Genomic DNA, 54,743 nt, shown 5'->3' with positions numbered 1-54,743 from the left:
ACCCCGGGTGTGTTCGTGCAGCGGGTGGTCGAGCTGACCCCGGAGCAGGCCGCGGACAAGCGGATCGAGAAGCGCACAGTGCGACCCAAGGGAGAGCCGGCATGAGCTGGAGTCGTGAGGAGATGGCCGCGCGGGCGGCCTCGGAGCTGGCCGACGGGTCGTATGTGAATCTGGGGATCGGTCTGCCGACGTTGGTGCCGAACTACGTCGGGGACGACGTGGAGCTGGTGCTGCAGTCCGAGAACGGTGTCCTCGGCACCGGCGCCTACCCCGTCGAGGGAGAGGAGGACGCCGACCTGATCAACGCGGGCAAGGAGACGGTCACGTTGCGTCCGGGGGCCTCGATCTTCGACTCCGCGACCAGCTTCGGGATGATCCGCGGGGGGAAGATCGATGCGGCGATCCTGGGGGCGATGCAGGTCTCGAGGACCGGTGACATCGCGAACTGGATGATCCCGGGGAAGATGGTCAAGGGGATGGGTGGTGCGATGGACCTGGTCCATGGCGCCAAGCGGGTGATCGTGTTGATGGAGCACACCGCCAAGGACGGGTCCTACAAGATCGTCGAGGAGTGCTCGCTGCCCTACACCGGCCGGGGTGTGGTGGAGCGGATCATCACCGACCTGTGTGTCCTCGACGTCACCGAGAACGGTCTCGAGCTCGTGGAGCTCGCCCCCGGGGTCACCGAGGACGAGGTCCGCGAGAAGACCGAGCCCGAGGTCCTCAGCCGGCTCTGAGGCGGCCGTTGCAAGCCCCCGTCACATCGTGCTCAGCCCTGCGGCGGGAGTGACCCGGACGGCGTTGCGCGCGGGCAGCACGCAGGCCGCGAGCCCCGCCACGCCGGCGCCCGCCACCACCAGGAGCAGCTGGAGGACGGGCACGTGCAGGTTGACGCCGGTCTCGCCGAGCACCCCGCCGAGCATCGACTGCACCCCGATGAAGGCGTACGCCGACCCGAGCACGACTCCGATCACGCTGGTGACCGCCGCCAGTAGCACCGCCTCCACCGCCAGCGTGCCGCGCAGCTGCCTGCGAGTCAGGCCCATCGCACGCAGCATGGCGTGCTCGCGGGTCCGCTCGAGCACGCTGAGGCCCAGCGTGTTGGCGATGCCCAGCAGCGCGATCACGAGCGCCACGGCCAGCAGCCCGATGCTCACCAGCACCAGGATGCGCAGCTGCAGGTGCACGTAGGAGCGGTTCGCCATGCCGCCGCCGAGGTCGGCCTGCCGGGCCGAGGCCAGGGTGCCCAGGGACTCGATGGCCTCGTCGGCGTCGATGCCGTCCGAGGTGCGTGCCCAGATCGCCCTGGTCTCCAGGGCGTCGCCGCCCAGGCTCCGCAGCACCTCGGGTGAGACCAGCGCGACCCCCTTCACCCCGAGCGCCCCGACGAGGTCCAGCTCCACCCGGCGCCCCTCGACGGTGAGGATGAGCGGCTGCTCGGTATCGAGGTCCAGGTTCGCGACCACGTCCCACGCCACGTGGACCTTCGCCGCGTCCCCACCGGCGAACGCGGGGGTGCCACGCAGCACGGCGCGATCGGCCGGGACCCCGAGGACCGAGAGCTCGCCGAGGCTCTTGCCGCGCTGGGCAAGAGCGGCGGTCGTCCCCTCGAGAGCGACCGCCCTGGTCACGCCGTCGACGGCGCGCACCGCCTCGAGGGTCGAGCCCGGCAGCGGGACCGTGGCGGACATCGTGACGTCGAGCGGGTACTCCGCGTCCATCTCGGTGTCGACGGAGCCGCCGATGGTGGCGATGCCGGTGACCATCCCGGTCATCAGGGTCGTGCCGACCAGCAGCGACGCAGCCGTGGCCGCCGTACGCCTCGGGTTGCGGACGGCGTTGGACGCGGCCAGCCGACCGGGTACCCCGAACAGCCGGCCGGTCACGAGCCCGGCCACGCGCACGCACGCCGGGATGAGGACGGGTCCCAGCAGCAGCACGCCGAGGAAGGAGACGAACCCGCCCACGACCATGGCGGTCAGCGAGTGCGCCGTCATCGACCACAGCAACAGCGCCGTGCCCCCCAGGATCGCCGCGGTCGCGAGCACGAGACGCACGACTCCCGCACGGTTGCGGACGTCGACGCTGCCCAGCGGGTTGAGCGCCTGGAGAGGGCTGATCCGGGTGCTGCGACGGGCCGGGAAGACCGACGCGCCCAGCGTGACCAGCACGCCCACCAGCCAGGAGCCCACCAGCCACGTCCACGAGATGCCGCCGTCGCCCGTGGCCAGGGCGGGCACGAACCGGTCGACCAGCGTGACCGCCAGCTTCCCGAGACCGAGCCCGATCGCCACCCCGGCGGTGGCGGAGACCACCCCGACCAGGAGCGCCTCCTGCCGCACCGAGCGCAGCACCTGCTTGCGGGTGGCGCCGACGCAGCGCAGGAGGGCGAAGTCGCGCAGTCGCTGCGCGAGCAGCACGGTGAAGGTGTTGGCGATGACCAGCACCGAGACGAACAGGGCGATGCCGGCGAAGACGAGGAGCATCGAGGCGATCACGTCGACGTCGCGGGTGATGTTCGCGGCCTGGGCCTGCAGGTAGTCGTCGACCGTGGTGCTCCCGACGTGCTCGAGCCCGGCGGCCTCCAGGGCAGCTTCGACCTCGCCCGGACTGGTCCCGCCGCCCACGACGACGTTCCTGGTGTAGGCGGTGTCGTCGAAGCCGATCAGTCCCGGCCAGGTCAGGTACAGCGACGCCGCGAGCTCACCGGTGCTGTGCTCGGCAAGGCCGGTGATCGTGACCGGCACCTCGTCGGCGCCCTCACCGAGCACGATCACGTCCCCGATCCCGACGTCGGCGCGATCCGCGGCCGCGCGGTCCACGAGGGCCTCGTCGGGCCGGGCCGGGTAGCGACCGCTCTCGAGGAGCTGCCAGCGCAGCGAGGGCTCCGAGGCGACGGTCCCGAGCCGGCTCTCGGCCGTCAGCGCACGTCCCTGCTCCGACATCAGCGCGTAGGTGGTGGCGTTCACCGCCGCAGGCCCGAGGTCGTCCACGACGCTCAGGGCCCTGGTCACGGCCTCGCTGTCCAGGTCGGTGACCACCACGTCGGCCCCGCCGTACGACGTGGCCAGGTCGGCCAGCATCCCGGCCTTGGTCGCAGAGGAGACGCTGGCGGTGACCACGATGAACGAGACACCGGCGACGACGGCCAGCACGGCGGCCACGTAGCGGCGTGCGTAGACGCGGACCGAGGCGAGCATCACGGTGCGCATCACGCCTCCGCGTTGGTACGACGGGACGCGACGCGACCGTCCTCGATCACCACGACGTCGTCGGCGTACTCCGCCGCGCGGGAGTCGTGGGTGACCATCACGACCGTCTGGCCCAGCTCGCGGACCGAGCGGCGCAGGAAGCCCAGCACCTCCGAGGAGGTGTGGCTGTCCAGGTTGCCGGTCGGCTCGTCGGCGAAGACGATGTCGGGGCGGGTGACCAGCGCCCTCGCCACCGCGACCCGCTGCTGCTGGCCGCCCGAGAGCTGCCCCGGCAGGTGACCGAGCCGGTCTCCGATGCCGAGGACGTCCACGACGGTCTGGTGCCAGGCGCGGTCGGGCTCTCGGTTCGCGAGCTCAAGCGGGAGCAGGATGTTCTGCCCGGCCGTCAGCATGGGCAGCAGGTTGAACGCCTGGAACACGAAGCCGATGTGGTCGCGGCGGAACAGGGTCAGGGCGGTGTCGTCGAGCCGGGAGCGGGCACCGAACAGCTCGGTGTCCCCGACGACGACGGACCCCGCGGTCGGGGTGTCGAGTCCGGCGAGGCAGTGCATCAACGTCGACTTGCCCGAACCCGAGGGACCCATGATCGCCGTGAACCGTCCGGCGGCGATGTCCAGGTCGACCCCGGCGAGCGCCTCCACCCGGGTGTCGCCCTCACCGTAGGTGCGGGTCAGGGCGCGGGCGCGCGCCGCCGGCGCCCGGCCGGTGCCGGGAAGCTCGCTACGGGTGTCCGAGACGGTCATGGAAGTGCCCTCCTGGGCGTGCGGGGATGTTGACCCGAACGCTAGGCAGCCGGGGCCGCGAAGTCGTCAGGCCGCGGGCCGGACCTCGGCTGCGACCAGGGGTGGACCAGGGAGGGGCGGGTCCTCCCACGGGTGGAGGGTCAGGTCTGGGGACCGACCAGTCCGGCCTCGTAGGCGAGGACCACGAGCTGGACCCGGTCGCGGACGCCGGTCTTGGCGAGCAGCCGCCCGATGTGGGTCTTCACGGTGGTCTCGGCGACCACGAGGTCGCTCGCGATCTCGGTGTTCGAGCGACCGCGGGCCACCAGCGTCAGCACCTCGAGCTCACGCGCGGTGAGCCCGGCGTCCTGCAGGGTCCGGGAGACGGGCGCCTCCGCGGGGAGGGCGGCGAAGTGGTCGAGCAGCCGGCGGGTGGTGGAGGGTGCGACCACCGAGTCGCCGGCCTGGACCGACCTGATCGCGTCCAGCAGCACCGGTGGGGTGGCGTCCTTGAGCAGGAACGCGGAGGCCCCCGCCCGGATGGCGGCGAAGGCGTACTCGTCGAGGTCGAAGGTGGTCAGAACGATCACCCGGGGAGCGTCGTCGCCGGCGGTGAGCTTCGCCGTGGCCTCGACGCCGTCCATCCGCGGCATCCGGACGTCCATCAGGACGACGTCGGCCGGGGCCCGGGTGAGGGCCTCGACGGCTTCGGCGCCGTCCCCGGCCTCGCCCACCACCGACATGTCCGGCTGGCTCTCGACGAGCATCCGGAAGCCGGCGCGCACCATCGACTGGTCGTCGACGAGGAAGACGCGGATCGGCCCAGAGACCGGCCCAGAGATCGGCCCAGGACCGGGCCCGGGGTCCGAACCGGGGGGAGTGCTGGCCAGGGGATCGTTCACGGGAGCATCCTCGCGCGTGCCTCCCCGAGCTCCGCGTAGGGCAGGCTCGCCCGCACCTCGAAGCCGCCGCCGGGGCGCGGTCCGGCGGTGAACGTCCCGCCGTGCAGCGCCGTGCGTTCCTGCATCCCCACGATGCCGTGCCCCCGCCGGTCGTCGGGTGCGGTGGCCCCGCGCCCGTCGTCGAGCACCACGATGTCCAGCCGGCCGTGGTCGCCGCCGACCTCCACGGTGACCCGGGTCCCGGGCCCGGCGTGCTTGAGGACGTTGGTCAGGGACTCCTGGACGATCCGGTACGCCGCCAGCCCGACACCCTGCCCGACCGGCGGCAGCACGTCGGGCACCCGGGCGACCAGCTGGACCTGGTCGCCGAGGTCCTGCTCGAGCAGGAACCGCAGGTCCTCGAGGCCTGGCTGGGGACGGGTGCCGGTGTCGGCGTCCTCGGCACGGAGCAGGCCGAGCATCCGGCGCATCTCCTGCAGCGACTCGCGGCCGGTCGCGGCGATGGTCTCCAGCGCGCGGGCGGCCCGGTCGGGGTCCTGCTCCAGCTGGTAGCGGGCGCCGTCGGCCTGGACCACCATCACCGAGATCCCGTGCGCGACGACGTCGTGCATCTCCCGGGCGATCCGGGCGCGCTCGTCGGAGGCGGCCAGCATCGCCTGCTGGGCGGTCTCGCGCTCCAGCCGGATGCCGCGCTGGATCAGCTCCCCGACGTACGCGTGCCGGGTGCGGCCGAGCATGCCGATCGCCCAGGCGGTGATGACCACCAGCGCACACAGGACCGCAGCGCTGAGCATCGACTCGAGGCCGCCACTCCTGTATCCCCAGTCGACGGGGCCGATCACGGACCCCACCAGGCCGAGGACGAGGGCAGCGCGCCCGGTTCTGGCGGAGCCGAAGGCTGCGGCTGAGTAGACCGCGACCGGGACGGCGAGCTGGCCGACGCCGAAGATGTCGGTCCAGGGCAGCTGGGCGAGCGTGAGGAGGGCGACGAGCCACACGCAGACCGCCGGTCGCACCCGACGGACCAGCAGCGGCAGCACCTGCGCCGCCGAGAAGGCGGCGGCGCTCACGGCGTCACCGGGGCCGCGGCTGTCCAGGGACAGGCTGACCAGCACCGCGAGCAGCAGCACGGCCACGAGCGTCACGTCGAACGCGACTCCCTGCCACCGCGACCAGGGTCCCCTGGCCTCGTCGGCGAACGCGGTCTGGGCCATGACCGGACCCTATGCCGCCGTGCGGGCGAGCTCCTCGGAGACGGTGCGCCACGCAGCCGAGTCCGGGTCGATCAGCTCCATGTGGCCGACACCCGCGAGCTCGCGGAGCCGGACCCAGGGATGGGCGGCGGCGAAGCCGCGGCTGAGCCCGACGGGGACATCCTCGTCCTGGTCGCCGTGCACGATCGTGACCTCGGCGGCGGGCCGCTCCGCGAACAGGGTCATCGGGTCGGCCGGGGCGGGGTCGGCGCCGTCGAGGAAGGCCTGGGTCGCGTCGCTGCCCAGGCCCAGTCGGGCGGCCTCGCGCAGGTCGCACACCGGGGCCAGGGCCACGACGTGCGCGACGGGCAGCGTCGTGGTCGCGAGCCAGAGCGCGAGGTGGCCACCGGCGGAGTGGCCGGCCACCGTGAGGGGGCCGGTGGGCAGGTCGAGACCCGCGAGCAGCGACGGCAGCCGTCCGACCGCGAGCTCGACGTCGGTCGCGGTCACCGGCCAGCCACCGCCGATGCCGACCCGGCGGTACTCCGGCGTGGCCACCAGCCAGCCGGCATCCGCGAGGGCCCGCGCCATCGGCCGGGTGTGGCGCCGGTCGTAGGCCGCCTTCCAGAACCCCCCGTGGACCAGGACGAGGAACCCCGAGGGCGGGGAGTCTGGCAGGTGCAGGTCGATCACGGCGTCGTCGTGCTCGGCGTACCGCACGGTCGCGTCAGGCAGCATGAGCGCCACCGTAGTGCGAGCGCGTGGCCCGCACCCTAGGGTGGCGGGCATGACCAAGTGGGAATACATGACTGCCCCTGTGCTGGTGCACGCGACCAAGCAGATCCTCGACAACTTCGGCGCCGACGGGTGGGAGCTCGTCCAGATGGTGCCCGGGATGAACCCGGAGAACCTCGTCGCCTACTTCAAGCGTCCGCTGGCATGAACACCCCGACAAAGCACTCGCTGCGCTCCTGCTTCGCCGGGGACCCCGTATGAGCACCCCCGAGGAGCGGCTGGCCGACCTCGGGCTCAGCGTGCCGGAGGTGGCCAAGCCGGTGGCGGCGTACGTCCCGGCGGTGCGCACCGGCCAGTACGTGCACACCTCCGGCCAGCTGCCGATGCGCGACGGCGAGCTGATGCTCACCGGCAAGGTCGGTGGCGAGGTCAGCGAGGAGGAGGCCGTCGAGTGCGCCCGCCAGTGCGGGCTGAACGCGCTCGCGGCGATCCGCGCGCTCGTCGGGGAGCTCTCCGAGATCAAGCGCGTCGTCAAGGTGGTCGTGTTCGTCGCCTCCACCTCCGACTTCACCGCGCAGCCGCAGGTGGCCAACGGTGTCTCCGAGCTGCTCGGCGAGGTCTTCGGCGAGGCCGGGCGGCACGCCCGCTCCGCGGTGGGCGTCTCGGTGCTCCCGCTGGACGCCCCGGTCGAGGTCGAGCTCCTCGTGGAGGTCTGAGGTCGTGCCGGTCCGGGTCAGGCTCCCTCCCCAGCTCATCGAGGACGCCAGGGCGTACGCCGACGGCACCCGGGAACCGGCCGAGCCGCGCAACGCGGCCACGGTCGTGCTGCTCCGACCGGGTCCGGACGGTCCCGAGGTCTACCTGCTCCGTCGGCAGACCTCGATGGCCTTCGCCGGCGGGATGTGCGTCTTCCCCGGCGGCGGCGTCGACCCGCGGGACTTCGACCACGCCGTCGCCTGGGCCGGTCCGGCCCCGCAGGCCTGGGCGGACCAGCTCGGCACCGACGAGGCGACCGCCCGGGCGCTGGTGTGCGCCGCGGTCCGCGAGACCTTCGAGGAGTCGGGGGTGCTGCTCGCCGGGGAGTCGGCCGACACGGTCGTCGCGGACACCACCGGCGCCGACTGGGAGGCCGACCGCGCTGCGCTGGAGGCCCGCGAGCTCTCGTTCACCGACTTCATGGAGCGGCGCGGCCTGGTGCTGCGTACCGACCTCCTCGGGGTCTGGGGAGCCTGGCTGACCCCGATCTTCGAGCCACGCCGCTACCGGACCTGGTTCTTCGTCGCCGACCTCCCCGAGGGCCAGCTGACCCGCGACGTCTCCACCGAGTCCGACCAGGTCACGTGGCTGCCGGCGATGCAGGCGGTGGCCGAGGTGGAGCAGGAGCAGCTGATGATGCTGCCGCCGACCTACCTGACCTGCCTCGAGGTGGGGCAGTACGCCGACCCGGCCGAGGTGCTCGACGCGGCCGGCGACCGGCGCGTGGAGATGTACACGCCCGAGGTCGAGGAGGACGAGGACGGCGGGACGCTCTCGGTCCCGCCGCGCTTCGAGGAGATCCTGGCGGCCCGCGGATGAGCCCGGGCAACGGGACGGGCGGGACGGGCGCCTGGACCGGTGGGTCCTTCGGTGAGCGGGCGCACTGCGTGCTGGCCCCCAACGCCGACATGATGACCCTCGACGGCACCAACACCTGGGTGCTGCGCGAGCCCGGGGCCGCCCGGTCGGTGGTGATCGACCCCGGTCCCAGCGACCTCGCCCACCTCGACGCGGTGGCCGAGCAGGCGGGTCGGGTCGGGGTGGTCCTCCTGACCCACCACCACCTCGACCACTCCGAGGCAGCCCGTGAGTTCGCCGAGCGGATGGGCTGCGGCGTACGCGCCCTGGACCCGGAGTACCGCCTCGGCTCCGAGGGACTGGGCGACGGCGACGTCGTGGAGGTCGACGGGCTCGAGGTGCACGTCGTGGCCACCCCCGGGCACACTGCCGACTCGCTGTCCTTCGTGGTGCCTGCCGAGGGCGCCGTGCTCACCGGTGACACCGTGCTCGGCCGCGGCACCACGGTGGTGGCGCACCCCGACGGCCAGCTGGGGGCCTACCTGGACTCGCTGGACCGGCTGCACGCGTTGGCGCAGTCCCGCGAGGTCGGCCGGATCTGGCCCGGCCACGGCCCGGTGATCGAGGACGCGCTGGGCGCCCTGGACCACTACATCTCGCACCGCGCGCAGCGCCTGGCGCAGGTGGAGTCCGCGGTGGCCGACCTGCGCGAGCAGCCGCATCCTGAGGGCCTGGCCGTCGACGAGCTCCCACGGCGGGTGGTCGAGGTCGTCTACGCCGACGTCGATCCGGTCCTGTGGGGCGCCGCCGAGCTCTCGGTGCGGGCGCAGCTGGCCTACCTCGCCGACCGCGGCTGACCGCTCCCGTGAGGCCGTCCAGAATCCCGCAATAGCCGAACGCGCCGTGGCCGGCCGAGATACCTTGCGACTGTGCGGGACAAGTGGGGGATGGCGGCCTTGGTGATGGTGCTCGGCACCGTCTGGGGTGTCGGCTTCCTGTGGGCCCGTGGAGACCTCGGGATGGGCAGGGAGCCGGAGGTCACGGCGACCAAGGCGTCGCCGCGGCCGCTGCCCACCCAGATCCCGGGCATCAGCGCCTCTCCGAGCCCGAGCGCCTCGGCGGATCCCTCCGCGAGCGCCCCTGCCCCCGCGGCGACCTACAGCGCGACCATCGCGCCGGCGCAGGAGCGCAAGCCTGTCGACGTCAACCCCGCGCCGCCGCGTCCTGCGCCCCTGCCGCTGCCACCGGTGGTGCAGTTCAAGATGGCGAGCTTCAACCTGCTCGGCGCCTCACACACCGCGCCCGGTGGCAAGGCCCCCCAGATGGCCTCCGGGCCGCAACGGATCAACGGGGCGATCCAGCTCCTGGCGACCCACGGCGTGAGCGTGGTCGGCTTCCAGGAGTTCCAGGGCAGCCAGCGCTCCGCCTTCGCCGCCCGCGCCCCGCAGTGGGCGATGTACCCCGGGAACGCCGCGGACGGGGGCGAGAACTCGGTCGCGTGGGACACCGCGGTCTGGGACCTGGTCAAGCCGGCCACGGTGCCGATCCCGTACTTCAACGGCCGCAACCGGCCGATGCCCTACGTGCTGCTCCGGCACAAGCAGACCGGCATCTCGGCGTACTTCTCGACCTTCCACAACCCGGCCTCGATCCCGCGCTTCGGCAACCAGCAGCGGTTCCGCAACGAGGCCACCCGCCGCGAGATCGCGCTGTTCAACAGCCTCGAGCAGACCGGCATCCCGCAGTTCGTCACCGGTGACATGAACGAGCGCGAGGAGTTCTTCTGCCAGGTCACCGGGGCGACGCCGCTGATCGCCGCGGCCGGAGGCAGCAACGACGGTGCGTGCCGGCCGCCGCGGCCGATCCAGATCGACTGGCTGATGGGCAGCCCCGGGGTGGTGTTCAGCGGCTACACGGTGGACCGCAGCCCGCTGGTCCGGCGTACGACGGACCACCCGGTGATCGTCAGCGAGGTGCTCATCGACGCGCTGAAGTTCAAGAACGCCTACACGCCGCCGGGATCCGCGCCCGTCGCTCCCTGAGCCGAAGCTCCGGTCAGCGCGCCCGGCGCCGCATCCGCTCGAGGTCGTGGATGACCACCGAGCGGGGCTCCAGGCGCAGCCAGCCGCGCGAGGCGAAGTCGGCCAGCGCCTTGTTCACGGTCTCGCGGGAGGCGCCCACCAGCTGGGCGAGCTCCTCCTGGGTGAGGTCGTGGTGCACGTGCACGCCGTCGTCGGCGGTTCGGCCGAACCGGTCCGCGAGGTCGAGCAGCGCCTTGGCGACACGGCCCGGGACGTCGGAGAAGACCAGGTCCGCGACGACCTCGTTGGTCTTGCGCAGCCGTCCGGCCAGCTGGGTCAGCAGGCCCAGCGAGACGCCGGGGCGACCCTCGAGCCACTTGAGCAGGTCGTCGTGGGAGAGCGAGAGGAACGAGGTCTCGGTGACCGCCGTGACGGTCGCGGAGCGGGGGCCGGGGTCGAAGAGCGAGAGCTCGCCGAACATCTGGCCGGGGCCGAGGATCGCCAGCAGGTTCTCGCGGCCGTCCGCGGAGGTCCGCCCGAGCTTCACCTTGCCCTCGGTGACGATGTAGAGCCGGTCGCCCGGGTCTCCCTCATGGAACAGCACCTCTCCGCGACGGAGCCTGTTCTCGCCCATCGAGGCGCGAAGCGCGGCTGCCGCTTCGTCGTCGAGAGCACTGAACAGCGGCGCCTGCCGGAGTACGTCGTTATCCACGTGATGTCCCTTCACTTCTCCGCACGAGTCAACACGTGCGCGTGTTTCACTTCACAGTCTGTCCCATCCACCCCTGCGGACGCCACGTGACCCACCCGGGAAGACACGGTGGAGCGGTCACAACCCGGTCCGGGACGCGCTCCCAGGAGCGCCGTACCCTGAACGGCGTGCCGGCGACGACAGTGAACCCCAGCCCGGATCCAGCGCTGGTCCGCAGGGCCCGCAAGGTCAACCGGGTGCTCGCCGAGACCTACCCGGACGCGCGCATCGAGCTCGACTTCGACGACCCGTTCCAGCTGCTCGTGGTCACGGTGCTCAGCGCCCAGACCACCGACCGCCGGGTGAACGCGGTGCGTCCCACCCTGTTCGCCGCCTACCCCGACCCGGAGGCGATGGCGGCGGCGCCGCGCGAGGACCTGGAGCGCATCGTCGGCCCGCTCGGGTTCTTCCGCGCCAAGACCGACGCGCTGCTCAAGCTCTCCGCCGCGCTCGTCTCCGACCACGGAGGACAGGTGCCGGCCAGCCTCGAGGAGCTGGTGAAGCTCCCCGGCGTGGGGCGCAAGACGGCCAACGTGGTGCTGGGCAACGGCTTCGGCGTCCCGGGCATCACCGTGGACACCCACTTCGGCCGGCTGGCCAGGCGCCTGGGGTGGACCGAGGAGACCGACGCCGTCAAGGTCGAGCACGCGGTCGGGGCGCTGTTCCCCAAGCGCGACTGGACCATGCTCAGCCACCACCTGATCTGGCACGGCCGCCGGGTGTGCCACGCCAAGAAGCCGGCCTGCGGCGCCTGCCCGGTGGCGCGCTGGTGCCCCTCCAACGGCCTCGGCCCCACCGACCCGGAGGTCGCCGCCGCCCTGGTGAAGACCCAGGGGCCCGCGTGAGCCTGCGCCTGGCAGGCGCGCTCGCCGCGCTCCTGCTCGTGCTCACGGGATGCTCCTCCACGCAGAAGCAGGCGAAGGAGCCCGACCGGCTGCCCGACGTCACCCTGGCCGCGCTCGGGAGCGGGCCGGCCCTGGACCTGTCCACGGTGCGGGGCCCGGCCGTGGTCAACCTGTGGGCCAGCTGGTGCGCCCCGTGCCGCCGGGAGCTGCCGATCTACCAGGAGTTCGCGGAGAAGTACGCCGGGAAGGTGAAGGTCATCGGGATCGACTTCCAGGACACCCAGACCCAGAAGGCGCGGAAGCTGATCCGTGACACGGGTGTCACCTACCCCCTCTACCGTGACCCCGACGGCCTGATGAAGGCCATCGGCCTGCCCCAGCTGATCCTGGTCGACGAGCAGGGCAACCGGGCCTATGAGAAGTACGTCGAGATCGTCTCGCTCGCGCAGCTCGAGAAGCTGGTCGACAAGCACCTGGAGGCCTCATGAGCACCACCGACGCCGGCTTCCCGGAGTGGCTCGAGCCGATCCGCGAGGGCGCCGCCTCGATCACCGCGGGCGACATCAGCAGGTTCGTCCCGCCGGAGGGTTCCCAGGCCCGCAAGGGCGCCGTGCTGATGCTCTTCGGCGAGGGACCCCAAGGTCCCGACCTGCTGCTCACCGAGCGCGCGCACGACATGCGCTCCCACCCCGCCCAGGTGTCCTTCCCCGGAGGGTCGATCGACCCCACCGACCCCACCCCCGTCGCGGCGGCGCTGCGCGAGGCCGAGGAGGAGACCGGGCTCGACCCCACGGGCGTGGAGGTCTTCGACACCCTGCCCGAGCTGTGGCTCCCGCCGAGCAACTTCGCGGTGACCACGGTCCTGGGCTGGTGGCGCGAGCCGTGCGAGGTCCGCGTGGTCGACCCGGCCGAGGTGCACTCCGTGCTCCGGGTGCCGATCGAGGAGCTCCTCGACCCCCAGCACCGGGTGACGGTCACCCACCCCCTCGGCTACAGCAGTCCCGGCTTCCTGATCGGCGACTCCAAGGACCTGATCCTGTGGGGTTTCACCGCGGGTCTGATCAACAAGCTGTTCGACCATGTGGGCCTCACTCGTCCGTGGGACGCGTCCGTGGAGCAGGAATTGCCCGACTACATGCTGGGCCTGAGTCAAGATTGACCCCGTCACCTGCCGGACCGCCCCATCAGACCGCCCGAAAGACCGCCCGACAGACCGCCCGAAAGACCGCTGAGAGGCACCCATGAACTTCCTCGACTGGTGCCTGGTCGTGCTCACGCTGGCCTATGCGCTCTCCGGTTACTGGCAGGGCTTCATCACCGGCGCGTTCGCCACCACGGGCCTGCTGCTCGGCGGCCTGGGCGGGATCTGGCTCGCCCCGATCCTGCTCGGTGACGCCGCGCCCTCCCTGTGGGTCTCGCTGGGGGCGCTGTTCGTCGTACTCGTGATGGCCTCGATGGGGCAGGCGATCCTGCAGTTCGTCGGTGCCCGCCTGCGCGACCGGGTGACCTGGCAACCGGCGCGGGCCGTGGACGCCGTCGGTGGCGCCGCGCTCAGCGTGGTGGCCGTGCTGCTCGTCGCGTGGACCCTGGGCGTGGCGATCAGCGGCTCCCGGATCCCGGGGATCAGCCCCCAGGTGCGCGAGTCGCGGGTCCTGGTCGGGGTCAACGACGTGATGCCGGCGCGGGCGCAGCAGGCGCTGCGCTCCTTCGACGACGTGGTCGGCTCCAGCTTCTTCCCGCGCTACCTCGAGCCGTTCGCTCCCGAGCGCATCGTCAGCGTCCCGCAGGCGCAGCGCCGGCTGCTGCGCGACCCGGACATCCGGGACGCCGCCAGGAGCGTGTTCAAGATCCGCAGCAACAACCGCTGCGGGAGCGGCGTGGAGGGGACCGGCTTCCTCTACGCGCCGAACAAGCTGATGACCAACGCGCACGTGGTCGCCGGGGTCACCGAGCCGCTGGTGCAGGTCGACGACCGCTCGGTGCGGGCGACGGTCGTCTACTACAACTCCGACATCGACGTCGCCGTGCTCGACGTCCCCCGCCTGGACGGACCCACGATCCGGTTCGACCTCGGGGGCGAGGAGCGCGAGCAGGGGGCTGTGCTCGGGTTCCCCCAGGACGGGCCCTTCGACGCCCAGCCGGCGCGGATCCGCAGCGACCAGCGGCTGCGCTCGCCCGACATCTACGGGAACGGGACCGTGACCCGGCACGTGTTCGCCCTGCGAGGGCTGATCCGCCCGGGCAACTCGGGCGGGCCGCTGGTCTCGACCGAGGGACGCGTGCTCGGCGTGATCTTCGCGGCCTCGGTCAGCGACCGGGACACCGGCTACGCCCTCACCGCCGACCAGGTCCGCCAGGCGGCGGCTCGGGGCCTGAACGCGACCGAGAGGGTCTCGAGCGGGAACTGCGCGTAGCGCCGCTCCCGGGGCCTCAGCCGCGCTTGAGCAGTGTCTTGTTCTGCTTGGCCTGCTCGATGGAGCGCTCGGGTGCCTTGACCTGCTTGAGCTTGCGGACGCCGATGAAGGCCAGCAGGCCGGCGATCAGCACGTAGGCGGCGAACACGATCAGGTAGCACCACGCCAGGTCGAGACCGGTCATGTGCAGGAAGTAGGCGATCGCCACGGAGAGCATGATGATCGCCAGGAGGCCGAGGAACGCGGCGCCTGCGAACAGGGCGATGCTCATCCCACCTGCCCGGACCGAGACCTTCAGCTCTGACTTGGCCAGGGCGATCTCGCTCTGGATCAGGCTGGAGACGTCCCGGCTGGCGTCGATGACGAGCTTGCCGATCGTGGGCTCCTCCGTGATCACGGAATCGCTTTGGGACATGGCAGGTGACTTCCCTTCGAGGAATTCTTGAGTCGGCTCGCACACTATCGCCCGATCCGCCGGTGACCACCCCGTCGGCTGTCCGTTTGGCCAGCCGCTGGGTGATCTGGAAGACTTCCCGGGGTTGGAGGGGAGCATTCCCTCGCGGCAACTCGGTGGCCATCTCGGTCCGACCCTGCGCCGCGAGACCCCGGCCCGGGGTCGTCGGTCGCCTGAAGGTGGCGAAGGCCTCCGGACCCCCAACACGATCAGGGCGTCTGCGCGTGCAGTCCCCGAGTCCGGAGGAAGAGTCGTGGACGTATCCCCCCTGGTGTGGTGGCTGACCATCGGCGTCACCAGCGCCGTCCTGCTGTTCGACATCGTCGTGATCGGCCGGCGCCCGCACGAGCCGTCCCGCAAGGAGGTCAGCGTCGCGCTCACCTTCTTCATCGGGCTGGCCGTCATCTTCGGCATCGGGGTCTGGGTGTTCTCCGGCCATCAGTACGGCACCGAGTTCTTCGCCGGCTGGCTGACCGAGTACTCCCTCTCGGTGGACAACCTGTTCATCTTCTTGATCATCATGAACAAGTTCGGCGTACCCAAGCAGCTGCAGCAGAGCGCGCTGCTCGTCGGGATCGTGCTGGCGCTGATCATGCGCGGCATCTTCATCGCCGTCGGCGCGGCCGCGATCAACAACTTCAGCTGGGTCTTCTACATCTTCGGCCTCTTCCTGCTCTACACCGCGGTCAAGCTCGCCAAGGAGGGCGCGGAGGACGAGGACGAGGAGGACGAGTTCGAGGAGAACCGGCTGATCAAGCTGATCGAGCGCCGGTTCCCGGCCACCACCGAGTGGCACGGCACCAAGCTGCTCACGGTGGAGAACGGCAAGAAGGTGATCACGCCGATGTTCATCGTGATCGTCGCGCTCGGCACCACCGACCTGCTGTTCGCGCTCGACTCGATCCCGGCCATCTACGGGCTCACCAGCGAGCCCTACCTGGTGCTCACCGCGAACATCTTCGCGCTGATGGGGCTGCGGCAGCTCTACTTCCTGATCGGCGGCCTGCTGGAGCGGCTGGTCTACCTCTCCTACGGGCTCGCGTTCCTGCTCGGGTTCATCGGCGTCAAGCTGATCCTGCACGCGATGCACGAGAACGAGCTGGCGTTCATCAACGGCGGCGAGCACATCAAGTGGGCCCCGGAGATCCCGATCTGGCTCTCGCTGACGGTCATCGTGGGCACCCTGGTCGTCACCACGATCCTGAGCCTGTGGAAGTCCCGCAGCATGAACGACAAGTCGCGCGACGAGGTCACCGGCCCACGACGTGACTGGGACAACGGCTGAGGCAGGCTCCAGGGGGAATCCGCCACCTCCGGGAGGCGTTGACCATGACAACCAGTCCTGAGCAACGAAGGGTGGTCACATGAAGATCCTCATGCTTGTGGGCAGCCTGCGTGCCGAGTCCCTGACCGGCCGGCTGACCGAGGCGATCGCACGGCTCGTCCCGGCGGGCGCGAGCGCCGAGGTGTACGCCGACCTCGGTGGTCTCCCGCACTACGACCAGGACCTCGACACCGACGACGCCCCCGAGGCGGTCGTCGCGTTCCGGGCGGCCGTCGCGGACGCTGACGCACTGCTGGTCGCGACCCCGGAGTACAACGGCTCCCTGCCCGGCGTACTGAAGAACGCCGTCGACTGGGCCTCCCGGCCCCGGGGGTCCGCGGTGATCGCCGGCAAGCCCGTCGCCGTGGTCTCGGTGAGCCCGTCGCCGCGCGGCGCCCAGTGGGCCCGCGAGGACGCGACCAGGATCCTGCGCGTCGCCGGCGCCCTGCCCGTCGAGGACGCGGTCGGCATCCCCACGGCCCACGCCGCAGTCGTGGACGGCTTCTTCACCGACTTCCGAGTGGAGGCCAAGGTGAGGAACCTGCTGGCGTCCCTGGGCCAGGACAGCACCCAGAGCGACCCCCACGCAGCCTGAGACCCCACCCCCGCCCCGCCCCAACGCCGAGACGTCCCATCTGAAACCCGAAAACCCGCCGAGACGTCCCATCTGAGATTTCAGATGCGACGTCTCGGCGGGCTCGGGCGGCGGCTGGCTGCCCTACTCCTTGGAGTCTGAGTCCATTCCCTTGCCGATCAGGTCCATCACCGTGGAGTCGGCGAGGGTGGTGACGTCACCGACCTCGCGGTGCTCGGCGACGTCCTTGAGCAGGCGGCGCATGATCTTGCCCGAACGGGTCTTCGGGAGCTCGGGCACGACCATCACCTGACGCGGCTTGGCGATCGCGCCGATCTCCTTCTGGACGTGCTGGCGCAGCTCCTGGATCAGCGATTCGGGGGCCTCCTCGCCCTCCTCGAGCGCGGACTCCTTGAGGATCACGAACGCGCACACCGCCTGGCCGGTGGTCTCGTCGGCAGCACCGACCACAGCAGCCTCGGCCACCTTGGGGTGCGAGACGAGTGCGGACTCGATCTCGGTCGTGGAGAGCCGGTGGCCGGAGACGTTCATGACGTCGTCGACGCGGCCGAGCAGCCAGATGTCGCCGTCGTCGTCCTTCTTGGCGCCATCGCCGGCGAAGTAGAAGCCCTGCTTCTCGAAGCGCGACCAGTAGGTGTCCTTGAACCGCTCGTCGTCGCCCCAGATGGTGCGCAGCATCGAGGGCCAGGGCTCCCGGATGACCAGGAAGCCGCCGGAGCCGTTCGGTACCGACTCACCCTCGTCGGTGACCACGTCGGTGACGATGCCGGGGATCGACTTCATCGCCGAGCCCGGCTTGGAGGAGGTGACCCCGGGGAGCGGGCTGATCATGATCGAGCCGGTCTCGGTCTGCCACCAGGTGTCGACGATCGGGGTCTCGCCCCGGCCGATGGTCTCGCGGTACCAGACGTAGGCCTCCGGGTTGATCGACTCGCCCACCGAGCCGAGCAGCCGCAGCTTGGACAGGTCGTGCTTGGTGGGGATGTCGTCGCCCCACTTCATGAACGTCCGGATCGCGGTCGGCGCGGTGTAGAAGATCGTGACGCCGTACTTCTCGCAGATCTCCCACCAGCGGCCCTTGTCCGGGGTGTCGGGGGTGCCCTCGTACATCACCGAGGTGGCCTGGTTGGCGAGCGGGCCGTAGACGCCGTACGAGTGGCCGGTCACCCAGCCGACGTCGGCGGTGCACCAGTAGACGTCGTCCTCCTTGAGGTCGAAGATCCCCCAGTGCGTGTAGGCGCAGCCGACCAGGTAGCCGCCGGTGGTGTGCAGGATGCCCTTGGGCTTGCCGGTGGTGCCGGAGGTGTACATCACGTAGAGCGGGTGCTCGGAGTCGAAGAACTCGCACTCGTGCTCGGTGGACTGGGAGTCGACCAGCTCGTGCCACCACACGTCGCGGTCGTCGTTCCACTCCACGTCCTCGCCCGTACGACGGACCACCAGCACCTTGCGGACCTCGTGGTCCTTGTCCGCGGCCTTCTCGCAGGCCTCGTCCACCGCCGGCTTCAGGGCCGAGGGCGCACCGCGCCGGTAGCCGCCGTCGGAGGTGATCACGACCTGGGCGTCGCAGTCCGCGAGCCGGCTGGCCAGGGCGTCGGAGGAGAACCCGCCGAAGACCACCGTGTGCGGGGCGCCGATCCGGGCGCACGCGAGCATCGCGATCGCGGTCTCCGGGATCATCGGCATGTAGATCGCGACCCGGTCACCGGTCTGCACGCCGAGCTCGATGAGCGCGTTCGCGGCCTTGCAGACCTCGTCCTTGAGGTCGGCGTAGGTCAGGTCGCGGGTGTCGTCCTCGGGCTCGCCGACCCAGTGGAACGCGACCTTGTCGCCGGCGCCGTTCTCGACGTGGCGGTCGACGCAGTTGTAGGCCGCGTTGATCTTGCCGCCGACGAACCACTTCGCGAACGGGGGGTTGTCCCAGTCGAGCACCTGGTCCCACTTGGTGTCCCAGTCGAGTCGCTCGGCCTGCTTCTCCCAGAAGGCCAGCCGGTCCTTCTCCGCCTCGTCGTAGGCGTCGGCCGTGAGGTTTGCCTGCTCCGCGAACTCGGCCGGCGGGTCGAACCGGCGCTCCTCGTTCGCCAGGTTGGCCAGGGTCCCGTTGGACTCGTCGCTCATCGGTGTCGCTCCTCGTGTCCTGTGGTTGGTGTCACGTTCGGTGTCTCGAAACCTACTCTCCGGGCAGCGTCCGGACGACCCCGTGGGACCGCCCGGACGCTTGCACGCGAGCGCCCGGGTCAGTGGCTGACCGCAGCCTCCGATCCCGCACCCGTGAGGGCGCGCACCTCGAGCTCGGTGTAGCGCTCCTCGGACTCGGGCTCCTTGGAGGTGACCGAGCCGATGTAGCCGAGCAGGAAGCCGAGCGGGATCGAGACGATGCCCGGGTTCTCCAGCGGGAACCAGGAGATGTCGATGCTGGTCGGCAGGATCGACAGGTTCTTCCCGGAGGGGTCCAGGCCCTTGCCGGACATGATCGGGCTGAAGATCACCAGTCCGACCGATGAGATGAGGCCGCCGTAGATGCTCCACACCGCCCCGCGGGTGTTGAACCGGCGCCAGAACATGTTGTAGACGATCGCCGGCAGGTTCGCCGAGGCGGCGACCGCGAAGGCCAGCGCCACCAGGAAGGCGATGTTGAGCTTCTGGGCCGGGATCGCCAGCAGGATCGCCACCAGGCCGATCACACCGGCAGCGATGCGGGCGACCTTGAGCTCCTCGCGCTCGGTGGCCTTCCCCTTGCGCCACACGCTGTTGTAGAGGTCGTGGGCCACGCTGGCGCTCGAGGTGAGCGTCAGGCCCGCGACCACCGCGAGGATGGTGGCGAAGGCGACCGCCGCGATCAGCGCCAGCAGGATCGCGCCACCGGTGGAGCCGGCACCGCCACCGACCGTCTCGGCGAGCAGCGGTGAGGCCAGGTTGCCGCCGGAGGCCGCGGTGCGCTCCATGTCGCCCTTGTTCAGCAGCGCCGCGGCACCGAAGCCGAGGACCAGCGTGAACAGGTAGAAGACGCCGATCAGCCCGATCGCCCAGAGCACGGACTTGCGGGCGTCTCGCGACGTCGGGACCGTGTAGAAGCGGATCAGGATGTGCGGCAGGCCGGCCGTGCCGAGCACCAGCGCGATGCCGAGGCTGAGGAAGTCGATCTTGCTGGTCGTGGTCGCGCCGTACTTCAGGCCGGGCTCCAGGAACGACGACCCCTTGCCGCTGTTGCTGGCGGCGGTGCCGAGGAGGTCGGAGAGGTTGAAGTTGAACTCGATCAGCACGAGTACGACGATCAGCGCGGACCCGGCCATCAGCAGGACCGCCTTGACGATCTGCACCCAGGTGGTGCCCTTCATCCCGCCGACGGTCACGTAGAAGACCATCAGGATGCCGACCGCGAAGATGGTCAGGTTGATCGCCGTCTGGCTGTCGACGCCGAGCAGCAGCGAGACCAGCGTGCCCGCACCGACCATCTGGGCGAGCAGGTAGAAGATCGAGACGACCACCGTCGAGGTCGCGGCGGCCTGACGCACCGGCCGCTGCTTCATCCGGTAGGCGAGCTGGTCGGCCATCGTGTAGCGACCGGAGTTGCGGAGCACCTCGGCGACGAGGAGCAGCGCGACCAGCCACGCGACCAGGAACCCGATCGAGTAGAGGAAACCGTCGTAGCCGGACAGGGCGATCGCTCCGGAGATGCCGAGGAACGAGGCCGCCGACATGTAGTCGCCGCCGATCGCGAGGCCGTTCTGGAAGCCGCTGAAGCTGCGGCCGCCCGCGTAGTAGTCGGCGGCGCCGCTGGTCTGCCGGCTGGCCCAGAAGGTGATGCCGATGGTCAGTGCGACCACGGCGAGGAACAGGCTGCTGGTGAGCAGCTGGTGGTCTGCGGCCATCACGACGAGCTGGCCGTTGACGTGGGTGCTCATGCGTCCTCACCTCGGTTGTTGCGGTTCTGCTCGTAGTCCTCGTTGAGCTGGCGGGCCAGCGGGTCGAGGTTCTTGGTGGAGTAGTTGCTGTAGATCCACGCGAGGATGAAGGTCGTCGCGAACTGGAGCAGGCCGAAGACCAGGGCGACGTTGATGTTGCCGACGAGCTTGTGGGCCATGAAGTCGGTGGCCCAGTTCGACATCACCACGTAGAGCAGGTACCAGACCAGGAAGGCGATGGTCGCCGGGAACGCGAACCCGCGGTACCGGCGGCGCAGCTCGGCGAACTCGGCCGTCTCGGCCAGGCGGTCGTAGACCGGATCGTGTCGTGAGGCTTGATAGGAGACGTTCCCGGGACGGCGTTCCGTGCTCGGTTCGGACATGGCGTGGCACCCTTCGAAGGAGTCGCTGTGATGCACGTCACCGTGGCAGCCGCGCCGACCGGGCGCCACAGCCGCGCGGCAGCCGCTCGGCAGGCGGGCGCCGCGCATCGCCCAGCGGTCGATGGAGTACGACGAACGGTCACCCAGCTGGCCGGGCTCATGCTCAGCCGCGGTCGAGCTGGACCGTCTCCGGGGTGTGCAGGCGGACCATGAACCGCTTGGTGTGCGCGGGGACGCGGTGCCGGGTGAGCCGCGAGACCACCACCATCGTGGCGAACGACAACGGCACCGCCCAGGCGGCCGGCTGGTCCACCAGCGCGGCGAACCAGCCGCCGGAGCGGTCCGTGAGCAGGTTGTCCACGACGGCGCCCCCGGTGAGCGCACCACCCACCAGCAGGCCTGCCAGCGCGCCGGCGTCGGTGAGGCCGCGCCACCAGATGCCGAGCACCAGCAGCGGGCAGAACGTGGCCGCGGCCATCGCGAACGCCAGCCCGACCACGGTGGCCACCGCCACGTCGCGGGCGAGGAGCGCCAGCAGGAACGGCACCACCACCGCCACCACGGCGCTGAGCCGGAACGCGGTGACTCCCTCGACGCGCTTGCTCATCACGTCCTGGGTGATCACCCCGGCGACCGCGATGGTCAGGCCCGAGCTGGTGGCCAGGAAGGCGGCGAACGCACCGGCGGTGAGGAGCGCCGTGAGCAGCTCGCCGCCGAGGTCGCCGATCATCCGCGAGGGCAGCTCGAGCACGACCGAGTCCGCCTGCCCGCTGCCGACGAGGTCGGGAGCGTAGAGACGGCCGAGGGCGGCGTACACCGGCGGGAGGACGTAGAACAGCCCCAGCAGCGCGAGCACCGCCACGGTCGTCTGCCGGGCCGCACGCCCGTCGGGGTTGGTGTAGAAGCGCACCACCACGTGCGGCAGCCCCATCGTGCCGAGGAAGGTCGCGATCATCAGGGAGTACGTCGAGTACAGCGGGTGGTCTCCCGCGAACGCGATCGGGTCCGCCCACGACTCCCCGGACAGGCCCCCCACGAACAGGGCCGGGTCGGCCGGGGAGCGGCCGCCGTCACCGAGCCAGACGATGACCAGGAACACCAGCGGGACCAGGAGCGCGACCAGCTTGAGCCAGTACTGGAAGGCCTGGACGAAGGTGATCGAGCGCATCCCGCCCGAGAGCACGTTGAGGAGTACGACGACCGCGACCACCAGGCCGCCTGCCCAGGCAGGGAGGCCGGTCGCCGTCCGCAGGGCCACTCCGGCGCCCTGCAGCTGCGGCATCACGTAGAGCCAGCCGATCGCCACCACCATCACCGAGGCGAGCGTGCGGACCGTGCGCGAGTCGAGCCGGGCCTCGGCGAAGTCGGGCAGCGTGTAGGCGCCCGAGCGGCGCAGCGGGGCGGCCACCAGCACGAGCAGGACGAGGTAGCCGGCGGTCCAGCCGACCGGGTACCAGAGCATCTCCGCGCCGAAGGTGAGCACCAGCCCGGCGATCCCGAGGAAGGACGCCGCGGAGAGGTACTCCCCGCTGATCGCGGACGCGTTGAGCCCGGGGCGCACCGAGCGCGAGGCGACGAAGAAGTCCGACGTGGTCCGGCTGAACTTCAGCCCCCACGTGCCGATCGCCAGCGTGGCGATGGTGACGAGCACGACCGCGACGAAGCCGAAGGCGAGGTTCACGGCCCGCCGCCGACGGGCCTCATGACCGCTCGACCACCCGGGCGAAGGCCCGCTCGTTGCGGTCGGCCCGACGCTGGTAGCGCCATCCCAGCGCGACCAGCACCGGATAGCAGCCGAACGCGAGGACTCCCCACGAGACCGGCATCCCGAGCACCTGCCGGGTGGTCAGGGCCGGGACGAGGGTGAACACCAGTGGGAGCAGGCCGATGGTGAGCGCGAGCAGCGCCAGGGTCCCGAGCGCGAGCCGGAGCTGGGCCCGCAGCAGGGTGCTGACGTAGATGTCGCCGACCTCGCTCTGCGCGTCGATCTCGGAGGTGGCGCTGGGACGGGGATGCAGCCGCGGTCGCTCGGTCCAGGGGCTGGTGACGCGGACGCGCTGCGGGGGTGGCTGGTGTGTTTCCTGCGCGGGTCCCTGGGACGGGGTCTGGCTCATCAGGTCGCCCCGGGCCGCGCGGCCCGGACCAGGAGGTCCCTCAGCTCGCGGGTGTGGCGACGGCTGACCTGCAGCTCGCGGCCGTCGACCAGCACCGAGCACCGGCCGGCGTCGACGCGCACCTCCTCCACGAACCCGGTCGCGATCAGCAGCGAGCGGTGGATCCGCACGAAGCCGGCGTCGGCCCAGTCAGCCTCGAGCTGGCTCAGCGGCACCCGGACGAGGTGGGTCCCCTCGGCCGTGTGCAGCCGGGCGTAGTCGCCCTCGGCCTCGACGTAGCGGATCTGCGAGAGCGGCACGAACCGAGTCACCCCGCCGAGCTCGACGGCCACCTGCGCCTCGGCCTGCTCCGCCGGCGCGACGGCGATGATCCGGCGTACGGCCTCGGCAAGGCGCTCCGAGCGCACCGGCTTGAGCACGTAGTCCACGGCGTTGAGGTCGAACGCGTCCACGGCGTGCTGCTCGTGGGCGGTCACGAAGACGGTGGCCGGGGGCGTCCGGAAGCGCGACAGCACCTGCGCGAGCTCGATGCCGGTGAGTCCCGGCATCTGCACGTCGAGGAACACGGCGTCGACCTCGAGCTGCTGGAGCAGCCGCAGCGCCTCGGTCGAGGAGTCGGTGGTGTGCACCTCCGCGATGCGCTCGTCGCGCTCGAGCAGGTAGCGCAGCTCGTCGAGGGCGGGCCGCTCGTCGTCGATGACCAGCACCCGCAGGGCCGCCGGGAGGGCGCTCACGGTGCGACCCCGGGGGCGAACTTCGGCACGCGTACGACGACCTTGGTGCCGGCGCCGCGTGCTGTCTCCACCACCAGACCGTATTCGTCACCGAAGGTGGTGCGCAGCCGCTCGTCCACGTTGGCGAGCCCGACCGACTCGCCTCCGGACTCCCCGGCGAGCACCGCCCGGATCCGTTCGGGGTCCTGGCCGGCGCCGTCGTCCTCGATCGAGATGAGGCACTCGCGGTCGGAGTCGCGGGCCACGATGGAGATGTGGCCTCCCCGCGCAAGGGGGCCGAGGCCGTGCTGCACCGCGTTCTCCACGAGCGGCTGCAGGCACAGGAACGGGATGTTCACGCCGAGCACCTCCGGCGCCACCTGCAGGGTGACTCGCAACCGGTCGCCGAAGCGGGCCTGCTCGAGCAGCAGGTAGCGCTCCACCGAGCGCAGCTCCTCGGCCAGGGTGGTGAAGTCGCCGTGCTGGCGGAACGAGTACCGGGTGAAATCGGCGAACTCCAGCAGCAGGTCGCGCGCCCGGTCGGGGTCGGTGCGCACGAACGAGGCGATCGCGCCGAGGGAGTTGTAGATGAAGTGCGGGCTGATCTGCGCCCGCAGCGCCCGCACCTCGGCGCGCACCAACCGGTGCCGTGACTCGTCGAGCTCGGCGAGCTCGAGCTGCCCCGAGACCCAGGCCGCGACCTCCTCGGTGGCGCGCAGCAGGCTCGCGGAGGCCTCGTCGGTGAGTGCGACCAGCGCGCCGGCGACCCGGTCGTCGACGACCAGCGGGCTCGCGATGGCGTGCTGGACCAGGCACCCCTCAGTCGAGCAGTCGAGGTCCGAGCGACCGGCCACGACGGTGCTCGCGGCCTCCACGGCGCGCCGGGCCAGCTCGCCCGCCTGGTCGGTGTGGTGGGTGGAGAGGCCGTCGTACCCCAGCAGGGTGTGGGTGTCGGCGATCGCCACGGCCGGGGTGCCGAGGAGGTTGCGCAGGTGCCGCAGGCTGCGCTCGACCGACTCGGCGTTCAGCCCCTGGCGCAGGGCGGGGGAGGCCAGCGAGGCCGTGTGCAGCGTCCGGAAGGTGGCGAGGTCGGCGTCGCTGCCGAGCTGCCGGGCGTACCACCGGCTCCGGAGAGCCTCGAAGGCCACGGCTAGCTCACCGGAAGTCGATCAGCTGGGTGCCCGGGTCCTCCGGGGGCTTGCGCTGCCTGGCGACCGGCAGGCCGGGCGCCTCCTCCTCGAGACCGGGCGGCGGCACCTCGCGGCGCCGGGGCGGTGGTGGCTCGGGCGGCAGCTCCTGGTGGCGTACGACGGCCCGGTAGCACCTGGTCACCCAGGGCAGCTGCATCCCGTCGTGACCGCGGCCGTACTCGGCGTACAGGGAGTCGACCTTCGCCAGCACCCGGGCGCGCTCGGACTCGCTCATCGTCGCGACGTGGGCGACCGAGCGGGTCAGGTCCGCCAGGCTGGCGGCGGTGTGCGGCTGCCAGAACCGGAACTGGCTCTTCTCCACGAACCCGAAGTAGGGGGTCTCCATCAGCGGCATCGCGGCCTCGTCGCCGGTGCCCATGTCCGGTGAGATCAGGCCCTTGAGCCGGCGTACCCACGGGATGCTCACGTCGTAGGTGTTGTAGGCCAGCGCGAGCACGCCTCCGGGGCGCAGCACCCGGGCGATCTCGGCCAGGGCGAGGTCGTGGTCGAACCAGTGGAAGGACTGACCGCACACCACGAGGTCGACCGAGCGCGAACGCAGCGGGATGTGCTCCGCGGCGGCCAGCACGTGCGGGGCCGGGACCCGCCTGGCGAGGAGCGCGAGCATCTCGGGCAGCGGGTCCATCGCGAGGACGGCGTGGCCGGCGGCGTGCAGCGGCTCGGTGAGCTTGCCGGTCCCGGCACCGAGGTCGACCACGGTGGACCTCGCCGGCCCGGTCATCCAGGTGACCGCTTCCTCCGGGTACGACGGGCGGGCACGGTCGTAGGCATCGGCCACCGCCCCGAAGGACCGTGCAGGTGGCTGGTTCTGCTTGCTCCCGGGCTCGCTCATCGCGCTCGAAGTTACCCGATATCCTTCCCGCCGTGCCCCACCCGCCCACCGGGTCCCGCCGGGACCCCGAGCCCGACCCCCTTGCCTGGCTCACCGAGCTCGAGGGAGTGCCCTCCGCGTTCGCGGCGACGCGTGACGGGATCGACGTCATGCTCCGCGACCGCGGGCTGCGGCGGACCAGGCCGGAGCAGACCGGGGAGTCCCTGCTGCGCGGCGCCCACGCCAGTGCGGTGCTGGCCGGCTCGACGTCCTCGCCGGAGGAGGTGCGCACCGGCTCGGGTGACCCGGTCGCGCAGGCCGCGGTACGGGTGAGCACCGAGCTGCTCTCCCTCGCGCCGGTGCTGAACCGGTCGCCGGCGCAGGCCTTCGCCCGGCTGCACGCGCTCACCGGCGGCGCCTCGCCCGGCCAGCCGGTCTCGCCCGGCAAGGCCGACCGGCTGCAGTCGCTGGCCCGGACCCTGCTGGCCACCACCGCACCCGCCCTGCTGGTCGCCTCGCTGGTCCACGCTGAGCTGGTGGCGGCCGAGGCCTTCGCCGACCACAACGGGATCGTCGCGCGTGCGGCCGAGCGGCTGCTGCTGGTGTCCCGAGGCGTCGACCCGGCCTCGCTCGTCGTACCCGAGGCGGGGCATCTCGCGCTGCGGGCGGAGTACGAGTCGAACCTGCGCGGCTACCGCGACGGCGGGCGCAACGGGGTGCACTCCTGGCTGCTCTACGCGGCGCTGGCCCAGGCCAAGGGCGCCGAGGCGAGCCCGCTGCGCACCGACTGAGCCGGTGGCGAAGGACCCCACATGGATGAGCGGCACCGGGAATCTCCAGATAGCTCTGGAGATTCTCGATGCCGCTCTACACACGGAGGGTGGCTACCATGCGTGCACTGTCTAACTGTGGCCGCCGGAGGATCCGGGGGACCACGCCCTGAAAAAGGGTAGATCGCCGCGTGGGTACCGCCACCGTGTGCGTTCTTGGGTTTTCCTGCCTCCATTTGTACGCCGGGTGCCCGGGCAGCACAAGGGTGGTGGAGCCCAGTTCCGGGGATCCTCAGGCCGCGGTGCGGCGGCGCCTGGCGATCAGCCAGTACGCGGTGCCGAGCGCGGCCACCCCGCCCACCGTCAGTGCCGCCAGGGTCGGTGCGGCGGAGGGAAGGTGCATCCGGCTGCGCAGCGCGACGGGCTTGTCGAAGACCAGGATCGGCCAGCCGCGCTCGCGCGCGACCCGGCGCAGGTCCTTGTCCGGGTTGACCGCGTAGGGGTGCCCGACGGCCTCGAGCATGTGCACGTCGGTGATCGAGTCGCTGTAGGCGTAGCACCGGTCGAGGTCGTAGCCGCGCTCGTCCGCGAGCTCGCGGATCGCCTTGGCCTTGTTCTCGGCGTAGGCGTAGTAGCGGATGTCGCCGGTGTACTTGCCCTCGGCCACCTCCATCCGGGTGGCGATCACCTTGTCGGCGCCGAGCATCTCGCCGATCGGCTCGACGACCTCGGAGCCGCTGGTCGAGACGATGATCACGTCGCGCCCGGCGAGGTGATGGGTCTCGATCAGGCTGACGGCCTCGTCGTACACGAGCGGGTCGACGATGTTGTGCAAGGTGTCGGCGACGATCTCCTTGACCGTCTCCACGTCCCAGCCGGCGCACAGCTGCGACATGAACTGCCGCATCTTCTCCATCTGGTCGTGGTCGGCGCCACCGACGAGATAGACGAACTGGGCGTACGCCGAGCGCAGCACCGCACCGCGGGAGATCAGGCCACCCTCCTGGAAGACGCGGCTGAACGCCAGCGTGCTCGACCGGGCGATGATCGTCTTGTCGAGGTCGAAGAATGCTGCCGTCGGGTGGACCACCGGGCTCATGTCTTGAGTGTAGGCAGATCGGGTGATTCGCCCACGGCCTATGGCGATTTCGGCGCCGCGGGCTCGCGCTGCCCCGGCGTGGGCTGGGCCTCGCCGTGGCGCGCCAGGCTGACCGCGCCGGCCACGGCCAGGACGAACCCGGCCAACGCGACGCCCCCCCAGCCCGGGCGGGGCTGGTCGCCGAGCAGGAGCAGGCCCACCAGTGCGGGGACCACGGTCTCGCCGATGACCAGGGGTGCGGTGGCCTCGGTGACGCTGCCGCGCTGGAGTGCGATCGAGTAGGTGAGCATCGCGACCCCCCCGGCCACCACCAGCGCGTACGTCGCCGGACTCTGCAGCAGCGGGCCGACCTCGTCGAGGAGGTGCCGGGGTGCCAGGTCGCCCGGCAGCATCCGGGACGCGACCGCGGTGGCCCCGAAGGCCAGACCGGCGACGGTGCCCAGTGCCCGCGCACCCGCTGGCCCACGCAGTCGCGCGAGCGGGATCGCCGCAAGGGCCAGCACCACGGTCGTCAGCAGCACGCCCCACTGCTCGGCGTCGCTGGCCTCCACGGTGCGGTCCTCGGTGGCCGAGGCGGCCACCAGCACCAGTCCGCCGACCACGACCGTGATCCCGATCCGGTCCGCCAGCGTCAGCGGTGTCCGGAGGACCACGGCGCCCAGGACGGCCGTGATCGCCAGGAAGCTGGCGACGATCGCCTGCACCACGAAGATCGGCAGGCTCCGGACCGCGACGAGGCTGAGCAGGAACCCGGCCCCGTCGATGCCGACGCCGGCGACGTACGTCCAGGACCGGAGCAGGCGGACCAGCAGCCGGGGATCGAGCCCTTGTACGGCGGCGGTGCGCCGCGCGGCGAGCGCCTCGAGGATCGAGCTCACGCCGTAGCAGAGCGCGGCCCCGGCGGCCGCGAGCAGCCCGAGAAGCATCACTCCACGCTACCCAGCGCTGCCACGCCGCGCCGGTGGGTGCCGCGCTGGCTCCGGGCCTGAGCCGTCGGGAGGCAGCCGGGGGACAGGCACACTGGAGGGCATGGCTCCTGTGGAGCGCGGTCGCTCGGCGGACCGGACACGCTCGTGGAGCAACGTGCTCGACGGCTGGCTCTTCGCGCTCTCGGGCGTGACCGCCATCTGGTTCGCCTACGTCCTGCTGCGCGACGGGATCCGCGACGGTCTCCCGACGCTGGTGCTGTTCCTGTTCTGGATCTTCTTCACCTACCTGGCGCTGCCGCGCCTGCACCGGATCCTCACCTCGATCTACCTGCCCGGCTACTTCGTCGGCCGCACCCGCACCCGCGACGGGTTGCTCGGCGACCCGGTGAACCTCGGGTGGCTGGGGGAGGAGGAGCAGGTGCACGGCGCGATGCTCCGGGCGGGGTGGACGCTGGCGGACCCGCTGGGGGTGCGGACCGCAGTCGGCATCGTCCGCGGCGTACTGGTCCACCGCAGCTATGCGGCCGCTCCGGTGAGTGCGCTGCAGCTATTCGGTCGCACGCAGGACTTCGCCTACGAGCAGGAGGTCGCGGGCACACCCTGGCAGCGGCACCACATCCGGTTCTGGCGGTGTCCTGACGGATGGCTGCTCCCCGGTGGCTTCCGGGCCGACTGGCTGGCCGCGGCCACTTTCGACCGTGGCGTTGGGCTGTCCCTGTTCACCCTGCAGTTCACCCATCGCATCGAGGAGGACACCGACGTCGAACGCGACTTCGTCGTCGACTCGGTGTGCGCCTCGGTGCCCGGGGCGGAGGTCAGCGTGATCGAGAACTTCTCTTCCGGGTACCACCACCGCAACGGCGGTGGGGACCGGATCCGCACCGACGGCGACCTTCCCATCCTCGACCTGGGACCCGTGCGGGCCCGGACCGCTCGGGCGGCCCGGGCCGCCCCCGAGCACGCTGGTCGGACGTCCGCGGTCCCGGAGCTCGTCCTCGTCGGCTCCGGCCTCGCGCTCGCCCGCGCGGCGACGTACGGCGTGGGTGCGGCCGTGTACGCGATCCGGGAGTCCGTCACCCCGACCGTGGTGGTGTTCATCGTCCTTGCTGTGTGCGAGAGCGGTCTGGCGTTCGCCGTCCTGGCCGGGCGGAACTGGGCCCGGTTCCTGCTCGTCGCCGGCTGCTCGGTGACCGCGGTGGCCTCGATGACGGTCTCCTGGACGGGCCGCCAGGAGCCGCTCGGAATGGCGCAGCTGCTCACCGCGGGCGGCAGCATCCTGGTGCTGCTGGCAATGTCCAGCCCGGAGACCCGGGACTACACCCTGGGCAGGGCCACCGGGAGGGCGACGGAGAAGGCGACCCCCAGGGCCGGGTCGGGCGCTCGCGGGGCGCCGGGGGAGCGACCGTGAGGACCCGGCGCCGCGCCCTGGTGCCGGCCGTCCTCGGGCTCGGTGCCGGGCTCCTCTACGCCAACTTCGTCCTCGACCTGGTACGCCGCGGCCCGGCGAGCCTGACGCACTCGGTCAGCGAGCTGGCAGCTCCGGACGAGCCGCAGGCATGGGTGTACCGGGTGGGCGAGGTCGGCAGCGCGGCGATGACCCTCGCGCTGCTGCCGATGGCGCGCGCCGCGCTCCCGCCGGGGCCGGCACGTGAGGTGGCCACCGGCGCCACCGCCGTGTTCGCCGGTGCCACCGTGGTGGCAGGCGTCGTCCCCACGCCCTGCGGTCCGGGTCTGGCGCACGCGCTCGGCGTGCTCGACCTGCGGCCCCGCAACGACGTGCACGACGGGGCCAGCGTCGTCGGCGACGCTGCGATCTACCTCGGCGTGGCGGCGTCCTGGGTGGCAACCCGGGACCGCGGGCCCCGCTGGATCCGCCGGGCCGCGGTGACGGTGCTGCTGCTCGGGGCCGGCAGCAGCGCGGTGCACGGCTACGCGCGCCCCCACGTGGCCCGCCGCTGGGCGGGCGGCATCAGCCAGCGCGTCGACATCCTCACGATCAGCGCCTGGCTGGGCTGCCTCGGCGTGCTCGGGGCCCGGGCCCGAGCGAGCACCGTCCGGGACCGGGGACCAGCCGGATGAGTGAACCGGTCGCAGAGCACGGAGTGCGCCGCCACCTGCCGACCGACGACCGGTGGCCGGACCGGTTCGCGGCCGGCCTGTTCGCCTTCGCCGCGCTGGTGGCAGTGGCCTCGGTGGTGCCGTCCTGGCGCCGGTACTTCGAGAGGTCCACCGATCCGGTGTCCCTGCTGACCATCCCGGTCGTGCCCAGCCTGGTCTACGCCGCGCTCCTCCTGGTCACCGGCGTCGCGGTGCGCAGGCGGCTGCTCGCGGCGTGGTGGGTCGTCGTGGTCTGGTGGCTGGGCGTCCCCGAGGTCGGCAGGCTGGTCTGGATCTACCGCGGGGAGCACGTGGCGCTGTCCGCCGTCGGGCTGGTGCTGGTGGGGGCCGTGATCGCCCTCGCTGTCCGGGTGCGCCACCAGTTCGCCGCCCGTGGCGCTCCTGGGAGCCTGTGGACGGCACTCGCCGTGTTCGTGGGCGGGGGGCTGGCGACCCTGGCGGGCGGGGCGGCGCTGGTCCGCGCCCACGGCAGCTCGAGGAGCTACCTCGACTCCATCGTCTACGTGCTGGACCAGATCCTGGTCGACGTCGGTCAGATCGGGTCCGGGCCCGGCGCCCGGCCCGGCGCCGACGCACCGTGGTGGGTGCGGCTGGTCATCGGCGTGCTCGGTGCCGTGGTCGTCCTCGGCGCAGCGACGATCCTGTTCCGGCCCCGGCGCGACACCCGCACCCTCGGCATCGCCGACGAGGCCCGCGTGCGCGGGCTGCTGCGCGACTTCGGCGAGCACGACTCCCTCGGCTACTTCGCCACCCGGCGCGACAAGGCGGTGGTCTGGGACACCGGCTCCCCCGAGTCGGCGCGGGCGGGGGTGTCGTACCGCACTGTCGGCTCGATCAGCCTGGCCAGCGGCAACCCGGTCGGCGATCCGGCGTACTGGCCGGAGGCGATCGCGCGCTGGCGTGACCAGGCCCGTGCCAACGGCTGGTCGCTGGCGGTGATGGGTCCCGGGCACGAGGGCGCCCAGGCGTACGCCGACGCCGGGCTGTCCATGCTCGACATCGGCGACGAGGCGATCGTCGACCTGACCACCTTCTCGCTCAACGGTCCCGGGATGAAGTCGGTGCGCCAGTCGGTGTCCCGGCTCCGCCGCCGGGGCTACACGACCCGGGTGCAGCGCCACGCGAGCCTCACCGAGTCCGACTTCGCCGCGCTGGACGCCGCGGCCGGCTCCTGGCGGGGGGACGGGGGCGACGAGCGCGGGTTCTCGATGGCGCTGGGCAGGCTCGCGGACCCGCTCGACGAGGCGTGCGTCCTGGTCGCGGCGTACGACGAGGACAGTGCCCTGCGCGGCTTCCTCAGCTTCGTGCCGTGGGGCCGCAAGGGGTTGTCGCTCGACTTGATGCGACGGGACTCCTCCGCGGAGAACGGCCTTGTGGAGCTGATGATCGCGAGCCTCGCCGAGGAGTCCTCGACGTTCGGGATCGGGCCGGTCTCGCTCAACTTCGCGATGTTCCGCGAGGCGTTCCAGCGTGGCGCCGAGCTCGGCGCCGGCCCCGTCGCCCGGCTCTGGCGGCAGGGACTGCTGCTGGCCAGCCGCAACTGGCAGCTGGAGTCGCTCTACCGCTCCAACGCCAAGTACCTCCCCGAGTGGCAGCCGCGCTACCTGGCCTACGAGTTCACCTCCGACCTGCCGAGGGTCGGGATGGCGGCAGGGAGCGCCGAGGGGTTCCTCACCGCACCCTCGATCGCGATGCTGCGCCGGCACGCGCACGCCGAGGAGGGGCTGGCGGGAGAAGGCCCGGGGCTCTCAGCCGGGGCCGAGCACGCCGCCGCCGTGCTCGCCCTGGTCCCGCCGGCTCGCGACGTCGTCGCGGAGTCCGTCTCGCCCGACCACCTGCCCGAGCAGATCCGGGTCCGGCGCGCGAAGCTCGACCGGCTCCGGGCCGAGGGGATCGACCCCTACCCGGTGACGGCACCACGCACGCACACGCTGGCGGAGATCCGCTGCCTGGTGGCCCCCGACCTCGCTGCCGACACCGAGACCGGGATCACCGTCTCCGTGGTCGGCCGGGTCCTGCTCAAGCGCGACATGGGGCACCTCGGCTTCGCCACCCTGCGCGACGGCAGCGGTGACCTCCAGGTGATGGTGGACGCCCAGCACCTTCCGGCAGACCAGCTGGCGTTCTGGGAGCACTCCATCGACCTCGGCGACCAGGTCGGCGTCACCGGCGAGGTGGTCACCACCCGTCATGGCGAGCTCTCCGTGCGTGCCGACTCGGTGCTGCTCACCAGCAAGGCGCTGCGTCCGCTGCCGGACAAGCACGAGGGGCTCACCGACCCCGACGCGCGGGTGCGGATGCGCTACGTCGACCTGATCGTGCGGCCCGACGCGCGCACCGCGGCGTACCGGCGCGCCGCCGTGGTCCGCAGCATCCGGGACTCCCTCCAGGCCCGTGGCTTCACCGAGGTCGAGACCCCGATCCTGCAGACCGTCCACGGCGGCGCGAACGCCCGGCCCTTCGAGACCCACATCAACGCCTACGACCTCGACCTCTACCTGCGGATCGCCACCGAGCTGCACCTCAAGCGGCTGCTGGTCGGCGGGATGGAGAAGGTCTTCGAGGTCGGCCGCCAGTTCCGCAACGAGGGCGCCGACTTCAAGCACAACCCGGAGTTCACCTCCCTGGAGGTCTACGAGACCTACGGCGACTACGGCACCATGCGGGTGCTGACCCAGGAGCTGATCCAGGAGGCGGCGACCGCGGTGTACGGCGAGCCGGTGGCCCGCCGGCCGGACGCCGGCGGCAAGCTCGTCGAGCACGACCTGTCGGGGCAGTGGCCGGTGAAGAGCGTGTGCGAGGCGGTCTCCGAGGCCCTGGGCGAGGAGGTCACCACCGAGACCCCGCGCAGCGTCCTGCTCGGGCACGCCGTGCGGATCGGCCTCGAGCTCGACCTCGACCCGTCCTGGGGGTTCGTGCTCGAGGAGATCTACGGGGAGCTGTGCGAGTCCAGGACCACCACACCCGTCTTCTACACCGACTTCCCCAAGGAGAACGCGCCGCTGACCCGGCCGCACCGACGCGACCCGCGGCTCACCGAGAAGTGGGACCTGGTCATCTTCGGCGCCGAGCAGGGCACGGCGTACTCCGAGCTGATCGACCCCGTCGACCAGCGGGAGCGGCTGGTCGCCCAGTCGCTGCTGGCGGCCGCCGGGGACGCCGAGGCGATGCAGGTCGACGAGGACTTCCTGCGCGCCCTGGAGTACGGGATGCCCCCGACGGGCGGCATGGGGCTGGGCATCGACCGGCTGGTGATGAACCTGACGGGTCTGAGCATCCGCGACACCATCCTGTTCCCGCTGGTCCGGCCGCAGCGCTGAGGCCACCGACCAGTTCGCGTTCACAAGCGCTTTCGGGGTGCCCTTCGTCCACAGGGGGCTCCCCCTCGGGTGCCTGACCGCCGCCGGGAGCCGAGCATCGGGAGCATGGATGTCACCGCTCCCGCCTCCGGTCCCGTCCTCGGCCCGGTCCTCGTCTCGGCCGATCCGCTGCTGGTCGCCGACGTGCAGCGGCTGTGCGCGGCCGCCGGCGTCGTTGCGGAGGTCGTCCACGACGTGACCCACGCGATGCGGCTGTGGCGCAGCGCCTCGGTGGTGCTCGTCGGTGAGGACCGGGCCGCCTCGCTGGCTGCGCTCAGCCCGCCGCGGCGCCCCCGCGTGCACGTGCTCGGCCGGTCACCGGTGGGTGACGCGATGTTCCGGGAGGCGCTCGGCGTCGGCGCGGAGTCGGTCGCCGCCCTCCCGGCCTCCGAGACCTGGCTGGTCGAGCTGCTCACCGACGTGGGCGACGGCGGTACGGCGCCAGGGGTCACGATCGGGGTGATCGGCGGCTGCGGCGGCGCCGGCGCCACCGTGTTCGCGGCAGCGCTGGCGCAGACCGCCGCCGGCCTGGGCCGGACGCTGCTGGTCGACGCCGACCCGATCGGCGCCGGCATCGACCGGGTGCTCGGGCTCGAGGGCTCCGAGGGGATCAGGTGGGACTCGATGCTGCAGACCACCGGGCGGCTGAGCTCGCGCTCCCTGCGGGAGGCCCTGCCGCGCTCGGGTGCCCTCTCGGTGCTGACCTGGCCCACGGACCGCCCCGTGTCGCTGCAAGCCTTCGCGATGCGGGAGGTCCTCTCCGCGGGACGCCGTGGCTTCGACACCGTGGTGATCGACCTGCCCCGGCACCGCGATGCCGTGATCACGGAGACCATCGGTCGATGCGACCACGTCCTGCTGGTCTCCACGCTGACCGTGCCGGGGGTCAGCTCGGCGGCACGGGTGGCGCACCGGCTGCCGGAGACGACACCGATCCGGCACCTGGTCACGCGTGGTGGGCGGGCAGGGGTCTCCCCGGAGTCGGTGAGCCGCCTGCTCCGGATGCCGTTGCTCGTGGCGATGGGTGACCAGCGCGGTCTCGACGAGGCGATCAACCTGGGAGCGGGGCCCGCCCGGTCCCGGCGGGGGACCCTCGCCCGGGCCGCCCGGTCGGCGGTGGACTCAATTCTCGAGCATCCGGGGACGGCCGCGGCATGAGCGGGGCGGTCCCGGTCGAGGACCTGTCCGGGATGGTCGACGGCGTACGCGAACGCCTCGCTCGTGACGCCGCGCCGTTGACGCCGCAGCTCGTCGCCCGCGCGCTGCGGGAGCAGGGCAGGCCGGTGGGTGACGCGACGGTCCTCGCCGTGCACGACGCCCTGAGACGCGACGTCGTGGGCGCGGGGCCGCTGGAGCCGTTGCTGCGGCTCGAGGGCGTCACCGACGTCCTGGTCAACGGCGCGGACCAGGTGTGGATCGACCGTGGCGCCGGCCTGGAGCTCACCGGGATCAGCTTCGCCGACGACCAGTCGGTACGCCGCCTGGCGCAGCGTCTCGCAGCCTCCGGGGGACGCCGGCTCGACGACGCCTCGCCCCACGTGGACCTGCGGCTGCCCGACGGCTCCCGGTTCCACGCCGTGCTCGCCCCGGTCTCGCGGCCCGGGACCGTGCTGTCCCTGCGGGTCCCGCGGCAGCGGGTGTTCACGCTGGCCGAGCTGGCGCACGCGGGCGCAGTGGCCACCGAGGGGGCAGCGCTCCTCGAGCAGGTGGTGCAGCGGCGGCTCGCCTTCCTGGTCAGCGGCGGCACCGGCTCGGGCAAGACCACGCTGCTCAACGCGCTGCTCTCGCTGGTCCCCGCCGACGAGCGCCTCGTCCTGGTCGAGGACGCCTCGGAGCTCCGGCCCGAGCACGCCCACGTGGTGGCCCTCGAGGCCCGACCGGCCAACATCGAGGGCGCCGGCGCCGTCACCCTGCAGACCCTTGTCCGCCAGGCACTGCGGATGCGCCCCGACCGGCTGGTGGTCGGAGAGGTCCGGGGGGCCGAGGTCGTCGACATGCTGGCCGCGATGAACACCGGCCACGAGGGTGGCTGCGCCACCGTGCACGCCAACTCGGCCGCCGACGTGCCCAGCCGGATCGAGGCGCTGGGACTGGCCGCGGGCCTGACCCGGGCGGCGACCCACAGCCAGCTGTACTCGGCCGTGGACCTGGTGATCCACCTCGGACGGGGCCGCGACGGCCGCCGGAGGGTCCGGGAGATCGGGGTGGTCACCCGGACCCGGGACGGCACGGTCGAGGTGGTCCCCGGTGTCAGCTTCGCGGCCGACGGGGCCCTGGTGGGCGGGCCGGCCCTGGACCGGTTGAGCGGGCTGGTCGAGTCGTGACCGCCGCCCCGGTCGCCGTGGGCGTCGCGGTCACGCTCGCGATGCTCTCGGTGTCCCTCCTGGTGCCCGGCTCACCCGGGATCAGGTCCGCTCCTGACCGGACCCGCCGGGCCATCTCGCCGGCGCTGGCGCTGACCGGCGGGAGCGCGGCGCTGCTGGTGCTCTGGTCATGGCTGACCCTGCAGACCTTCGTCCTGGTGGTGCTGCTCGCCGCCACGGCACTGGGGCTGCTGCGTGTCCTGCGCCGCCGCCGCGCCGACCGGGTGGCACAGGTGCGCAGCGACCAGGTCCTGGCGGTGTGCGACTCGATCGCCTCCGACCTCGCGGCCGGCCAGCCCCCGCTGCTGAGCCTGGACCGGGCCGCTGCGTCCTGGCCGGAGTTCGCCCCGGTGTCCGCCGCGGGGCGGATCGGGGCCGATGTGCCGGCAGCCCTGCGCGAGCTCGCGGCCAGGCCCGGGGGTCGCCAGCTGCGCACCCTCGCGGCGACCTGGCAGGTGGCGCACGAGACCGGGTCCGGGCTCGCGGCGGCGGTCGGGCAGGCGGCGGAGGCGATCCGCGCGGAGCGGCGTACCGCCCGGCTCGTCGCCGCGGAGCTGGCCGCGGCCCATGCCACGGCGCGGATGCTGGCCGCGCTCCCGTTCGGGGTGCTGCTCCTCGGCGCGGGGGTCGGTGGTGATCCTGTGGGCTTCCTGGTCGGCACCTTCCCGGGCCTGGTCTGCCTCGCCCTGGGGCTCGGGCTCTCGTTCGCGGGAATGACCTGGCTGGACCGGATCGCCGACCGGGTGCTCGGCCGATGACCTGGTGCGCCGCCGTGCTGACCGCGGGGGTGGTGCTGCTGCTGGTCCCGCGCCGCCCGACCCTGGCCCGAGCGGGTGCAGCGCCGGCCCCAGCGGAACGGTCGCAACGCGCGGGCCTGTTGCGGTTGCGTCCCGTCCTGGCCCTGGCGGGCGCCGCCGGCGGGTGGGCGATGGTCGGCGGACCCGTGGGGGTCGCGGTCGGGGTCGGTTGCGGTGCGGCGGTGTGGGTGGTTCTCGGCCGCACCGAGGACCCGGCCGTCGTACGCCGACGCGAGCAGCTCGCCGAGGACCTGCCCGTCGGGGTGGACCTGCTCGCTGCCTGCCTCGACGCCGGCGCCGCGCCCGAGTCCGCGCTGGCCTCGGTGAGCCGGGCCCTGCCCGGGCCGGTGGGGGAGGAGTTCCTCGCGATCTACCACCGGCTCGACGTCGGCGTCGATCCTGTGGTCGTCTGGCGTTCGGTCGCCGAGGACCCCCAGCTGGCGCCCCTGGGACGCGCGGTCGGCAGGGCGCACGAGACCGGGGCGCCGGTGGGCCGCGCCGTCCACCAGCTCGCCGGTGAGCTGCGCGACCGTGCGGCGGCAGAGGTGGAGACCAGGGCGCGCGGCATCGAGGTGAAGGCGGCTGCCCCTCTCGGGCTGTGCCTGCTGCCCGCGTTCGTGCTGCTCGGGGTGGTGCCCATGGTGGTGGGTGTCTTCACCTCGATGCGCCTGTTCTGAGCCCGCGGGCCGGTCTGTCGGCCGCCACGAACCGCGCACACCCGGCCGGCGTGCGGTGGTTGTCCACCACTTCGCAAGAGCTCGTCGCCGCGACGTCCTGCGCCGCGAATCCTCAACCCCGTCAGTGAATTCTCCCGGCCAGGGTGCCGGGCAACGTCAGGAGAAAGTCATGCAGAACACCACCCTCGCCCTCGTCCAGGACCAGGACTTCGACGTCCGGGACGAGGCGGGTGCCACCACCGCGGAGTACGCCACCGTCACGGGCTGCGGCGTCGGCTTCGCTGCCGTGCTGTTCAAGTTCCTCACCAGCGACGCGGGTCAGCAGCTGATCAAGCTGATCTTCAACGCCATCAAGGCCCTCCTGCCCTTCTGAGGTTCCTCCCCGGCCCGTTCCGGGCCGTTTCTCCGGCCCCCTCGATGAGGGCCGTCGACCGACCGGCGGGGTGGGATGGGCTGCCCGCCCCGCCGGTCGCACCACCGAGACCGGGACACCGGTGAACTGAGAGGAGGAGCCCATGGAGCGACGGCGGGAGGAAGGCGCCGTGACGGCCGAGACGGCGACGGCACTACCGGTGCTCGTGCTGTTCACGCTCTCGATGGCCTGGCTGGTCAGCATCGGGATCACCCAGGTGCGGGCCCTGGACGCCGCTCGCGAGTCGGCGCGGGCGGCGGCCCGCTCGGAGAGCGACGGCGTGGCGGTCGCCCTGGGGAGGCAGGTCGCAGCCCCCGGGTCGCGGATCGCTGTCACTCGTCGTGACGGGACCGTCGTGGTCCGGGTCAGCAGCCCGGTGTCCGGGCCCGCAGGGCTGTTCCGGCGTCTCGGACCGGTCGAGGTCGAAGCGCGGGCAGTGGCGGCGGAGGAGCCGTCGCGATGACTTCGGCGGGCCAGGTCGGCCGGCGCCGGGAGGACGGTGCCGGGACCGTGTTGACGGTGGCGATGATCGGGGTGCTGGTCACCGTGACCGTGGCCACCACCGGCGTCGTCGGTGTGATCGCGGGACACCGGCGCGCCCAGGCGGCGGCCGACCTCGCCGCCCTCGCTGCGGCCTCCGCCCTGCAGGACGGCCAGGACGCCTGCCGCCGGGCAGGCTCGATCGCCCGGAGCAACGGCGCTGACCTGCGTGGCTGCACCGTCGAGGGGTGGCAGGTCGCGGTGGAGGTGGTCTTCGAGGGAGTGCGGCTGCCGGGCGCGGCGATGGGGCTCGAGGCGCGTGGACGGGCCGGCCCGGTCAGTGCGCTGCCGGAGACGCCGTGAGGCCAGGGGCGTCTGTGGCGGGACGCCTCAGCGGTCGTCGCGGACGATGTCGTCGTGGCTGTCGCGCTCGTCGCGCTTGTAGGCGTCCAGCTTGTCGCTGAGCTCGCTGACCTTCTTGCGGTCCGCGCGACGGGCGGCGGCGCGCTTGGCGGCGGTGCGGAACATGCCGAGGCTGAGCACGAACAGCAGCAGGGTGCCCATCCCGGCGAAGAACACCAGCGACGTCGGACCTTCGACGTTGAAGGCTCCCAGGTCGACGAGGGTGGGCTCGTTGCCGCCGAAGAGGGCAGCGATCACCAGCAGGACGGCAATGATCAAGACGATGAGGGCGGCGACGAACACGGGGAGTTCCTCTCGAGAAGCGGTCTGCTCGACCCTAGTGGTCCGGGACGCCCGGAGCGCTCATCAACAGGAGGTCGAGCAGGACAATCGCGCCCGACTTGTCGAGCGGGTTGTTCTGGTTGCCGCACTTGGGTGACTGGACGCACGACGGACAGCCCTCCGCGCACCCGCACGAGGCGATCGCCTCCCGGGTGGCGCGGAGCCACTCGGCCGCGGCGTGGAAGCCCCGCTCCGCGAACCCCGCCCCGCCCGGGTGGCCGTCGTGGACGAACACGGTGAGCTTGCCCGTGTCGGCGTGCAGTGCGGTGGAGACCCCGCCGATGTCCCAGCGGTCGCAGGTCGCGAACAGTGGGAGCAACCCGATCGAGGCGTGCTCGGCGGCGTGCGCCGCGCCGGGAAGGTCGGCCTCGGCGAGCGCCGACTCGGCGAGCACGTCGTCGGGGAGCGTCCACCAGACCGCGGTGGTCTGCAGCACCCGCTCCGGGAGGTCGAGCGGCTCCTCGCCGATGACCTCCCCGCTGGGCACCGACCGCTTCAGGAACGAGACCACCTGGTGGGTCACCTTGACGCTGCCCAGACTGAGCCGTGCTCGGCCCCACGCGACGCTGGCGCGCTCGTCGAGGATCTCGATGTCGGTGATCTCCCGGGCCGAGGTCGAGTAGTCGGGCGCAGCCCGCTCGACGATCGCGACCGACTCGTCGAGGTCGAGCTCGGTGACCAGCCAGGTCTCGCCCTGGTGGAGGTAGACCGCTCCCGCGTGGGCGGTGCCGTGGGAGGAGGAGTGGTCGACGGTGCCGAGCACGCGACCGGTGTCGGACTCCACCAGCCGGACCGGCGTACCTCCACTGGAGCGGATGTCGGCCAGGTCGCTGGCGCGTCGTCGGTCGGTCCAGAACCAGCCGTGGGGCCGGCGGCGCAGCAGCCCGCCCTCGGTGAGCGCGTCCACGGCGGTCCGGGCGCCCGGGCCGAAGAGGGGCAGGTCCGCCACGGTCAGGGGGCTCTCGGAGGCTGCCGCGCACAGGTGCGGCCCCAGGACGTAGGGGTTGTCGGGGTCGAAGACGTTGGCCTCGACCGGTTGCCCCAGCAGCGCCTCGGGGTGGTTGACCAGGTAGGTGTCCAGCGGGTCGTCGCGGGCCACCATCACCCCCAGCGCGTCACGCGCGCCCCGGCCGGCCCGACCCACCTGCTGCCACAACGCCGCCCTGGTGCCGGGGAAGCCGGCCAGCAGCACGGCGTCGAGGCCGCTGATGTCGATGCCGAGCTCGAGGGCGTTGGTGGCGGCCAGCCCGAGCAGCCGGCCTGACCGCAGTGACTCCTCGAGCTCGCGACGCTCCTCGGGCAGGTAGCCCCCGCGGTACGCCGCCACCTGGCCGACCAGGCTCGCGTCGACCTCGCCCAGCAGGCGCCGGGCGGTCAGCGCCACCGTCTCGGCCCCCCGCCGAGACCGGACGAAGGCCAGGGTCCGCACCCGCTCGACGACCAGGTCGGTGAGCAGGTCGGCCACCTCGCTGGTCGCGGAGCGGCGTACCGGCGCACCGTTCTCGCCGTGGCCGGGCACGAACGGTGGCTCCCACAGCGCCAGGGCCACGCGGCCCCGCGGGGAGCCGTCCTCGGTGACCGAGGCCACGTCGAGCCCGGTCAGCCGGCCCGCCGAGAGCTCCGGCTCCGCGACCGTGGCCGAGGCCAGCACGAAGGTGGGGTGTGCGCCGTACAGCGCCGCCACCCGGCGCAGCCGCCGGATGATCTGGGCCACGTGGGCGCCGAAGACCCCGCGGTAGTGGTGGCACTCGTCGATCACCACGTAACGCAGGGAGGCGAAGAACCGCGACCAGCGGGCGTGTCCCGGCAGCAGCGAGTGGTGCAGCATGTCGGGGTTGGTGAGGACGTACTCCGCGTGGTCGCGGGTCCACTCCCGCATCTCGGGGGTGGAGTCGCCGTCGTGGGTGCCGCAGCGCAGGTCGGGCAGGCCGAGCCGCCGCAGGGCCGCCAGCTGGTCCTGGGCGAGCGCCTTGGTCGGAGCGAGGTAGAGCACGCTCGCGCCACGCTGACCCTTCGGCCCGCGGCTCGACTCGATCGCCTGCAGCCCGGGCAGCAGGTAGCACAGCGACTTCCCCGAGGAGGTGCCCGTGGACACCACGGTGTGCTGCCCCGAGTGGGCCAGGTCGGCCGCCGCACGCTGGTGGGACCACGGACTGAGCACGCCGACCCGCTCGAACGCCTGCTGGACGGGGGTGTCGAGCCAGGTGGGCCAGCCCGCCTCGCGGGCCGGCCGTGAGGGGCTCACCTCGAGGTGCAGCAGGCTGTCGCCACGACCGGGCGCACCGCCCAGTCGGCCCATCAGTGTCTCGAGATCCATCACCTGCACGCAGCCAGTGTTCCAGCGGGGTGTGACGGTCGGCCCCCGGCGTGGCCGCGGGCATGGTTGAATACCCACGTCTGAACGCAAGTGCAAGGGCGGGGGCCGGGCTTGGTCCCATCCCTGCTCGGAGGAGTGACCGTGGATCTTTCGCTGCAGACCCGTGAGGTCGACAGCCGCACGATCGTTGTCGTGGGCGGCGAAATCGACGTCTACACCGCTCCCAAGCTCCGGGACAAGATCACCGAGCTGGTCGGTGCGGGCCATCACGACCTCGTCATCGACATGGAGTCGGTGGACTTCCTCGACTCCACCGGGCTCGGTGTCCTCGTCGGTGGACTGAAGAAGGTCCGCGCCCACGACGGGTCGATGGAGCTGATCTGCTCCCAGGACCGGCTGCTGAAGATCTTCCGGATCACCGGGCTGGCCAAGGTGTTCACCATCCACGAGTCGGAGTCCTCGGCGCTCGGCGCCTGACCCTCCGCTCCGCCCGCCCTCTCGGGACCCACTCCCCGTCTCTCTCCCCGGGGAGTGTTGCGACACGCCCTAGGTTGGCGCGTGTGTGAGCCTTGTCACTGTGTTGGGCCGCGCGGCACGTAGACTCCGCGGCGGTCACTACTGACAACCCCGAGGAGAAACATGACCGGGCTTCCCGCTGTCGTGGACCTCGAAGGTGCCAACTTCGTTCTGGTCATCGTCGTCGCCGTGATCGCGCTCGTCGCGCTCGCGCTGGCCGCGATGTTCCGCAACGAGGTGCTGGCTGCCGACGAGGGCACCGACAACATGAAGAACATCGCGCACGCGGTGCAGGAAGGCGCCAACGCCTACCTCACCAGGCAGTTCCGCACGCTCGGCATCTTCGCCGCCATCGCGTTCGTGGCCCTGCTGGCGCTCCCCGCCGACGACGTCGCCGTCCGGATCGGCAGGTCGATCTTCTTCCTGGTCGGTGCCGGGTTCTCCGCGGCGGTCGGCTACCTGGGCATGTCGCTCGCGGTGAAGGCCAACCTCCGGGTGGCGGCAGCCGCGAACAGCCAGGGTCGTGACCCCGCGATGAAGATCGGCTTCCGGACCGGCGCCATGGTGGGCATGCTCACCGTGGGGCTCGGCCTGCTGGGCGCGAGCATCGTGGTCCTCCTGTTCAAGGACGAGGCCCCGCACGTCCTCGAGGGCTTCGGCTTCGGCGCAGCGCTGCTGGCCATGTTCATGCGTGTCGGCGGCGGCATCTTCACCAAGGCGGCCGACGTCGGCGCCGACCTCGTGGGCAAGGTCGAGAACAACATCCCCGAGGACGACCCGCGCAACGCCGCGACGATCGCCGACAACGTGGGCGACAACGTCGGTGACTGCGCCGGCATGGCAGCCGACCTGTTCGAGTCGTACGCCGTGACGCTGGTCGCCGCTCTCATCCTCGGTTCGCAGGCCTTCGGTGACGCCGGACTGGTCTACCCCCTGATGATCCCGGCGATCGGGGCGCTGACCGCCGTGCTCGGTGTCTACATCACCACCCCGCGTCCGGGTGAGAACGGCCTGACGACGATCAACCGGGCCTTCTACATCTCCGCCGCCGTCGGTGCCGTGGCCTCGGTGATCGCCTCCTACATCTACCTCCCGGGCAGCTTCGCCGACTTCGACAACGTGATGGGCACCGACATGACCGGTGCCGAGGGCGATCCCCGCCTGATCGCGTCGGCCGCAGTGGTGATCGGCATCGTGATGGCGGCCGGCATCCTCGCGCTCACCGGGTACTTCACCGGCACCGAGTACAAGCCGGTCAAGGACGTCGGCAAGACCTCCCTGACCGGGGCCGCCACCGTGATCCTGAGCGGTCTCTCCGTCGGCTTCGAGTCGGCCGTCTACACCACGCTGGTGATCGGTGCCGCGGTGTTCGGGGCGTTCCTGCTCGGTGGCGCCACCCTGACCGTCTCGCTGTTCGCGGTGGCACTGGCCGGCTGCGGCCTGCTGACCACGGTCGGCGTGATCGTGGCGATGGACACCTTCGGCCCGGTCTCCGACAACGCCCAGGGGATCGCCGAGATGTCCGGCGACGTCAGCCCCGAGGGCGCCCAGATCCTCACCGAGCTGGACGCGGTCGGCAACACCACCAAGGCGATCACCAAGGGCATCGCGATCGCCACGGCCGTGCTGGCGGCGACCGCGCTGTTCGGCTCCTACTCCACCTCGGTGGTCGAGGCGCTGCAGGACGCAAACCCCACGGACAAGGAGCTCGCGGGCCTGAGCTTCGCCGTGTTCAACCCCGGCGTCCTGGTCGGCGTGCTCCTCGGAGCGGCCGTGGTGTTCATGTTCTCCGGTCTCGCGATCAACGCCGTGGGCCGTGCTGCCGGTGCGGTCGTCTACGAGGTCCGTCGCCAGTTCCGCGACATCCCCGGGATCATGGAGGGCACCGGCCGTCCCGAGTACGGCAAGGTCGTCGACATCGTCACCAAGGACTCGCTGCGCGAGCTGGTCACCCCGGGCCTGCTGGCCGTGCTGGCTCCGATCGCGGTCGGGTTCGGCCTCGGCGTCACAGCCCTCGCCGGCTTCCTGGCCGGCGCGATCGGCACCGGCACCCTGATGGCGGTCTTCCTGGCCAACTCCGGTGGTGCCTGGGACAACGCCAAGAAGCTGGTGGAGGACGGTCACCACGGTGGCAAGGGCTCCGCCGCGCACGAGGCGACGATCATCGGCGACACCGTCGGTGACCCGTTCAAGGACACCGCCGGCCCGGCGATCAACCCGCTGATCAAGGTGATGAACCTGGTCTCGCTGCTGATCGCCAGCGCCGTGGTCTCGATGAGCCTCGGGGACGACCAGAACGACGTCCTCCGCGTGCTGATCGCCCTGGTCGCGGTGGCGATCATCGTGGTCGCGGTGGTGATCTCCAAGCGTCGCGGCAACGTGATGACCGACGAGGCACCGGCCCCCAACCAGTCCGCCGCCTGACGTCCCGCTCCAGCACGCTGAGCGGGCACGAACGATCCGCCGTACGACGCCGACCGGGCACTTCTGTTCCGCAGGAGTGCCCGGTCGCGTGCTACCGCGGGACGTTGGTGCCCGGTCGGCGGATAGCGTTCAGGGGTGATCCAGGATGACTGAGCCCACCTCCCGACCTTCCTCTTCATCACCCGGGTCCTCGTCCGGGCTGGCCTCGCGGTTGCGGGAGGCGCTGGTGGCCGTGGACTTCACCTACGACGCCGTCGCCGCCCTGCTCGGTACGACGGCGCACGCGGCCCTGTCGCGCAACGAGACCCTGCCCGGCCTGCGTGCCACCGGTGGCGGGACCCCGATCGAGACGCTGACCCGGCTGTGGCTGCTCCAGGCGCCGGTACCGGTGCGCGAGGTGGAGCGGGCGCTGCCGGGCCTGCTCGACCCGCTGTGCAACGCCGGCATGCTCGAGCGCTCCGTCGGGGAGGTGCGCGCCCGGGTCGACGTACGCCCCTACGCCTCCGACGACCTCGACCTGTGGGTGACCAGCGACCTCACGCCCGGTCTCGACGGGCGACCGGCGCTGGTCGGTACCGACCACGTCCTCGGGATCAGCTCAGCGGCCACCTCGCTGGCCCAGCTGACCGTGCGCGAGCCCGTCGGATGCTCCCTGGACCTCGGGACCGGCTGCGGCGTCCAGGCGCTGCACCTCGCGGCCCACTCCGGGCAGGTGGTGGCCACCGACGTGAACCGCAGGGCGCTGCGGCTGACCCGGTTCAACGCGGAGCTCAACGGGCTCGCGGACCGGATCGACGTCCGCGAGGGCAGCTACTTCGAGCCGGTGGCCGGCGAGCTGTTCGACCTCGTCGCGACCAACCCGCCCTTCGTGATCTCCCCGGGCACCGGGGAGCGGCTGGTCTACCGCGACTCCGGGCTCCCCGGCGACCGCGTCGTGGAGGACATCGTCCGGGCCGTCCCGCGTTTCCTCGCCGAGGGCGGCACCGGCCAGGTCCTGGCCAACTGGATGGTGCTGCGCGACCAGCCGTGGGACGAGCGGCTGGCGACCTGGATCCAGGACTGCGACGCCTGGGTGGTCCAGCGCGAGGTCGTCGACCTGCCCACCTACGTCGAGCTGTGGCTCAAGGACGCCGGCCTGCACGGGGCGCCTGACTACCACCAACGCTACGACACCTGGCTGTCCTGGTTCGAGGAGCAGGGTGCCGAGGCGGTGGGCTTCGGCTGGATCAACCTGCGCAAGCTCGCCGCCGGCGCGGGGGTGCAGCCGACGCTGCGCCTGGAGGACTGGCCCTATGACGTCGAGCAGCCCATCGGGCCCGAGGTCACTGCCCTGTTCGACCGCACGGCCGCGTTGCGCGACCTCGACGACGACGCGCTCGGAGCCACCCACCTCGTGGCCCGCGCCGACCTGCGCCAGGAGTCGTACGGCGCACCCGGTGCCGCCGACCCGCAGGAGATCGTGCTCCGTCAGCAGCGGTGGACCCGGCGCGCCCGTCAGGTCGACACCGTCGAGGCGGCGCTGGTCGGCGCCTGCGACGGCGAGCTGTCGGTGGTCCAGGTCCTCGACGCGCTGGCCTATCTCCTCGAGCAGGACGGTGAGCAGGTGCGGACCACCTACCTTCCCGTGGTGCGCGCGCTCGTCACCGAGGGGTTCCTCGAGCTGCCCACCGCGGCGGTCGAGGACGCATCACCGCTGCTCCACTAGGTGGCGGTGCGTAGCGTGGTCGGGGTGCGTGTCCCGCACTGAACAGAACAGTGGCCCTCACGTGGCCCCTACGGGGCCTTCGAGGCCACGACTGGACAGGGACTGGGCGGGGTGTGCAACAGCGTTGCCCAGACGCGCTACCTTGACGGGGCTCGAGGCTGCCGCACCGGCCCTCGGGGATCGACCGCAGGCAAAGGACTAACCAACAAGTGGCACACAAGCTCGTCATCGTCGAGTCACCGGCCAAGGCCCGCACCATCGCGGGATACCTCGGCCGGGGCTACGTCGTGGAGTCCTCCATCGGACACATCCGCGACCTCCCGCAGAGCGCCGCGGACATCCCGGCCAAGCTGAAGGGCGAGTCCTGGGCGCGCCTCGGCGTCGACGTGGACCACGACTTCGAGCCGGTGTACGTGGTCTCCCGCGACAAGAAGTCCCACATGACCAAGCTCAAGGGACTGCTCAAGGACGCCGACGAGCTCTACCTCGCCACCGATGAGGACCGCGAGGGCGAGGCGATCGCCTGGCACCTCTTCGACGAGCTCAAGCCCAAGGTGCCCGTGCACCGGATGGTGTTCCACGAGATCACGCCCAGCGCGATCCAGGCGGCCGTGGAGAACCCGCGCGAGATCGACATGGACCTCGTCGAGGCCCAGGAGGCCCGACGGATCCTCGACCGCCTCTATGGCTACGAGGTCAGCCCGGTGCTGTGGCGCAAGGTGATGTCCGGCCTCTCCGCCGGCCGCGTCCAGTCGGTCGCCACCCGGCTGGTCGTCGACCGCGAGCGGGAGCGGATGAAGTTCCGCGTCGCGTCGTACTGGGACCTCGAGGCCACCTTCGACGCCGGCGAGAAGCACGAGCAGCGGATGTTCCCGGCCAAGCTGCACTCGATCGACGAGACCCGGGTGGCCCGCGGCAGCGACTTCGGCCCCGACGGCGAGCTGAAGTCCACCGGCAAGCAGGTCGTCCACCTCACCAAGACCCGCGCCGAGGCGCTGGCCGAGGCCCTGCACGACACCGAGTTCGCGGTGCGCTCGGTGGAGTCCAAGCCCTACACCCGCAAGCCCTACGCCCCGTTCCGTACGACGACGCTGCAGCAGGAGGCCAGCCGCAAGATGGGCTACGGCGCCTCCCGGACGATGTCGATCGCCCAGCGGCTCTACGAGAACGGCTACATCACCTACATGCGTACCGACTCCACGACGCTCTCGGAGACGGCCGTCAACGCAGCGCGCTCGCAGGCCCGGGACCTCTACGGCGCGGAGTACATCCCCGACGCCCCCCGCACCTACACCTCCAAGGTGAAGAACGCCCAGGAGGCGCACGAGGCGATCCGCCCCGCCGGTGACTCGTTCCGTACGCCGGCCCAGACCGGCCTGACCGGTGACGAGTTCCGGCTCTACGAGCTGATCTGGATGCGCACGATCGCCTCGCAGATGAAGGACGCCGTCGGCAACTCCGTGACGATCCGTCTCGGCGGAGCCGCCCGCACCGGCGAGGACGTCGTGTTCTCCGCCAGTGGTCGCGTGATCACCTTCCACGGGTTCCTCAAGGCCTACGTGGAGGGCAGCGACGACGCCGACGCCGCCCGGGACGACCAGGAGACCCGGCTGCCCAACGTCGCCGAGGGCGACTCGGTCAGCGCCGCGAACATCCGCGCCGAGGGCCACTCGACCAAGCCGCCGTCGCGCTACACCGAGGCCACGCTGATCAAGGAGCTCGAGGAGCGCGAGATCGGCCGCCCCTCGACGTACGCCTCGATCATCGGCACGATCCTCAACCGCGGCTACGTCTACAAGAAGGGGACCGCTCTGGTCCCCGCCTGGCTGGCGTTCTCGGTCGTCCGGCTGCTCGAGGAGCACTTCTCCCGGCTGGTGTCCTACGAGTTCACCGCCACGATGGAGGACGTGCTCGACGACATCGCCGGTGGGCGACGCGACCGGATCACCGAGCTCGGCGAGTTCTACTTCGGCACCGGCGACGTCGAGGGCCTCAAGAAGCTCGTCTCCGAGCTCGGGGAGATCGACGCCAAGGAGCTCGCGACCTTCCCGGTCGGCGGGCCCGACAGCGGCGTACACCTCCGCGTGGGCAAGTACGGTCCCTACCTCGAGGGTCCCGGCGAGGACGGCACCCCGTTCGCGGTCAAGGCGAACGTGCCCGACGACCTCCCGCCGGACGAGCTCACCCTGGACAAGGCCAAGGAGCTGCTGGCCAGCCCTGCGGGTGAGGAGATCCCGCTCGGGACGCACCCGGAGACCGGGCTGGAGGTCGTGGCCAAGAACGGCCGCTACGGCCCCTACGTCACCGAGCTGCTGCCCGAGGACGCGCCCAAGAACGCCAAGCCCCGCACCGGCTCGCTGTTCAAGGACATGTCGCTGGAGACGATCGACCTGGCCCAGGCGGTCAAGCTGCTCTCCCTCCCGCGGGTGGTCGGCAAGGACGCCGAGGGCGTCGAGATCACCGCGCAGAACGGCCGCTACGGGCCCTACCTGAAGAAGGGCACCGACTCGCGCTCCCTGGAGAGCGAGGACCAGCTGTTCACGATCACCGAGGAGCAGGCGCTCGCGATCTACGCCCAGCCCAAGCAGCGTGGGCGCGCCGCGGCCGCCCCGCCGCTCAAGGAGCTCGGCAACGACCCCGTCTCCGGTGCGCCGGTCGTGGTCAAGGCCGGTCGCTTCGGTGAGTACGTCACCGACGGCGAGTACAACGCGACGCTGCGCAAGGAGGACTCGGTCGAGTCCATCACGATCGCGCGCGCCGCCGAGCTGCTCGCCGAGCGCCGCGCGAAGGGCCCGGCCAAGAAGGCGGCCAAGCGCGGGGCGAAGAAGGCACCTGCCAAGAAGGCCGCGAAGAAGACGACCGCCAAGAAGTCGACCAAGAAGGTGGCGGCGAAGAAGAGCTGACCCGCCGGGTCGGCCCTGGCCCGCACATTTGTTGGGTTGTGACGTTCGATCAGCTGGATTGGACGGTCCGATCCCACATTTGTGGAGTTGGGGCGGCGTCGGAGCCTTCCTCGTCGCTCGGACCCCACATTTGTTGGGTCGTGACGTCCAGATCGTTCGGCTGACTGCTCCAACCCAACATTTGTGCGGTCCCGCCACCAGCAGGAACAACCCCACCCCACCGCCCCCTAGGCTGACCCCGTGTCCGAACGGTTCCCCGGCGTCTACGCCGAGCGCGGTGTCTTCGTCTGCTTCGAGGGCGGCGAGGGCGCCGGGAAGTCCACCCAGTCGCGGCTGCTGCGCCAGCGGCTCGAGGCCGAGGGCCACGTGGTGCTCCTGACCCGCGAGCCCGGTGGCACCCCCGTCGGCTCCGAGGTGCGCAGGATCGTGCTCGACCCCGCCACCGGCGCCCTGGCCGACCGCACCGAGGCCCTGCTGTACGCCGCGGACAAGGCCGAGCACGTGCACTCCGTCGTGGGCCCCGCGCTGGAACGCGGCGAGGTCGTGCTCACCGACCGCTACGTCGACTCGACGCTCGCCTACCAAGGGGCCGGCCGTTCCCTGGACAGCGGCGAGCTCGAGTGGGTGGCGCGCTGGGCCACCGGCGACCTGCGCCCCCACCTGACCGTGCTGCTGGACCTCGAGCCGAGCCGGGGCTTCGACCGGTTCGTGGGACGTGACCGCATCGAGGGCGAGTCGATCGAGTTCCACGAGCGGGTGCGGGGCGAGTTCCTGCGTCTGGCGGCCGCCGACCCCGAGCACTACCTCGTCCTCGACGCCCGTTCGCCGGTCGAGGAGATCGCCGACGCGGTCCACGCCCGCCTCGCCCCACAGCTGAGCGTGCTGCGATGACCGCGCCCGCCGGGTCGGGCACCGTCTGGGACCGGCTCGTCGGCCAGGGGGCCCTGATCGAGAGGCTCCAGCGAGCGGTCGCCGGGGACATGTCCCACGCGTGGCTGTTCACCGGCCCGCCCGGCTCCGGCCGCTCCAACGCGGCGATCGCGTTCGCGGCCGCGCTGGAGTGCGAGCGGGGTGGGTGCGGGCAGTGCCACTCCTGCCACGAGGTCGACGTCGGGTCGCATCCCGACGTACGCATCACCCGCACCGAGAAGCTCTCGATCGGCGTCGACGAGGTCCGTGAGCTGGTCCGCAGCTCCGCGCTGGCGCCCGTGGGCAACCGGTGGCAGGTGATGGTCGTCGAGGACGCCGACAGGCTCACCGACCATGCCGCAAACGCGCTGCTCAAGGCGATCGAGGAGCCGACCGAGCGCACCGTCTGGCTGCTGTGCGCGCCCACGGTCGAGGACGTGCTGCCGACGATCCGCTCGCGCACCCGCCTGGTCGTGCTGGCCACGCCGTCGGTCGACGACGTGACCGACTTCCTCGTGAGCACCGAGGGCATCGGGGTGGAGACCGCGTCGTACGCCGCCCGCGCCAGCCAGGGCCACATCGGGCGGGCCCGCGCCCTCGCGCGTGACGAGAACACCCGGCGGCGCCGACGCGAGGTCGTCGCGATCCCGACCCGGCTCCGTTCGCTGGGGGCGTGCGTGGCCGCGGCCGCCGACCTGCACGACCTCGCCAAGGAGGAGGCCGACGCGCTCACCAACGAGCACGACCAGCGCGAGAAGGCCGACCTGGACCGCGCCTACGGCGTCGTCGAGCGCGGGCGCCGCCCGCGGGAGTACGCCCCGGCCCTGCGTGACCTGGAGAAGTCCCAGAAGACGCGTGCCAAGCGGCGGGTGCTCGACGTCGTCGACCGCGGGCTGATGGACGTGGTCTCGGTCTACCGTGACGTGCTCGCCGTCCAGCTCGGCGCGCACACCGAGCTGGTCAACGAGGAGTTGCGCACCGACGTGCTCGCGCTGGCCCAGAGCTCCACCGCCGAGCAGAACCTCGCCCGCATCGAGGCGATCTTCGAGGCCCGCGAGCAGATGCTGGAGTTCAACGTGCCGCCGCTGCTGGCGCTGGAGTCGATGATGGTCGCCCTCCGCCTCGGCTGAGAGCGCCCTCGGCCCGATTGTGGCCACCGCCTACTGTTGCGCCCATGTCGGATTCCCCGCCGTCCCCGCCACGCCGTACCCAAAAACCAGCCACCGTCATCATCGCGCTGGTTCTCGTCGTGGCCCTCGCGGTGACCGCGGTCGGGGTCGCGGGACTGACCGCGTGGTCGCTGTTCACCGACAACGACGAGGACTCCGGCCAGACCACCAAGCTGGCTGACCCGCCCGAACCCAGCACCGCGGCCGAGGAGCCGGAGTACCCCGCCGAGCTGGCCGAGTTCTACGAGCAGGACCTCGACTGGCGCCCCTGCGGCGAGGGCCAGGACCAGTGCGTGCGGCTGAAGGTCCCCCTGGACTACGCCAAGCCCGACAAGACGACGATCGACCTCGCGGTGCTGCGGGTCCCGGCGACCAACCGCAAGCAGCGGGTGGGGCAGCTGGTGGTCAACCCGGGCGGCCCCGGTGGCTCCGGGACCAGCTATGCGGCGGCGGGGTCGGGTGCGTTCGGCGAGACGCTGAGCCGCTACTTCGACATCGTCGGCTTCGACCCCCGCGGGGTCGCGAACAGCACCCCGCTCAAGTGCGCCGACACCGCCGGGACCGACAAGTTCCTCTCCGCCGACCCCGACCCGGACACTCCCGCCGAGGCCGACCGCCTGGTGGAGCTCACTCGGGAGTTCGGCGAGGCGTGCCTCGACGCCAGCGGCGACCTGGCGCGGCACATGTCCACGGTCGAGGCGGCCAAGGACATGGACATCCTGCGCGCCGCGCTGGGCGAGCGGCAGCTCGACTACCTCGGCGCCTCCTACGGCACCTTCCTGGGCGCGACCTACGCCGACCTGTTCCCCAAGCGCGTACGCCGGATGGTGCTTGACGGCGCCGTGGATCCCGCCCAGGACACCAAGGAGGCGAACCTGAGCCAGGCGCGCGGCTTCCAGACCGCGCTGCGCGCCTACCTGCGCGACTGTGTCGACCAGGGGGACTGCGTGGTGGGGAAGACCGTCAAGGAGGGGGAGCGCCGGATCAAGGACCTGCTCGCCCAGATCGATGCCAAGCCGCTGCCGACGGCCGACGGGCGCGAGCTCACCGAGGGACTGGCGCTGTACGGCATCATCTTCCCGCTCTACGTCGAGCAGTACTGGCCGCTGCTGACGGCGGCCCTCAAGCAGGCCATCGACGACGGCAAGGGGGACTCGCTGCTCCAGCTCGCCGACGAGTACGCCTCCCGAGGGCCCAACGGCTACAAGAACAACGCGATGGCCGCGCTGATCGCCGTGAACTGCCTGGACCGTGACGAGGGGGTCCCGGTCGAGGACGTCCCGCGCGAGTTCGCCGACTTCGAGAAGGCCGCGCCCACGTTCGCCCGCCTGTTCGCCTACAGCCTGGCCACCTGCAAGGCGTGGCCCGTGCACACCGGCACCAAGGCGAGCGCGCTCGACGCCAAGGGCGCCCCGCCGATCCTCGTGGTCGGTACGACGCGCGACCCGGCCACGCCGTACGCCCAGGCCGTCGCGCTGGCCGGCCAGCTGGACTCCGGCGTACTGCTCACCCGTGACGGCGACGGCCACACCGGCTTCAGGCAGGGCAACCAGTGCGTGGACAAGGCGATCGAGGGCTACCTGGTCGCGGGCAAGGTCCCCAAGGACGGACTCACCTGCTGACCGGCGGGGTCACGGCGCCGCGCGGCGTCGAGGGGGTATCCCGGTTTGGAGACCGGGGTGCCCCCCGCCCTATACTCGTCCGGCGTGCCCGGCTGATCGGCCGGGCTCTGCGCCGCCTTAGCTCAGTCGGTAGAGCGTCTCACTCGTAATGAGAAGGTCATCGGTTCGATTCCGATAGGCGGCTCCATCCCCAAACCGCCTCCCACCTGCGAAACCACGACGGCGGTGGCAAGAACCCATCAATGTCATTGCGTGCTCCTCGTCTGCTGCGCACCCCCCCGCGCCCCCCAGCGCGTTGAGACGGTCCAAACTGGCCCGGTCTGCGGGCGATCCGAGGTGGTGCAGGTAGATGTTGGTGGTGGCGATCGACGCGTGCCCGAGCCAGGCCTTGACGGTGACCGGGTCGACCCCCTTCCCCAGCCACAGGTAGGCCGCCGTGTGCCGAAGGTCGTGGATGCGCCGACCAGGGGCGACCGTCGACCAGTGGTACGGCGTCTCCGCCGCCTCCAGCAACCAGGGCTTGCGCGGCAAGCTGCACCTGGCCAGGACCGCAGCGCTGATGCCTCTGTTCCACCCGGTGCCGCTCATGAACGCCAACCAGGGCGCCTTCGGGGTCAACCTCGGGCACATGTGGGGGACGAGGTCGACAGGCTGCGCCGCTGGATGGGGCAGGTGCTCGAGGGCGTCGGGTCCGGTTGGGTGCGTCCGCACGTCGACTCGTCGTACCCCCTGGCCGACGCGGGCCGGGCCCACGAGCACATCGAGGCTCGCCGCAGCACCGGCAAGGTCGTGCTGGAGCCCTGAGGTGACGCCGCCGCTGACCAGAAGCCGATCCTGCGCCCAAGTGAAGGAGGTGCACGTCGCCGAGTAGGGCTGGCCTCGGGCAGCTGCGCCCCACGCCTGCACCCCTCATGGCTCACGGCAGCCATCCCGGAGCGACATCGACGGGGGGACGAGACACCCCCGAGATGGCCGCTCACTTGAAGTTTTTGCGCAATGTTGCAGTCCGTCAAACGGTGGACTAGATCGCGTCTCAGGTGGGGTGCCGGAACGGACTGTCGACTGATAGTGAGGACCCATGCTCTTCTCAGGGCGGATGCGTGGCGACGCGCAGGCGGCAGCTTGCGGGGGGCTCTCGGCTGCGCCGTCCCTGAGGTTCTTCTACCGTCTGTTCCTCCTCCTTGGGGCGACCTTCGTCGCCGTCTTGCTCGCCACCGGCCCGGCCGATGCCGAAGAAGGCTCCGGTCTGCTAGGCGAGGTGTCTGTGAGCAGCGGGATCGAGTCGCAGCGCGTCACCGAGACGGTCGAGCAGGCGACCGAGACCGTCATGGAGACGGCTGAGCCGGTGGCTGAGAGGGTGGAGCCGGTCACTGAGACGGTGACGTCGACGACTGGGCCGGCCACCGAGCCGGTTGTTGAGCCGGTTGTTGAGGTTGTCGAGCCGGTCGTTGAGCCGGTGGTCGAGGTTGTCGAGCCGGTCGTCGAGCCGGTCGTCGAGCCGGTTGTTGAGCCGGTTGTTGAGCCGGTTGTTGAGCCGGTCGTCGAGCCGGTTGTTGAGCCGGTGGTCGAGG

51 protein-coding genes, 1 tRNA gene and 1 pseudogene are annotated in these 54,743 nt (G+C 71.7%); 33 read left to right on the top strand and 20 right to left on the bottom strand.

Going from position 1 to position 54,743, the window contains the following annotated elements:
* Positions 1–101: 101 nt before the first annotated feature.
* Complete coding sequence (locus tag AC4BGB_RS21525) at positions 102–737, top strand: CoA transferase subunit B (RefSeq protein WP_490549101.1); 636 nt, start codon at positions 102–104, stop codon at positions 735–737.
* A 21-nt stretch (positions 738–758) separates the two neighbouring features.
* On the opposite strand, the gene AC4BGB_RS21520 is transcribed toward AC4BGB_RS21525, so the two are convergent.
* The 5 genes from AC4BGB_RS21520 to AC4BGB_RS21500 form a co-directional block, all read right to left on the bottom strand.
* Entirely contained in the window at positions 759–3,212 is a 2,454-nt protein-coding gene (locus AC4BGB_RS21520; protein WP_490549100.1) for an ABC transporter permease, read from the bottom strand.
* Positions 3,212–3,955 (bottom strand): ABC transporter ATP-binding protein, encoded by a 744-nt coding sequence (locus AC4BGB_RS21515; protein ID WP_490549098.1) that lies wholly within the window; start codon positions 3,953–3,955, stop codon positions 3,212–3,214. The genes AC4BGB_RS21520 and AC4BGB_RS21515 overlap by 1 nt, the downstream gene beginning before the upstream one ends.
* A 140-nt stretch (positions 3,956–4,095) precedes the next feature.
* Positions 4,096–4,776, bottom strand: coding sequence for a response regulator (locus AC4BGB_RS21510; protein ID WP_490549104.1), 681 nt, complete (start codon positions 4,774–4,776; stop codon positions 4,096–4,098).
* Positions 4,777–4,832: 56 nt separating this feature from the next.
* Positions 4,833–6,050, bottom strand: coding sequence for a sensor histidine kinase (locus AC4BGB_RS21505; protein ID WP_490549097.1), 1,218 nt, complete (start codon positions 6,048–6,050; stop codon positions 4,833–4,835).
* A 9-nt stretch (positions 6,051–6,059) separates the two neighbouring features.
* Positions 6,060–6,767 (bottom strand): alpha/beta hydrolase, encoded by a 708-nt coding sequence (locus AC4BGB_RS21500; protein WP_490549096.1) that lies wholly within the window; start codon positions 6,765–6,767, stop codon positions 6,060–6,062.
* A gap of 49 nt (positions 6,768–6,816) precedes the next feature.
* Here AC4BGB_RS21500 and sp36 point away from each other — a divergent pair, with 49 nt between their 5' ends.
* The 5 genes from sp36 (at position 6,817) to AC4BGB_RS21475 (ending at position 10,360) form a co-directional block, all read left to right on the top strand.
* Entirely contained in the window at positions 6,817–6,972 is a 156-nt protein-coding gene (sp36, locus tag AC4BGB_RS21495; protein WP_490549095.1) for a Sp36 family protein, read from the top strand.
* 49 nt (positions 6,973–7,021) lie between these two features.
* Complete coding sequence (locus tag AC4BGB_RS21490; protein WP_490549093.1) at positions 7,022–7,480, top strand: RidA family protein; 459 nt, start codon at positions 7,022–7,024, stop codon at positions 7,478–7,480.
* Positions 7,481–7,484: 4 nt separating this feature from the next.
* Complete coding sequence (locus tag AC4BGB_RS21485) at positions 7,485–8,339, top strand: NUDIX hydrolase (protein ID WP_490549091.1); 855 nt, start codon at positions 7,485–7,487, stop codon at positions 8,337–8,339.
* On the top strand, positions 8,336–9,175 hold the full coding sequence (locus AC4BGB_RS21480; RefSeq protein WP_490549089.1) for an MBL fold metallo-hydrolase: 840 nt from the start codon (positions 8,336–8,338) through the stop codon (positions 9,173–9,175). Before AC4BGB_RS21485 ends, AC4BGB_RS21480 begins: the two co-directional genes overlap by 4 nt.
* 72 nt (positions 9,176–9,247) lie before the next feature.
* Positions 9,248–10,360, top strand: coding sequence for an endonuclease/exonuclease/phosphatase family protein (locus AC4BGB_RS21475; RefSeq protein WP_490549088.1), 1,113 nt, complete (start codon positions 9,248–9,250; stop codon positions 10,358–10,360).
* Positions 10,361–10,373: 13 nt separating this feature from the next.
* Here the strand turns inward: AC4BGB_RS21475 and AC4BGB_RS21470 are convergent, their stop codons facing one another.
* Positions 10,374–11,051, bottom strand: coding sequence for a Crp/Fnr family transcriptional regulator (locus AC4BGB_RS21470; protein ID WP_490549087.1), 678 nt, complete (start codon positions 11,049–11,051; stop codon positions 10,374–10,376).
* A gap of 158 nt (positions 11,052–11,209) precedes the next feature.
* On the opposite strand from AC4BGB_RS21470, the gene nth reads away from it, so the two are divergent.
* The 4 genes from nth to AC4BGB_RS21450 all read left to right on the top strand — a co-directional run bounded on the left by nth (position 11,210) and on the right by AC4BGB_RS21450 (position 14,349).
* The gene (nth, locus tag AC4BGB_RS21465; protein ID WP_490549102.1) at positions 11,210–11,935 is read left to right on the top strand and encodes an endonuclease III; all 726 of its coding nucleotides are present in this window, start codon (positions 11,210–11,212) and stop codon (positions 11,933–11,935) included.
* Complete coding sequence (locus AC4BGB_RS21460) at positions 11,932–12,423, top strand: TlpA family protein disulfide reductase (RefSeq protein ID WP_490549086.1); 492 nt, start codon at positions 11,932–11,934, stop codon at positions 12,421–12,423. The genes nth and AC4BGB_RS21460 overlap by 4 nt, the downstream gene beginning before the upstream one ends.
* Positions 12,420–13,094 (top strand): NUDIX hydrolase, encoded by a 675-nt coding sequence (locus tag AC4BGB_RS21455; RefSeq protein ID WP_490549085.1) that lies wholly within the window; start codon positions 12,420–12,422, stop codon positions 13,092–13,094. The genes AC4BGB_RS21460 and AC4BGB_RS21455 overlap by 4 nt, the downstream gene beginning before the upstream one ends.
* Positions 13,095–13,176: 82 nt before the next feature.
* On the top strand, positions 13,177–14,349 hold the full coding sequence (locus AC4BGB_RS21450; RefSeq protein WP_490549084.1) for a MarP family serine protease: 1,173 nt from the start codon (positions 13,177–13,179) through the stop codon (positions 14,347–14,349).
* 16 nt (positions 14,350–14,365) lie between these two features.
* Here AC4BGB_RS21450 and AC4BGB_RS21445 read toward each other — a convergent pair whose 3' ends face one another.
* Positions 14,366–14,764, bottom strand: coding sequence for a phage holin family protein (locus AC4BGB_RS21445; RefSeq protein ID WP_490549083.1), 399 nt, complete (start codon positions 14,762–14,764; stop codon positions 14,366–14,368).
* A 292-nt stretch (positions 14,765–15,056) separates the two neighbouring features.
* On the opposite strand from AC4BGB_RS21445, the gene AC4BGB_RS21440 reads away from it, so the two are divergent.
* Positions 15,057–16,088: a TerC family protein gene (locus AC4BGB_RS21440; protein ID WP_490549082.1), complete on the top strand. Its 1,032-nt coding sequence runs from the start codon at positions 15,057–15,059 to the stop codon at positions 16,086–16,088.
* Positions 16,089–16,167: 79 nt separating this feature from the next.
* Complete coding sequence (locus AC4BGB_RS21435) at positions 16,168–16,722, top strand: NADPH-dependent FMN reductase (RefSeq protein WP_490549081.1); 555 nt, start codon at positions 16,168–16,170, stop codon at positions 16,720–16,722.
* A gap of 123 nt (positions 16,723–16,845) precedes the next feature.
* On the opposite strand, the gene acs is transcribed toward AC4BGB_RS21435, so the two are convergent.
* The 8 genes from acs to AC4BGB_RS21395 all read right to left on the bottom strand — a co-directional run bounded on the left by acs (position 16,846) and on the right by AC4BGB_RS21395 (position 25,880).
* Positions 16,846–18,840 carry an acetate--CoA ligase gene (gene acs, locus AC4BGB_RS21430; protein WP_490549080.1) on the bottom strand — a complete coding sequence of 665 codons (1,995 nt, stop codon included), beginning with the start codon at positions 18,838–18,840 and terminating at the stop codon, positions 16,846–16,848.
* Positions 18,841–18,959: 119 nt separating this feature from the next.
* The gene (locus tag AC4BGB_RS21425; RefSeq protein ID WP_490549079.1) at positions 18,960–20,627 is read right to left on the bottom strand and encodes a solute symporter family protein; all 1,668 of its coding nucleotides are present in this window, start codon (positions 20,625–20,627) and stop codon (positions 18,960–18,962) included.
* Positions 20,624–21,010, bottom strand: coding sequence for a DUF485 domain-containing protein (locus tag AC4BGB_RS21420; protein WP_490549078.1), 387 nt, complete (start codon positions 21,008–21,010; stop codon positions 20,624–20,626). Before AC4BGB_RS21420 ends, AC4BGB_RS21425 begins: the two co-directional genes overlap by 4 nt.
* Positions 21,011–21,173: 163 nt before the next feature.
* The gene (locus AC4BGB_RS21415) at positions 21,174–22,691 is read right to left on the bottom strand and encodes a sodium/solute symporter (RefSeq protein WP_490549077.1); all 1,518 of its coding nucleotides are present in this window, start codon (positions 22,689–22,691) and stop codon (positions 21,174–21,176) included.
* Between the two features lie 19 nt (positions 22,692–22,710).
* A complete protein-coding gene (locus AC4BGB_RS21410; RefSeq protein ID WP_490549076.1) occupies positions 22,711–23,124 on the bottom strand; it encodes a hypothetical protein in 414 nt (137 codons plus the stop codon).
* Positions 23,124–23,858 carry a LytR/AlgR family response regulator transcription factor gene (locus AC4BGB_RS21405; protein ID WP_490549075.1) on the bottom strand — a complete coding sequence of 245 codons (735 nt, stop codon included), beginning with the start codon at positions 23,856–23,858 and terminating at the stop codon, positions 23,124–23,126. Before AC4BGB_RS21405 ends, AC4BGB_RS21410 begins: the two co-directional genes overlap by 1 nt.
* Complete coding sequence (locus AC4BGB_RS21400; RefSeq protein WP_490549074.1) at positions 23,855–24,985, bottom strand: sensor histidine kinase; 1,131 nt, start codon at positions 24,983–24,985, stop codon at positions 23,855–23,857. The genes AC4BGB_RS21405 and AC4BGB_RS21400 overlap by 4 nt, the downstream gene beginning before the upstream one ends.
* A 7-nt stretch (positions 24,986–24,992) precedes the next feature.
* On the bottom strand, positions 24,993–25,880 hold the full coding sequence (locus AC4BGB_RS21395; protein ID WP_490549073.1) for a class I SAM-dependent methyltransferase: 888 nt from the start codon (positions 25,878–25,880) through the stop codon (positions 24,993–24,995).
* Positions 25,881–25,912: 32 nt separating this feature from the next.
* Here AC4BGB_RS21395 and AC4BGB_RS21390 point away from each other — a divergent pair, with 32 nt between their 5' ends.
* The gene (locus tag AC4BGB_RS21390; protein ID WP_490549071.1) at positions 25,913–26,650 is read left to right on the top strand and encodes a Fic family protein; all 738 of its coding nucleotides are present in this window, start codon (positions 25,913–25,915) and stop codon (positions 26,648–26,650) included.
* Positions 26,651–26,921: 271 nt separating this feature from the next.
* Here AC4BGB_RS21390 and AC4BGB_RS21385 read toward each other — a convergent pair whose 3' ends face one another.
* Both AC4BGB_RS21385 and AC4BGB_RS21380 read right to left on the bottom strand, forming a co-directional pair.
* A complete protein-coding gene (locus AC4BGB_RS21385) occupies positions 26,922–27,728 on the bottom strand; it encodes an HAD family hydrolase (protein WP_490549070.1) in 807 nt (268 codons plus the stop codon).
* Between the two features lie 38 nt (positions 27,729–27,766).
* Positions 27,767–28,654, bottom strand: a complete 888-nt coding sequence (locus AC4BGB_RS21380; RefSeq protein WP_490549069.1) for a hypothetical protein — start codon at positions 28,652–28,654, stop codon at positions 27,767–27,769.
* Between the two features lie 103 nt (positions 28,655–28,757).
* Between AC4BGB_RS21380 and AC4BGB_RS21375 the strand changes: the two genes are divergently transcribed.
* From AC4BGB_RS21375 to AC4BGB_RS21330, 10 genes are all read left to right on the top strand, one after another.
* Positions 28,758–30,065, top strand: coding sequence for an LssY C-terminal domain-containing protein (locus AC4BGB_RS21375; RefSeq protein ID WP_490549067.1), 1,308 nt, complete (start codon positions 28,758–28,760; stop codon positions 30,063–30,065).
* Positions 30,062–30,736 carry a DUF998 domain-containing protein gene (locus AC4BGB_RS21370; protein ID WP_490549066.1) on the top strand — a complete coding sequence of 225 codons (675 nt, stop codon included), beginning with the start codon at positions 30,062–30,064 and terminating at the stop codon, positions 30,734–30,736. Before AC4BGB_RS21375 ends, AC4BGB_RS21370 begins: the two co-directional genes overlap by 4 nt.
* The gene (gene lysX / locus AC4BGB_RS21365) at positions 30,733–34,095 is read left to right on the top strand and encodes a bifunctional lysylphosphatidylglycerol synthetase/lysine--tRNA ligase LysX (protein WP_490549064.1); all 3,363 of its coding nucleotides are present in this window, start codon (positions 30,733–30,735) and stop codon (positions 34,093–34,095) included. Before AC4BGB_RS21370 ends, lysX begins: the two co-directional genes overlap by 4 nt.
* Positions 34,096–34,200: 105 nt before the next feature.
* Positions 34,201–35,292, top strand: coding sequence for a septum site-determining protein Ssd (gene ssd, locus AC4BGB_RS21360; protein WP_490549063.1), 1,092 nt, complete (start codon positions 34,201–34,203; stop codon positions 35,290–35,292).
* Positions 35,289–36,458 (top strand): TadA family conjugal transfer-associated ATPase, encoded by a 1,170-nt coding sequence (locus tag AC4BGB_RS21355; RefSeq protein WP_490549061.1) that lies wholly within the window; start codon positions 35,289–35,291, stop codon positions 36,456–36,458. Before ssd ends, AC4BGB_RS21355 begins: the two co-directional genes overlap by 4 nt.
* On the top strand, positions 36,455–37,255 hold the full coding sequence (locus AC4BGB_RS21350) for a type II secretion system F family protein (protein ID WP_490549060.1): 801 nt from the start codon (positions 36,455–36,457) through the stop codon (positions 37,253–37,255). Before AC4BGB_RS21355 ends, AC4BGB_RS21350 begins: the two co-directional genes overlap by 4 nt.
* Entirely contained in the window at positions 37,252–37,971 is a 720-nt protein-coding gene (locus tag AC4BGB_RS21345; protein WP_490549058.1) for a type II secretion system F family protein, read from the top strand. Before AC4BGB_RS21350 ends, AC4BGB_RS21345 begins: the two co-directional genes overlap by 4 nt.
* A gap of 169 nt (positions 37,972–38,140) precedes the next feature.
* Positions 38,141–38,344 carry a DUF4244 domain-containing protein gene (locus AC4BGB_RS21340; protein WP_490549057.1) on the top strand — a complete coding sequence of 68 codons (204 nt, stop codon included), beginning with the start codon at positions 38,141–38,143 and terminating at the stop codon, positions 38,342–38,344.
* Between the two features lie 142 nt (positions 38,345–38,486).
* A complete protein-coding gene (locus tag AC4BGB_RS21335; protein WP_490549056.1) occupies positions 38,487–38,846 on the top strand; it encodes a TadE family type IV pilus minor pilin in 360 nt (119 codons plus the stop codon).
* Entirely contained in the window at positions 38,843–39,226 is a 384-nt protein-coding gene (locus AC4BGB_RS21330; protein ID WP_490549055.1) for an Rv3654c family TadE-like protein, read from the top strand. The genes AC4BGB_RS21335 and AC4BGB_RS21330 overlap by 4 nt, the downstream gene beginning before the upstream one ends.
* A 27-nt stretch (positions 39,227–39,253) precedes the next feature.
* Here the strand turns inward: AC4BGB_RS21330 and AC4BGB_RS21325 are convergent, their stop codons facing one another.
* Positions 39,254–39,568: a hypothetical protein gene (locus AC4BGB_RS21325; RefSeq protein WP_490549054.1), complete on the bottom strand. Its 315-nt coding sequence runs from the start codon at positions 39,566–39,568 to the stop codon at positions 39,254–39,256.
* A 34-nt stretch (positions 39,569–39,602) separates the two neighbouring features.
* Complete coding sequence (locus AC4BGB_RS21320; protein ID WP_490549053.1) at positions 39,603–41,924, bottom strand: DEAD/DEAH box helicase; 2,322 nt, start codon at positions 41,922–41,924, stop codon at positions 39,603–39,605.
* A gap of 141 nt (positions 41,925–42,065) precedes the next feature.
* Here AC4BGB_RS21320 and AC4BGB_RS21315 point away from each other — a divergent pair, with 141 nt between their 5' ends.
* The 8 genes from AC4BGB_RS21315 to AC4BGB_RS21280 all read left to right on the top strand — a co-directional run bounded on the left by AC4BGB_RS21315 (position 42,066) and on the right by AC4BGB_RS21280 (position 53,359).
* A complete protein-coding gene (locus tag AC4BGB_RS21315) occupies positions 42,066–42,401 on the top strand; it encodes an STAS domain-containing protein (protein WP_490549052.1) in 336 nt (111 codons plus the stop codon).
* Positions 42,402–42,563: 162 nt separating this feature from the next.
* Positions 42,564–44,864 carry a sodium-translocating pyrophosphatase gene (locus AC4BGB_RS21310; protein WP_490549051.1) on the top strand — a complete coding sequence of 767 codons (2,301 nt, stop codon included), beginning with the start codon at positions 42,564–42,566 and terminating at the stop codon, positions 44,862–44,864.
* Positions 44,865–45,009: 145 nt separating this feature from the next.
* Positions 45,010–46,569 (top strand): DUF7059 domain-containing protein, encoded by a 1,560-nt coding sequence (locus AC4BGB_RS21305; protein ID WP_490549049.1) that lies wholly within the window; start codon positions 45,010–45,012, stop codon positions 46,567–46,569.
* 209 nt (positions 46,570–46,778) lie between these two features.
* On the top strand, positions 46,779–49,472 hold the full coding sequence (gene topA, locus AC4BGB_RS21300; RefSeq protein ID WP_490549048.1) for a type I DNA topoisomerase: 2,694 nt from the start codon (positions 46,779–46,781) through the stop codon (positions 49,470–49,472).
* Between the two features lie 240 nt (positions 49,473–49,712).
* Positions 49,713–50,363, top strand: a complete 651-nt coding sequence (gene tmk / locus AC4BGB_RS21295) for a dTMP kinase (RefSeq protein ID WP_490549047.1) — start codon at positions 49,713–49,715, stop codon at positions 50,361–50,363.
* Positions 50,360–51,511 (top strand): DNA polymerase III subunit delta', encoded by a 1,152-nt coding sequence (locus AC4BGB_RS21290; RefSeq protein ID WP_490549046.1) that lies wholly within the window; start codon positions 50,360–50,362, stop codon positions 51,509–51,511. Before tmk ends, AC4BGB_RS21290 begins: the two co-directional genes overlap by 4 nt.
* A 44-nt stretch (positions 51,512–51,555) precedes the next feature.
* A complete protein-coding gene (locus AC4BGB_RS21285) occupies positions 51,556–53,172 on the top strand; it encodes an alpha/beta hydrolase (protein WP_490549045.1) in 1,617 nt (538 codons plus the stop codon).
* Positions 53,173–53,283: 111 nt separating this feature from the next.
* A tRNA-Thr gene (locus tag AC4BGB_RS21280) sits at positions 53,284–53,359 on the top strand.
* A 161-nt stretch (positions 53,360–53,520) separates the two neighbouring features.
* Here the strand turns inward: AC4BGB_RS21280 and AC4BGB_RS21275 are convergent.
* Positions 53,521–53,760 (bottom strand): annotated as a pseudogene (locus AC4BGB_RS21275) (tyrosine-type recombinase/integrase); the annotation flags it as partial.
* Positions 53,761–53,802: 42 nt separating this feature from the next.
* On the opposite strand from AC4BGB_RS21275, the gene AC4BGB_RS21270 reads away from it, so the two are divergent.
* Together AC4BGB_RS21270 and AC4BGB_RS21265 are read left to right on the top strand one after the other, a co-directional pair.
* Positions 53,803–53,976, top strand: coding sequence for a zinc-binding dehydrogenase (locus AC4BGB_RS21270; protein WP_490549044.1), 174 nt, complete (start codon positions 53,803–53,805; stop codon positions 53,974–53,976).
* Positions 53,977–54,250: 274 nt separating this feature from the next.
* Positions 54,251–54,743 (top strand): hypothetical protein (locus tag AC4BGB_RS21265; RefSeq protein ID WP_490549042.1); only part of this gene is annotated, 493 nt, incomplete at its 3' end.

It is taken from the genome of Nocardioides sp. Z30_9, from assembly GCF_058215735.1.
This window is presented reverse-complemented; position numbering and strand designations above follow the sequence as displayed.

Excerpts from the sequence above, each read along its gene's own strand:
- AC4BGB_RS21290 (WP_490549046.1), top strand. The coding sequence starts at position 50,360 with ATGACCGCGCCCGCCGGGTCGGGCACCGTCTGGGACCGGCTCGTCGGC.
- AC4BGB_RS21490 (WP_490549093.1), top strand. The coding sequence starts at position 7,022 with ATGAGCACCCCCGAGGAGCGGCTGGCCGACCTCGGGCTCAGCGTGCCG.
- AC4BGB_RS21505 (WP_490549097.1), bottom strand. The coding sequence starts at position 6,050 with ATGGCCCAGACCGCGTTCGCCGACGAGGCCAGGGGACCCTGGTCGCGG.
- AC4BGB_RS21380 (WP_490549069.1), bottom strand. The coding sequence starts at position 28,654 with ATGCTTCTCGGGCTGCTCGCGGCCGCCGGGGCCGCGCTCTGCTACGGC.
- AC4BGB_RS21455 (WP_490549085.1), top strand. The coding sequence starts at position 12,420 with ATGAGCACCACCGACGCCGGCTTCCCGGAGTGGCTCGAGCCGATCCGC.
- AC4BGB_RS21425 (WP_490549079.1), bottom strand. The coding sequence starts at position 20,627 with ATGAGCACCCACGTCAACGGCCAGCTCGTCGTGATGGCCGCAGACCAC.
- AC4BGB_RS21420 (WP_490549078.1), bottom strand. The coding sequence starts at position 21,010 with ATGTCCGAACCGAGCACGGAACGCCGTCCCGGGAACGTCTCCTATCAA.
- AC4BGB_RS21335 (WP_490549056.1), top strand. The coding sequence starts at position 38,487 with ATGGAGCGACGGCGGGAGGAAGGCGCCGTGACGGCCGAGACGGCGACG.
- AC4BGB_RS21385 (WP_490549070.1), bottom strand. The coding sequence starts at position 27,728 with ATGAGCCCGGTGGTCCACCCGACGGCAGCATTCTTCGACCTCGACAAG.
- acs (WP_490549080.1), bottom strand. The coding sequence starts at position 18,840 with ATGAGCGACGAGTCCAACGGGACCCTGGCCAACCTGGCGAACGAGGAG.
- sp36 (WP_490549095.1), top strand. The coding sequence starts at position 6,817 with ATGACCAAGTGGGAATACATGACTGCCCCTGTGCTGGTGCACGCGACC.
- AC4BGB_RS21445 (WP_490549083.1), bottom strand. The coding sequence starts at position 14,764 with ATGTCCCAAAGCGATTCCGTGATCACGGAGGAGCCCACGATCGGCAAG.
- AC4BGB_RS21525 (WP_490549101.1), top strand. The coding sequence starts at position 102 with ATGAGCTGGAGTCGTGAGGAGATGGCCGCGCGGGCGGCCTCGGAGCTG.
- AC4BGB_RS21345 (WP_490549058.1), top strand. The coding sequence starts at position 37,252 with ATGACCTGGTGCGCCGCCGTGCTGACCGCGGGGGTGGTGCTGCTGCTG.
- lysX (WP_490549064.1), top strand. The coding sequence starts at position 30,733 with ATGAGTGAACCGGTCGCAGAGCACGGAGTGCGCCGCCACCTGCCGACC.
- AC4BGB_RS21330 (WP_490549055.1), top strand. The coding sequence starts at position 38,843 with ATGACTTCGGCGGGCCAGGTCGGCCGGCGCCGGGAGGACGGTGCCGGG.
- AC4BGB_RS21450 (WP_490549084.1), top strand. The coding sequence starts at position 13,177 with ATGAACTTCCTCGACTGGTGCCTGGTCGTGCTCACGCTGGCCTATGCG.
- AC4BGB_RS21305 (WP_490549049.1), top strand. The coding sequence starts at position 45,010 with ATGACTGAGCCCACCTCCCGACCTTCCTCTTCATCACCCGGGTCCTCG.
- AC4BGB_RS21410 (WP_490549076.1), bottom strand. The coding sequence starts at position 23,124 with ATGAGCCAGACCCCGTCCCAGGGACCCGCGCAGGAAACACACCAGCCA.
- AC4BGB_RS21500 (WP_490549096.1), bottom strand. The coding sequence starts at position 6,767 with ATGCTGCCTGACGCGACCGTGCGGTACGCCGAGCACGACGACGCCGTG.
- AC4BGB_RS21515 (WP_490549098.1), bottom strand. The coding sequence starts at position 3,955 with ATGACCGTCTCGGACACCCGTAGCGAGCTTCCCGGCACCGGCCGGGCG.
- AC4BGB_RS21285 (WP_490549045.1), top strand. The coding sequence starts at position 51,556 with ATGTCGGATTCCCCGCCGTCCCCGCCACGCCGTACCCAAAAACCAGCC.
- AC4BGB_RS21435 (WP_490549081.1), top strand. The coding sequence starts at position 16,168 with ATGAAGATCCTCATGCTTGTGGGCAGCCTGCGTGCCGAGTCCCTGACC.
- AC4BGB_RS21355 (WP_490549061.1), top strand. The coding sequence starts at position 35,289 with ATGAGCGGGGCGGTCCCGGTCGAGGACCTGTCCGGGATGGTCGACGGC.
- AC4BGB_RS21310 (WP_490549051.1), top strand. The coding sequence starts at position 42,564 with ATGACCGGGCTTCCCGCTGTCGTGGACCTCGAAGGTGCCAACTTCGTT.
- AC4BGB_RS21340 (WP_490549057.1), top strand. The coding sequence starts at position 38,141 with ATGCAGAACACCACCCTCGCCCTCGTCCAGGACCAGGACTTCGACGTC.
- AC4BGB_RS21375 (WP_490549067.1), top strand. The coding sequence starts at position 28,758 with ATGGCTCCTGTGGAGCGCGGTCGCTCGGCGGACCGGACACGCTCGTGG.
- AC4BGB_RS21480 (WP_490549089.1), top strand. The coding sequence starts at position 8,336 with ATGAGCCCGGGCAACGGGACGGGCGGGACGGGCGCCTGGACCGGTGGG.
- AC4BGB_RS21520 (WP_490549100.1), bottom strand. The coding sequence starts at position 3,212 with ATGCGCACCGTGATGCTCGCCTCGGTCCGCGTCTACGCACGCCGCTAC.
- AC4BGB_RS21320 (WP_490549053.1), bottom strand. The coding sequence starts at position 41,924 with ATGGATCTCGAGACACTGATGGGCCGACTGGGCGGTGCGCCCGGTCGT.
- ssd (WP_490549063.1), top strand. The coding sequence starts at position 34,201 with ATGGATGTCACCGCTCCCGCCTCCGGTCCCGTCCTCGGCCCGGTCCTC.
- AC4BGB_RS21395 (WP_490549073.1), bottom strand. The coding sequence starts at position 25,880 with ATGAGCGAGCCCGGGAGCAAGCAGAACCAGCCACCTGCACGGTCCTTC.